Below are 56,145 nucleotides of genomic sequence, written 5' to 3'. Positions count from 1 at the left end.
GGAGGCAGCGGCGAGGAAATGGGGTTGGGAAGAGACTCACACCGATTGGCGGGCAGCCATTGCCCGCGACGACATTGACGTAATCGACATTGTTACGCCCGGCGGCTCCCATGCCGAGATCGCAATTGCTGCACTGGAGGCGGGCAAGCACGTCCTGTGCGAGAAGCCGCTGGCAAACACCCTGGAAGAAGCTGAAGCAATGGCTGCCGCCGCGGACCGTGCCGGCAAAGACGTCCTCGCGATGGTCGGCTTCACCTACCGCCGCGTTCCCGCTGCAGCCTTCGCAAGGTACTTGGTCCAGTCCGGGGCGATTGGCGAAGTCCGGCAGGTTCGTGCCGCCTACCTGCAGGATTGGCTGGTTGACGCCGAGGCGCCGCTGACGTGGCGTCTGCAAAAAGAGCACGCCGGATCCGGAGCGCTCGGAGACCTTGGCGCGCACGCGGTGGATCTCTCCCAGTTCATCACCGGCCAGAAGATCACGGGAGTCAGCGGCATCCTGAACACCTTTGTCCACGAGCGGCCGCTTCCCGGCGGGGAATCAGGCCCGGCGGGCACCGCCGCACCGGAGCGCGGCAACGTCAGCGTAGACGATCTCGCCCTTTTCACCGGGCGTTTCGACGGCGGCGCAGTGGGTTCGTTCGAAGCGACACGAATGTCCACCGGCCGAAAAAATGCGCTGCGAATCGAAGTTGCCGGCTCCGCCGGCGCCATCTCCTTCGACCTGGAGAACATGAACTCTCTCGGCTTCTACGATGCAACCGCGCCCGACACCCGCCAGGGTTTTACCGACATCATGGTTACCGAACCGGGTCACCCCTACTTGTCTGCCTGGTGGCCTGCAGGACACACCCTTGGCTACGAGCACGGCTTCGCGCACCAAGCAAAGGACTTCGTTGAAGCCATCGCTGAGGGCCGTCAGCCGGAGCCGTCCTTCGCCGACGGACTGCAGGTGCAAAGGGTACTGAACGCTGTGGAACGCAGTGCAGAAGCCGACAGCATCTGGACGAAAACCATCTAGGCGAACGCCTCCAGCCTGTGTCAGTGAGGGATCAGAAATGCCCATCCCACCGCGTCAGTACAGAACCAACCCGCCCGCCAGGCCCTCGAGGCCGGCCTGGACACGGTACTGGTCGGCGGGCTGGGGCAGGCCACGGCGGTTGGCCGGAGCGCCGCTCCCCCAGTTCCACGTCCAGTCCCCGGAAGCAGACGGGCAGCCAATGAACGTGCTGCGCGCGTTCTACAGCGCCCTCGCCACTTTTTAGCCTCACGGGCAACTGGCCGCCGTCGTCCGCATCCCCGGCCCTGCGACGTGCGATACTCCGATAACAAAATTCCTGCCGGAGGTGCCGGCGGAGACGGAAGGGGTAGTTGGGATGCAGGAATTCGCCAGCCTGGACGAAGCGGCCCGGCAGCATGTCGCTGGCGCCCTTGCAGGAGCGGACCTCAACGTAGGGCCTGACTTTACCCAGCGGCTCCAGCGGCACTTTCCCGACCTTTGCCGACTCTTCTACTCACTGTACGGCGCCCGGTCCGACTGGCTGGACCAGCTGACCGCGCTGGTCCTGCAGAGCGCCCGCTCCTGGCAGGACCGTCCGGCAGAGTTGAAGGCCGTCGACGCCGAGCGTGCGGCGAACAGCGGCTGGTTCCTGTCCAACGGGATGCTGGGCGGGGTGTGCTACGTGGACCGGTACGCGGAAAGCCTGGAGGGCGTCCGCAGCCGCATCCCGTACTTTAAGGAGCTCGGCCTCACCTACCTGCACCTCATGCCGCTGTTCCTGGCGCCCGAACCGCACTCGGACGGCGGCTACGCTGTCTCCAGCTACCGTGAAGTGAACCCGAAGCTGGGCACCATGGAACAGCTGCAGTCACTGGCCGCCGAGCTGAGGGCCAACGGCATCAGCCTGGTGGTGGACTTCATCTTCAACCACACATCAGACGAGCACGAGTGGGCCCGGCGCGCGGCCCAGGGCGATCCAGAGTACAGCGACTACTACTGGATTTTCCCGGACCGCACCATGCCGGACGCCTTCGAACAGGACGTGCGCGAGATCTTTCCCGAGAACCATGCGGGGTCCTTTATCCAGATGGAGGACGGCCGCTGGGTCTGGGCCACGTTCCACACCTACCAGTGGGACCTGAACTACTCCAACCCGGACGTTTTCCGGGCGATGGCCGGCGAGATGCTGTTCCTGGCGAACCAGGGCGTGGAGATTCTCCGCATGGGCGCCGTGGCCTTCATCTGGAAGGAGCTTGGTACCCCGTGCGAAAACCTCCCGGAAGCGCACACCCTGCTCCAGGCCTTCAACGCCGTGTGCCGGCTCGCCGCGCCGTCGCTGCTGTTCAAGTCCGAAGCCATCGTGCACCCGGACGAGGTGGCGCTCTATATCGACCCCGCGGAATGCCAGATCTCCTACAACCCGCTGCAGATGGCGTTAATCTGGGAGTCCCTGGCTACACGCGACGTCTCGCTGCTGGCACAGGCGCTGGAGCGCCGGCACAACATCCCCGAGGGAACTTCCTGGGTGAACTACGTCCGCAGCCACGATGACATCGGCTGGACGTTCGCGGATGAAGACGCAGCCGAACTCGGAATCAACGGCTTTGACCACCGCCGCTTCCTGAACTCCTTCTTCGTCAACCGCTTCCCCGGCAGCTTTGCCCGCGGCGTTCCCTTCCAGGACAATCCGAAGACCGGTGACTGCAGGATTTCAGGGACGACGGCGTCGCTGTGCGGGATGGAGGTTGACCCGGCGGAGGCGGTGGAGCGGATCCTCCTTGCCCACTCGGTTGCCTTCAGCACCGGCGGTATCCCCCTGCTGTACCTCGGCGATGAGGTTGGCCAGGTCAACGACTACGGATTCGACCGGGAAGCGGGCCACGAGACGGACAGCCGCTGGGTGCACCGGCCCCACTTCCCGGAAGAGCAGTACGAGCACCGCCTGGACCCGTCCACCCCCGAAGGTGCCGTCTACGCCGGCCTGAAACGGATGGTCCAGGTCCGGGCCGGCACGCCTGAGCTGGCAGGCACCCGGCTGATCGGCTTCCAAACCAACAACCGCGGCGTCCTGGCGTACCAGCGGCCCGGCAGCAGCGCCCCGGCAGGCAAGAAATCAACGGTCCTGGCGCTGGCCAACTTCAGCGACCAACCCCAGACCCTGCCCGCCGAAACCTTTGCCGGGTACTCAGCAGCCGCCGTCGATCTCCTCTCCGAAGCCGAACTGCAGCTGGATGAGGGCGTCACGCTCCTTCCGCGCCAATACGTCTGGCTGCGCGTCACCCCCAGCCTGTAATTGGGTCCGCAGCCGCGCGGCGTGAAAGCATACGGACCATGGCCCAAAAGATTGCGTACCAGGGTGAGCCCGGCGCCAACTCCAATATCGCGTGCAAACAAATGTTCCCAGCACTGGAAAGCGTGCCCTGCGCGAGCTTTGAGGATGCCTTCGAACTGGTGTCCAGCGGTGAGGCGGACCTGGCTATGATCCCCATCGAGAATTCGATCGCCGGCCGGGTTGCGGACATCCACATCCTGCTGCCCCAGTCCAACCTGCAGATCGTGGGCGAGTTCTTCCTGCCCATCCACTTCGACCTGCTGGGCATCCCGGGCAGCACCATCGAGGACGCCACCGAAGTCCACAGCCACATCCACGCCCTGGGCCAGTGCCGGCGCCTCATCCGCGATCACGGACTCAAGCCCGTGATCGCCGGCGACACCGCCGGCTCAGCGCGCGAGGTCAGCGAGTGGAACGACCCGCGCAAGCTGTCCCTCGCTCCCCCGCTGGCCGCGCAGATTTACGGCCTGGAGGTGCTGGCCACCCGCGTGGAGGACGACCCCTCCAACACCACCCGCTTTGTGGTCCTGGCCCGGGAAACGGAACTGCCTGCCCGGGACGAACTGCCCGGGCCTGCGGTGACCAGCTTTGTGTTCCGCGTCCGGAACGTCCCGTCCGCGCTCTTCAAGGCGCTGGGCGGGTTTGCCACGAACGGCGTGAACATGACGCGCCTGGAAAGCTACATGGTGGGCAACGAGTTCGCCGCCACCATGTTTATGGCCGACGTCGAAGGCCACCCCGAGGACCTGCCGCTGAAGCTGGCCCTCGAGGAACTGGACTTCTTCACCACCGAAGTACGTGTCCTCGGCGTGTATCCAGCGGCCGAGTACAGGACGCGTCAGACCGTCTGCGGCTGACCTGCCGTCTGGTGCGGCTTCAGCAGGGGTGCGAAAAACTTCCCCAACTCAGCCGTCGCCGTCAGGGGCAGCACGTTCGCCACGTACTGGTCCGGGCGTACCACCACCACAACGCCGCCACGGTCCAGGCCGCGCAGTTCAAAGATGTCCGCGGCAGGGTCGGTGGCGTACACCTTCTCGTAATCGGTCAGCTTGAACGGGCCCACCTGCGGCTTGAACACCCCGGGGACGGCGCCGATGTCCACGGCGGTGTGCGGCTGCTGGTAGATCACCTTCACGTCGAACCAGGCGTCCGGATCAGCGTCCGACGGCGTCGCGGCCAGCGGCGATTCCGGCGAGTCCGCAATCCACTCAGCGAAGTGCGCCACACCTGACGGCGCACCTGCCTGGGCCGCGTCGGCGAAGACGTAGATGCGCCACCGGCCGTCCGCCGTGGCATGGTGCCCGAGGTGCAGCGGGTTGGTGTCGCCCACCCGCACTACGGGCGCCGACTTGAAACGCTTGCCCACCGGGAAACCGGTGGCCAGGTCCTGGTGCTTCGCGGGGGCCACCAGCATCGACGGCGCATACTCGGTCATAAATCCGGCCGGGAACTCGGCAGTGCGCACGTAGAAGTCCTCAAGGTCCGAGGGGTGCTCGAACTCCTCGGGCTTCTTGGCCATCATGGTGGACCATTCCTTGTCGAAGTCGATGAGGTTTTTGGCCACCACTTGCCGTTCGGCCGAGTAGGTCGACAACAGGCTTTCCGGGCTGCGGCCTTCCAGCACGTGCCCGAGTTTCCAGGCAATGTTGAAACCATCCTGCATGGAAACGTTCATCCCCTGGCCGGCTTTGGCGCTATGCGTGTGGCACGCGTCGCCGGTGATGAAGACACGCGGGGTCCGGGTCCCGCGTTCCTCCGGCAGGACGTCGTCGAACCTGTCTGTGAGCCGGTGCCCCACCTCATAGACGCTGTGCCACGCAACGTTCCGCACGTCGAGTGTGTAGGGGTGGAGGATCTCATTGGCTTGATGGATGATCTGCTCGATAGTGGTGCTGCGGACCGCGCCCTTGTTGAGGGGGTCCACTTCGCCGAGGTCAACGTACATGCGGAAGAGGTGGCCACCTTCGCGCGGGATCAGCAGGATGCTGCCCTTTTCACCTTGGATGGCGCACTTGGTGCGGATATCGGGGAAGTCGGTGACGGCGAGGGTATCCATCACGCCCCAGGCGTGGTTGGCCTGGTCTCCGGCAAGGTGGCAGCCAATGGCCTCGCGCACCTTGCTGCGGGCGCCGTCGGCACCCACCACGTACTTGGCCCTGACAGTGCGCTCCTGCCCTTCGTTCGGACCGGCGGTGTGCAGAAGTGTCACGGTGACGGGGTACTCGCCATCGTCCGCGATGCTGAGGGATTGGAACTCGTAGCCAAAGTCCGGCTTCAGCCGGGAGGGGGAATTGGCGGCAAATTCGGCGAAATAGTCAAGCACGCGGGCCTGGTTGACGATGAGGTGCGGGAACTCGCTGATGCCCATTTCGTCATCCACGGCCCGGGCAGTCCGGATGATGTTCGCGCGGTTGGCGGGGTCCGGCTTCCAGAACGCCATCTCGGTGATGCGGTAGGCCTCGGCAATGATTCGCTCCGCGAACCCGAAGGCCTGGAAGGTCTCGACGCTCCGCGCCTGGATGCCGTCAGCCTGGCCGATGGCGAGGCGTCCCGGACGGCGCTCGATAATCCGCGTGCTGACAGCCGGGAACATCGAAAGCTGCGCGGCGGCGAGCATGCCCGCCGGACCGGTTCCAACGATCAGCACGTCAACCTGGTCGGGGAGCTCCTCAGGCCGGTTGAGGCCGACGCCGGCCACCGGCTTTACCCGCGGGTCTCCGGATACGTAGCCGTGGTGGTGAAACTGCACGGGATTCCTCACTTCGTTGTGTGGCTCTTCGGCGGAAAGGTTGTTCGATAATAGAACTTGAGTTTCCATATTAGAAAGAAGCTGCTGTTGGAGCAACACTGTACGCCACCTGCGACGCGGTGGACAAGGGCCCTAAAAGGCGCCGAAACATAAGGGTTGACGCAGTGGAAGTTCTCGGGCGATAGTGATCGTATACGATTTCGTACTTGATGAGGAGCGGTTTTGGAGCAGGTCAATGGAGACACCCTCGCAGCGGCGCGCAAGGTGATTGCGCTGCACATCAACTACCCCAGCCGCGCGGCGCAGCGGGGCCGCACGCCTGCGCAGCCGTCTTACTTCCTGAAGCCGTCGTCGTCGCTCTCGCTGAGCGGCAGCCCGGTGGAACGCCCGGCCGGGTGCGAACTGCTGGGCTACGAAGGCGAAATCGCCCTGGTCATCGGCAAGGCCGCCCGGCGCATCGGAATCGCGGATGCCTGGAGCCACGTGGCCTTCGTGACGGCCAGTAACGACCTGGGCGTCTATGATCTCCGCTATGCGGACAAGGGCTCGAACCTCCGTTCCAAAGGCGGGGACGGCTTCACACCGCTGGGCCCGGCACTGATCCCGGCAGACGCCGTCGACCCCGCCGGGCTGCGCATCCGAACCTGGCACAACGGTGAGCTCGTCCAGGACGACAGCACTGAGGAGTTACTCTTCCCGTTCGCCCGGCTGGTGGCCGACTTGTCCCAGCTGCTCACCCTGGAGGAGGGCGACATCATCCTCACCGGCACACCCGCCGGCGCTTCGGTGGCTGAACCGGGCGACGTGCTGGAAGTTGAGGTCAGTGCCATCGGTTCAAACGGCAGCGACGACGGCCTGACCACGGGCCGCCTGGTCACCCGCGTGGAGGAAGGCACCACGCCGTTCGCTGACTTTGGTGCCGGCCCCAAGATTGATGACCTCCAGCGGGAGGAGGCGTACGGGTCACGGGCAGCCGCCGGGCTGCCTGCTGTCGACAGTGCAGAGGCGGGGACCGCCGACGGTCCCGCCCTCTCCCCCGAGCTGAAAGCCAAACTGGAGTCCGTCGCCACCGCTACCCTGTCCTCGCAGCTGCGGAAGCGCGGCCTAAACAACGTCAGCATTGACGGCCTGCAGGCCACCCGGCCGGACCGGCGCGTGGTTGGCCTGGCCCGGACGCTGCGCTACGTCCCCAACCGTGAGGATCTTTTTAAGACTCACGGCGGCGGCTTCAACGCCCAGAAACGCGCCATCGACTCCGTGAACGAGGGCGAAGTCCTGGTGATGGAGGCGCGCGGCGAAAAGGGCACCGGGACGGTGGGCGACATCCTGGCCCTGCGTGCCCAGGTGCGTGGCGCCGCGGCGATCATTACCGACGGCGGCGTCCGCGACTATTCCGCGGTGGCCGGCCTGGAAATGCCCACATACTTTGCCAACCCGCACCCTGCGGTGCTGGGCCGCCGCCACATCCCCTGGGACACGGACATCACCATCGCCTGCGGCGGCGCCACCGTGCAGCCCGGTGACATCATCGTGGCGGACTCGGACGGCATTCTGGTGATCCCGCCGGCCATTGCCGAGGAACTGGTGGAGGACTGCATTCGGCAGGAAAAGGAAGAAGCCTTCATTTTCGAGATGGTGCAGCAGGGCAACAGCGTTGACGGCCTGTACCCGATGAACCCTGAGTGGCAGGCACGGTATAAGGAATGGGAAGCGGGCCAGGCCAATGACTGAAACAGCGATTGACCTCTCCGCGGCGGCCCCCGCCGGGAGCAAGTCCCAACAAGCCTACGAAACAGTGAAGGCCCGGATTGTGGAAGGGGCCTACACCCCCGGGTACCGCCTGGTCCTGGGCAGCATCGCCAAGGACCTCGGATTCAGCGTGGTCCCGGTCCGGGAAGCCATCCGCCGGCTCGAGGCCGAGGGGCTGGTGAAGTTCGAACGGAACGTGGGCGCCACCGTGGCCGGGATTGATCCCACTGAATACCTCTACACGATGCAGACGCTGAGCATCGTAGAGGGCGCCGCCACGGCACTCTCGGCTCCCCTGATCGATCCGGCAGCGATCGCCCGGGCCCGCGCCGTGAACGAGGAGATGCGCGAGTGCCTCAACCACTTCGATCCCATCCGCTTTACCCGGCTGAACCAGGACTTCCATAGCGTCCTCTTTGAGCACTGCCCCAACCCGCACATCCTGGACCTCGTGCACCGGGGCTGGAACCGGCTGGCGGCGCTGCGGTCCTCCACCTTCCGCTTCATCCCCGGCCGTGCCCACGATTCCGTGGACGAGCATGAGGCGTTGCTGCAGCTCATCGCATCCGGAGCAGACGCGGATGAGATCGAGAAGGCCGCCCGCCTGCACCGCTCCGCCACTTTGGACGCCTACCTTCGCCAGGCCACGAACCGCTGACCCGCTTTCCGGAAGCAGAGACCCCACCCGAGCAGTAAGGAAACAACAATGACGTTCACTGCAGAAAAGACCAAGAGCCATTACGTGCCGCAGGACCTTCCCACCCACATCCAGCACTTCATTAACGGCGAATTTGTTGACTCCGTGGGCGGCAAAACCTTCGACGTCCTGGACCCTGTGTCCAACCGGAATTACGCCACCGCCGCGGCCGGCCAGAAAGAGGACATCGACCACGCCGTCGCCGCCGCCCGCGAAGCATTCGTCAACGGACCCTGGCCGAAAATGAAGCCCCGCGAACGTGCCCGGATCCTGAACAGGATCGCCGACGCCGTCGAGGCCCAGGAAGCCCGGCTCGCCGAACTCGAAACCTTCGATACCGGCCTGCCCATCACCCAGGCCAAGGGCCAGGCACTGCGGGCAGCGGAGAACTTCCGCTTCTTCGCGGACCTGATCGTGGCCCAGTTCGATGACGCCATGAAGGTTCCCGGCTCACAGATCAACTACGTGAACCGCAAACCGATCGGCGTCGCAGGGCTCATCACGCCGTGGAACACCCCGTTCATGCTCGAGTCCTGGAAGCTCGCCCCCGCCCTCGCCACGGGAAACACGGTGGTCCTCAAACCCGCCGAATTCACCCCACTGTCCGCCTCGCTGTGGGCCGCCATCTTCAAGGAAGCCGGCCTGCCAGACGGCGTCTTCAACTTGGTCAACGGCCTGGGCGAGGAAGCCGGCGACGCGCTGGTCAGGCACCCTGACGTTCCGCTGATCTCCTTCACCGGAGAGACCACCACCGGGCAGACCATCTTCCGGAACGCGGCCGAGAACCTCAAGGGCCTGTCCATGGAGTTGGGCGGAAAGTCCCCGTGCGTCGTGTTCGCTGACGCCGACCTGGACGCCGCCATCGATTCCGCTTTGTTCGGTGTCTTTTCCCTCAATGGGGAACGCTGCACCGCGGGTTCCCGCATCCTCGTGGAACGCGCAATCTACGACGAGTTCTGCGAGAAGTACGCGGCCCGGGCCAAAAACATCGTGGTGGGCGACCCGCACGACCCCAAGACCCAAGTGGGCGCCCTGGTCCACCCGGAACACTACGAAAAGGTGGCTTCCTACGTGGAGATCGGCAAGTCCGAAGGCCGGCTCCTTGCCGGCGGCGGCCGGCCGGAGAACCTGCCCGCAGGGCTCAACAACAGCAACTACATCGCGCCCACGGTGTTCGCCGACGTTGCACCCGACGCCCGGATCTTCCAGGAGGAAATCTTCGGGCCCGTCGTCGCGATCACCCCGTTCGAGAACGACGACGAAGCCCTCGCCTTGGCCAACAACACCAAGTATGGCCTCGCCGCCTACATCTGGACCCAGAACCTGACCCGTGCCCACACCTTCTCCCAGAACGTGGAAGCCGGGATGGTGTGGCTGAACAGCCACAACGTCCGCGACCTGCGTACCCCGTTCGGTGGCGTCAAGGCGTCGGGCCTCGGCCACGAGGGCGGCTACCGCTCCATCGACTTCTACACGGACCAGCAGGCAGTCCACATCACCCTGGGCTCCGTCCACACCCCCAAATTCGGCAGCATCGAAGCCTCCGCTGCCAACGAAGGCTAACCACCGGCACCCAAGCGGGCCCGCCGCCGTCGTACTTTCCCGAACCCCTTTCAAAGAAGAGAGCACACTGTGACCAACTTCGTACCCACCCCTTCTGTCCCGGCCCCGGACATCGTCCGCTGCGCCTACATGGAAATCGTGGTCACGGACCTCGCCAAGTCCCGCGAGTTCTATGTGGACGTCCTGGGCCTGCACGTCACCGAGGAAGACGAGAACAACATCTACCTGCGCCCGCTGGAGGAGTTCATCCACCACAACCTGGTGCTCCGCAAGGGACCCATCGCCGCCGTCGCCGCCTTCGCCTACCGCGTGAAGTCCCCCGCCGAGGTGGACGCTGCCGAGGCCTATTACAAGGAGCTGGGCTGCCGGGTGGAGCGCCGCAAGGAAGGCTTTACCAAGGGCATCGGCGACTCCGTGCGCGTCGAGGACCCGCTGGGCTTCCCCTACGAGTTCTTCTACGACGTGGAGCACGTGGAACGCCTCACCCAGCGCTACGATCTCTACTCCGCAGGCGAACTGGTCCGCCTGGACCACTTCAACCAGGTCACCCCGGACGTTCCCCGCGGCCGCGCCTACCTCGAGGACCTGGGCTTCCGCGTCTCCGAGGACATCAAGGATTCTGACGGCGTCACGTACGCCGCGTGGATGCACCGCAAGCAGACAGTCCACGACACCGCCCTTACGGGCGGCAACGGCCCGCGCATGCACCACGTCGCGTTCGCCACGCACGAGAAGCACAACATCATCCAGATCTGCGACAAGATGGGCGCCCTGCGCATCAGCGACCGGATCGAACGCGGCCCCGGCCGGCACGGAGTCTCCAACGCGTTCTACCTCTACATCCTGGACCCGGACGGCCACCGCATCGAGATCTACACCCAGGACTACTACACCGGCGACCCGGACAACCCCACCATCACCTGGGATGTCCACGACAACCAGCGCCGCGACTGGTGGGGCAACCCCGTGGTCCCGTCCTGGTACACCGAAGCCTCCCTCGTCCTGGACCTGGACGGCAACCCGCAACCTGTCGTCGTCCGTGAAGAGAAGAGCGAAATGGCAGTCACCGTGGGCGCCGACGGCTTCTCCTACACCCGCAAGCCTGACGGCGACAACGCCGAAACCGAGGGCTTCAAGCTCGGCGCGCAGCTGTAGCCATGATGGATGCCAAGACGATCGAGGCCATTGCCGACGAACTGCTGGAGGCCGGCCGGAGCCGCACCCCGGTTCCACGCCTGACTGCCCGCTACCCGCACATGACGGTGGAGGACTCCTACGCCGTCCAGCAGCTGTGGCGGCGACGCAACGAAGAAGCGGGCCGGACCCTGGTGGGACGCAAGATCGGCCTCACGTCCAAGGCCATGCAGGACGCCACCGGCATCACCGAACCCGACTACGGCGCCATCTTCGACGACATGGTCCTCGAAACCGGATGCTCGGTGGAGTGGGACCAGTACACCCACCCGCGCGTGGAAGTGGAACTCGCGTTTGTGCTCACGGACGGCCTGAAAGGCCCGGGGGTGACCATCTTTGATGTCCTGAAGGCGACCGACTACGTGGTTCCTGCCCTGGAGATCCTTGATTCGCGGATCGAGATGGAGGGCCGGACCATCGTGGACACCATCTCCGACAACGCAGCAATGGGCGCCATGGTAATCGGCGGCCGCCCGGTGAAGCCGGACGCCGTCGACCTCCGCTGGGTCTCTGCCATCCTCTACAAGAACCAGACCGTGGAGGAAACCGGTGTGGCCGCCGGGGTCCTTGACCATCCCGCCAACGGCGTGCATTGGCTGGCCAACAAGATCGCCGCGCACGGGGACTCGCTCAAGGCCGGGGACATCATCCTCGCCGGTTCCTTCACCCGGCCGATGTGGGTCTACAAGGGTGACACCGTCCACGCCGACTACGGACCCCTGGGGAGTGTGACATGCCGCTTCGGATAGAGGACACCTTCCGCGACGCCCTGCGGCTTGAAAACGGCAAAGGCAGCAGGCCGCTGGCCGGGATGTGGGTCTGTTCCGGCAGCCCGTTGGTGGCCGAACTCTGCGCCGGTTCCGGCCTGGACTGGCTGCTGGTTGATGCCGAGCACAGCCCCAACGGGCTTGAAACCATCCTCGCCCAGCTCCAGGCCACCCACGGCTACCCGGTCCAGGTTTTGGTGAGGCCGCCCGTGAACGACACAGTGGTGATCAAGCAGTACCTGGACCTGGGCGTGCAGAACCTGCTCATCCCCATGGTCAACTCCGTGGCAGAGGCGGAAGCTGCGGTTGCCGCCACCCGCTACCCGCCAGAGGGTGTCCGCGGCGTCGGCTCAGCGCTGGCCCGCGCCGCCCGCTGGAACCGCGTCCCGGACTACCTTGCCCGCGCCGGTGAAACCATCAGCGTCACCGTCCAAATCGAATCCACCTCTGCTGTCGAATCGGTGCAGGACATCCTGAAGGTGGACGGCGTCGACGCCATCTTCGTCGGTCCTTCCGACCTCGCCGCATCCATGGGCCTGCTGGGCCAGCAGGAACACCCCAAGGTGCGCGCCGCCGTCGAACATTGCCTGGCCGCCGCCAAAGCCGCTGGAAAACCGGCAGGGGTGAACGCCTTCAACCCCGACACCGCCCACCACTACCTGGACAACGGTGCGAACTTCATCCTGGTCGGGGCCGACGTCGCCCTGCTCGCCCGTGGCTCCGAAGCCCTCGCCGCCACATACGTGCCGAAGGATCCGGTGGTTGAGCCGGTCGAAAGCCCCACCAGCTACTGACGCCCCGCGGTGGAGCCCCTCGAACCCTTCTTAAACGTCAAAGCGCCTGCCGAGCCCTTCCAAAAGGGGCCGGCAGGCGCTTTGTTGTTCACGTGGGCTAGCCGACGCGGGTGTAGCTGATCTCTGTCTCTCCCAGCGGAGCCGAGTGGAGCGTCACGTAGGTGCCCTGCCGCTTGTTGGCATTGCCGGGAAGCACGCCGGGGAAGGAGACGTAGTTGCCTTCGGCGCGGGGTGGAACTTCCCGATCGGCAGGCAGGCTGACGTAGCTGCCGCCGCGAGGAATCTTTTTTGTGTCAGGCGTCTTGGGTGCAGTGGCTACGGGTCGGTCGGTCGTGAAAGTCATGGCTCTAACTGTACGGGCTTATTTTTAATAACTCATAATAAGGTGGTCGAACTCACCCCGTTGCAGGAGCGGCTGCGGTCCGTCCGGCAAACTGGCAGCGGGCCCAGCGGGCGAGCTTCTTGCCCTTGCCCTTCCACCAGTTGTCCTCGTCCTTGTCGTGATGCAGCCGGAAGATGATGGCCATCAGCACAAACATGCCCATCACCACATCGATCCAGGACGCCAGGACCAAAGCAATAAGGACCGTCAGTCCGTTGGCAATGACGGACGGAATGGCAAGGGTCCTGAAAACGGTGCTGGCGATATAACGCCGGTGCGAGCGCGGCACGGACAGCGCACGCACCATGTCAAAGCAGACGCACACCACCACAATGGTTTGACCGATTGCCAGCAGTACCTGGCCGGGAAGCGAGCCGCTGAAGGAGGCGACCGCTTCCATTCCCGGGCTCACAGGGTGCCCCCGCCATCAGAACGTGGCGGATTGGGCGCCCGCCAATGAGTACCAAACATCAAAACCCCCAGAATCTTGGAACCACTGCTGCTGATCCAACAGTGGTTCCATTCAAGTTTCCGCGGGCTGTACCGTCACGAGTAGTGGGTACTCTAATTTTTTGGATCGGCCGAAGGTCTCCCGTGACTCAGATAAGCATCGCCTTCCGGACGTCTCCCGCGGATCCGGCACCGCCGGCCCCTGAGGACGAGACCTTTCCCGCCGAGAGTACGTGGTAGCTTTCCGCAGCCTGCAAAGCAAAGCCGATGTGCTGCTCCACCAAAAGGATGCTCATCCCGTTTCGCTGGGACAACTTGATGATGATCGCTTCTATCTCGGCCACGACGTTTGGCTGGATTCCCTCCGTGGGTTCGTCAAGGATCAGCAGGCGCGGGTCCGTGATGAGTGCCCGTGCGATGGCCAACTGCTGCCGCTGACCGCCCGAGAGCAGCCCGGCCCGCCGCGAAAGTAAAGGCCGGAGCGCCGGAAACAAGTCCAAGGCTTCCGCCATGCGTTCTGCGCCGTTCCTGCGTCCGTCCGCCACGAGCTGCAGGTTTTCCCGGGCGGACAGCTGCCCGAATGACTGCTGGCCCTGCGGCACATAGGCCATTCCACGGTCTACCCGCCGGTGTGGACGGAGGGCTGAGATATCCTCCCCGTCGAGCCTGATGCGTCCGGCGGTGGGTTTGAGCAGTCCGACGACGGCGCGCAGCAGGGTTGTCTTGCCGGCACCGTTGTGCCCCAGGACAGAGACAACGGCTCCGTCCGGGACGGTCATACTGACGCCGGAGATGACCTGGGTGCGGCCGTAACCGGTCTGCAGATTTTCAATTTCAAGCATCGGTGGCCTCCACTCCCGAGGACCCCAGGTAGACGTCCTGCACCTTTTGGTCTGCCTGCACCTGCGCCACGCTGCCCTCACTGAGGACCTTGCCCGCGGCAAGGACCGTGACGGAAGTTGCGAACTCCCGCACGAAGTCCATGTCGTGTTCAATCACCAACGTGATGCGGCTGGCAGCTATCCGGCGCAGCAGCTCTCCGGTTTCCAGGCGCTCGTCCTGGCTCATCCCGGCAATTGGTTCGTCCAGCAGGAGGACGTCCGAGTTCTGCACCAGCAGCATGCCGATTTCCAACCATTGCTTCTGTCCGTGGGCGAGGATTCCCGCCTTTTTCCCGGCCGCCCCCTCCAGGCCGATGATCTCAAGCGCCTCTTCCACCGCCGCATCCACGCTCTTGCGGCGCCGGAGCAACCGAAGCGGGCCGCGGCCGGAACCGGCAGCGATGTCAAGGTTCTGAAGTACGGAAAGATTCTCGAACACGCTGGCAGTCTGGAACGTGCGCCCCACCCCCAGCCGCGCGGTCTGATGGACTTTGCGTCCGAGGATCTCGGTGCCGGTGTGGTTTACCGATCCTGTGGCAGGTACAAGGCCGGTGATCGCATCGATCACGGTGGTCTTCCCGGCGCCATTGGGGCCGATCAGGAACCTCAGGTCACCCTGGATCACATCGAGACTGACGTTGTCCACGGCGAGGAACCCGTCAAAGGAAACCGATAGATCGCGGACCTCGAGGTACTTTGGCCGGCCATGGCGCAGCCCTCCGGCCCGCGGCCCATCTGGAAGCAGGGTGGGTGTCGTCATCTGCGGGCCTCCTCTGGCACGGTGGCTTTTTCGTCGGCTGCAGGCGATGTTGCCGGGGCAGCCGGAGGTGCCGGCGCGGCAGGCACCGGTGCCGGAGCTCTGGTTTTGCGCCGCCTGCCCACAAGAGATGGCAACGAGGCCAGCCCGCCCGGCATGAATCCGATCACCAGGACAAACAACAGGCCCTGGAAGTACAACCAGAAGGAGGGAAAGGTGGAGGACAGGCCGGACTGGGCGGCGGCGATGCCGACAGCGCCGAGCACCGGCCCCAGAAGCGTTGCCCGGCCGCCAATTGCAACGCCAATGAGGAAGGCGATGGAAGGGATCACGCCGACGTCTGCCGGCGAGATGATGCCAACGAGCGGAACGAACAGGGCACCTGCAATGCCTGCCAAGACAGCGGCAACCACGTAGATGACGGTTTTGATGGTTGCTGGATCGTAGCCCAGGAAGCGGACGCGCTCCTCCTGGTCCCGGACCGCAACGAGGAGCTCGCCCAGCCTGCTGTGCATCAACTGCCGGGCAAGTGCCAGGGACAGCAGGAGGACTGCTGCCGCAATCATGTACACCATCACCTTGTTGTTCGGGTCCTGCAGGTCAAAGCCGAAGAATGACCGGAACCCGCTCAGCCCGTTGGAGCCTCCAGTGGTGGCCTGCTGGCCGATCAGGAACACAGCAAACGCAGCTGCCAGCGCTTGGCTTAGAATGGCGAAGTAGGCGCCCTTGACGCGGCGTTTGAAGACCGCCAGTCCCAGGACAAGTGCCACGAGCCCCGGTATCAGCACCACCGCCAGCAGCGTCACAGCGGGGCTCCGGAATGGCTCCCACCAGCCAGGCACCTCGCCGCTGCCGTAAAGGGACATAAAGTCCGGCACGCCGGAGCCGCCGAAGAGCGACGCGTCAGCAAGCTTCATGTGCATTGCCATGATGTAGGCGCCTAGTCCGAAGAACACCCCCTGGCCGAGCGTCAGCATGCCGCCGCGCCCCCACGCCAGGCCAATCCCCACTGCAACGATGGCGAAGCAGAGGAACTTTCCCAGCAGCGCCAGGCTGAACGCTGGAAGAACCGCCGGCGCAACAGCAAGGAGCAGGACCGCACCGAGGGCAAATCCCGCCGCAGTGCCCAACCGTCCGCGCATCAGTCCCCTCATGCCAGGCTCCTCGTCTTGAGGCTGAAGATGCCCTGCGGCCGAAGCTGAAGGAACACCACGATCACTATCAGGATAAGGACCTTGCCGATGCTGGCCGTGGTCGAGTACTCAAAGACGGACTGCAGCACGCCCAGGGCAAACGCGGCAATGACTGCCCCCTTGATTTGGCCAATGCCACCCGCCACTACCACCAGGAAGGCATCCACGATGTAGTTGGTGCCGAGGTACGGGCTGGTCGAACCAATGAGGGTGACGGCCACACCGGCGACACCGGCAAGGCCGGAACCGATGAAGAACGTCAGCTGGTCGCTGCGCCGGGTTGAGACGCCGCTTGTTTCTGCGAGGTCCCGGTTCAGCACAACGGCCCGGATGCGGCGGCCCAGCGGGGTGGCCTTCAGGAGGAGGATCAGGCCCGCCAGGCACAGCAGCGAGAGCGCCAGGATAATAAGCCGGGTCAGCGGGATCGGCGCACCCAGCACCTCGAGGTTCCCCTGAAGCCAGGCCGGCGCGCGGACATCTACGCTGGGAGCGCCGAAGATGTCCCGTGCGGCCTGCTGCAGGATGAGCGCCGCCCCGAAGGTCACCAGAAGTGTATCCAGGGGCCGGTGGTACATGCGGCGCAACAGCACCGCCTCGAGCACCAGCCCCAGGACACCTCCCACCAGGAAGCCCGCGGGAATGGAAACCAGCAGTGAAACGCCGGCATCGGAGATGGCCTTCTGGACCACGAAGGCCGTGTAGGCACCGGCCATCATGAACTCGCCATGGGCCATATTGATGACCCCCATCTGGCCGAAAGTCAGCGACAATCCCAGTGCCGCGAGGAGCAGCACGGAACCGAGGCTGAGTCCGGCGAACATCTGCCCTATCAGGAGTTCCATTCCAGCAGGCCTTTCTTCGATGTATCCGGAGTTGCTACTTGCCCAGGTCCTTGGCCCAGTCATAGGTTGCCAGGAACGGGTCCGGTTCAACTGCCTGGGGCGAGGACCAGACCGTGTCGATCAGGCCCTCGGAATTGATCTTCCCGATCCGGGGAGTCTTGGAGATGTGGTTGTTTTCCCCGTCAACTGTCACCAGGCCTTCGGGCGCTTCGAAGGTCACGCCGTCCGCGGCGGCCTGAACCTTGTCCACTTCGAATGACCCGGCCTTCTCCACCATCGCCTTCCAGAGGTACAGCGAGGTGTAGGCAGCCTCCATGGGGTCGCTTGTTACCCGCTCCGCGCCGAACTTGGCCTTGAAGGCTGCGACGAACTTCTTATTGGCCGGGGTATCCAGCGTCTGGTAGTAATCCCAGGCGGTCAGCTGTCCTTCCACGTTGTCCAGGCCGACGCCGGGCACCTCCTCCTCCGCGATGGAGACGGAGACAACGGGCATGCTGTCCGCCGTCAGGCCGACGCTCTTGTACTGCCGGAAGAAAGCCACATTGCTGTCGCCGTTGAGGGTGTTGAAGACCGCATCGGCCTTGGAGTCCCGGACTTTGTTGACGATGGTGGAGAATTCCGTGGAGCCAAGCGGCGTGTACTCTTCTCCCAAAATTTCAATGCCCTTGGCGGCGGCGTAGGCCTGGATGATCTTGTTGGCCGTCCGCGGGAAGACGTAGTCGCTACCCACCAGGAAGAGGGACTTGGTACCCTGCTCGGCCAGGTAATCCAAGGCCGGAATGATCTGCTGGTTGGTCGTGGCGCCGGTGTAGAAGACGTTCTTGGAAGACTCCAGGCCTTCGTACTGCACCGGGTAGAACAGCAGCGCATCGTTGGCTTCGAACACGGGAAGCATGGCCTTGCGGCTTGATGACGTCCAGCCGCCGAACACTGCGGCAGTGCAGTCCTGTTGGATCAGTTTCCCGGCGCGCTCGGCAAACTTGGTCGGTTCGCTGGCACCGTCCTCACTGACCACCTGAAGCTGCTTGCCCAGGACGCCGCCGGAAGCATTAATTTCCTCGGCGGCCAGGGACAGGGAGTCGAAGACGGTGCTCTCACTGATGGCCATAGTGCCCGACAGGGAGTTGATGAAGCCCACTTTGATGCTGCTGCCGGACGTGTCCACGCAGGAAGTGCCGGTGCTGGCCGTGGAGCCTCCGGACGCCGGATCCGCAATCTGGCTGCCGCAGCCGGTCAGGACTGCGGCCATGGCTGCCGCCGCCAGGGGAAGGAAAGCGCGTTTGTTAACCGAAACCCTCATGTGTACCTGCTTCTCACTCAGCCGCTGCGCCGGCAGCGGCTCGCCTCCGAGGTCCTGGGAAGTGACCTCTTCGGATGAATGTAGGGGCAGATTGTTTCGGTGCCTGCCAGGTTGGTTTCGGGACAGTTTCAGGACTGTTGCCAAGGCCGACAACAGTATTGGTGCACCTATGGAGGAGCTGGAAAAACCGCTGGAAAGCTGGGGCTGAGAGTTAACCTGCGGGAAACGTTCCTCCGCGTAACTTTGGCCTGCCGGCCGGACACAATCCGCAGCCGGAGCGCTATTGCCCGATGGCGCGCGGCCGCCAGAGCACCACAGCCTGCGAGCGGGGACGGGGCCGCTGGCCACGGGCCAGGCTCACGACGTCGCCAGCGGCGCCGGCCGCAAAAATTCGTGAATCGAAAGGCTGCGGGCGCCGGCTCAGTTCGTCAGCCAACTCCGAAACCCGGCGCTGCAAAGCGGCCACCTGGTTCTCGAGCTCGAGGATCCGCTTGATCCCTTCCAGCGAGACGCCTTCCTGGGACAGCCGCTGCACCTCGCGCAGCATGTTGATGTCGCGCTGCGAATAGCGGCGGGACTTACCCGGCGCGCGGCTGGGCGAGACGATACCCATCCGGTCGTACTGCCGAAGGGTCTGGGGGTGCATCTCCGCCAGTTCAGCCGCCACCGAGATCACAAAGATCGGCTGGTCTGAGTTGATGTCCACGGCTCACCCGCTGCTAAAGCCGGGCCTTGGCGGCCAGGCCCTCGCGGACGTCGGCTCCGGCCGTGGCTTCAGCAAACGCCTTGACCGCAGCTTCCGCTTCCTTGTTCAGGTTCTTGGGAACCGCGACGTCGATGGTCACCAGCAGGTCGCCGGTCCCCTTGGACGTCTTCACGCCTTTGCCCTTGACCCGGAGTGTACGGCCCGACGGCGTCCCGGCCGGCACGCGGACACGAACCTTTTCGCCGTCGATGGTGGGCACTTCGATGTCGGCGCCCAAAGCAGCTTCGGGGAAGGTGACGGGGACGTGCACGCGGAGGTTGTCGCCGTCGCGCGTGTAAAAGTCGTGTGGCTTGACCGCCACGGATACCACGAGGTCGCCGTTGCCGGCCAGACCCGGTTGGCCCTTGCCGCGCACGCGCACCTTCTGGCCGTCCTTGATGCCGGGGGGCACGCGGACGTCGATGACCTCGCCGCTGGGTTCACGCAGGCCGATGGTGGTGCCGCGGATGGAACCCGAGAAGGAAATACTTGTGGTGGCGGTCCGGTCAGCACCCTTCTGCGGGGTGCGCTGGAAACCCGTCTGCCCGAAGCCGCCGCCGAACAGGTCAGCGAACTCGGGCGGGATGCCGCCGGCCGAGGGGTTGAACCCGCCTGAGTGGCGCCCGGTGTTGCCGGTGAACAGCCCGCCGAACATGTCCTCGAACCCACCGTTGCCCGCACCGGTGCCGCCGGGGGCAAAGCGGGCCCCGCCGCCCATGGCCCGGATGGCGTCATACTGCTGGCGCTCTTCGGGATCGGAAAGTACAGAGTAAGCCTCGGAGATGTCCTTGAACTTCTTCTCGGACGCAGTGTTCCCCGAGTTGGTATCAGGGTGGTGCTGCCTGGCGAGCTTCCGATAAGCCTTCTTGATGTCGGCGTCGGAAGCGTCCTTGGCGATACCAAGGATCGCGTAAAAGTCCTTGTCCACCCAATCCTGGCTAGCCAATGGCGTTTCCTTTCTCGTTCAAACCTTAGTGCTCGGCGTTTGTGACGCTCCGCTGGATAGGGGGCCGTGCCCGCTCCGCGGTGCCCGCCACGCCGCGGCCCCCTATCCAGCTGCGCTTCGCCTGTCCCCACCTTAGGCGAGACAACCGCCAAGCGACGGACGGATAAGGGGGCCCGGGAGTGGCATCGGGCCTGCCGGAGCTGGGTGGCCAAGGATCGCAGATCCTTGGCCACCCAGCGTAGGGGCGGGGCCCCCTTATCCGTTCGGCGCGACCATGAGCGGACTAAGCCGGAACGGCCACAATCACCTGCGCGGCCCGGAGGACGCGTTCGCCTGACTTGTAGCCGGAGCGGAGCACCTGGCTGACTGTGTCAACTTCGATGTCCTCGCCGGGCTGCTGGATGAGAGCCTCGTGGATCGTGGGATCGAACTCCACGCCGGTCTCATCGATGCGTACCAGGCCGTAGGTCTTCAGCGCGTTCTCCAGCTTGGCGGCGATCGCGGCGAAGGGGCCGTCAGCGAGGTCGCCGTGCTGCCGGGCGGCGTCGACGTCGTCCAGTACCGGGAGCAGGGAGTTCAGGACGCCGATGACGGCCATTTCCCCTGCCACGGCACGGTCGCGCTCAACGCGCTTGCGGTAGTTGACGTACTCTGCCTGCAGGCGGAGGAGGTCGTTCTTCAGCTCGGCCGCCTCAGCGGAGGTGGACCCTGCCGAAACACCCTGGGCCACGGATTCCTCGGCCGGCACCTCGATGCCGTTAAGGATCTCCTCGGCCTGGGCCAGCGCGTCGCCGTCGGAATCCGCTGCCTCGGAACCGGCGCCCGGGGCTGACCCGCCGCCCTCCGGGTGCCGGGCCTCCCCGGTCACCGGGTCAACCTTGCGGTTGTCCCGGACGACCGGTTCCTGGCGGCCGTTGCCCTGCTGCTCCTGGAGGTGCTCTTCCTCGTTACCGTGGTGCGGCATGGCTACTTCTTCGCTTCGTCTTCGTCGATGATCTCGGCGTCGACGATGTCCTCGTCAGCAGCCTTGTCGCCGCCTGCGGCACCGGCAGGAGCGCCGCCTTCAGCACCTGCGGCACCGGTTGCGCCGTTGGGGGAACCGGCCTGGGAGTAGATGGCCTCGCCCAGCTTGCCCTGGGAAGCCTGCAGCTTCTCGAAGGCAGCCTTCACTGCGGCGTCGTCCGTGCCTTCGAGGGCCTTCTTGAGGTCGTCGACGTCGGTCTGGACCTCGGTCTTGACCTCTTCAGGCAGCTTGTCGGCGTTGTCGGCGATGAGCTTGTCCACGGAGTAGGCGAGCTGCTCGGCAGTGTTGCGGGTGTCGGTTGCCTCGCGGCGGGCCTTGTCCTCTGCTGCGTGCTCCTCCGCATCCTTGACCATGCGGTCGATGTCTTCCTTGGAGAGGCTGGAACCGCCCGTGATGGTCATGGACTGTTCCTTGCCGGTGCCCTTGTCCTTTGCGGAAACGTGGACGATGCCGTTGGCGTCGATGTCGAAGGTGACCTCAACCTGCGGCACGCCGCGCGGAGCCGGCGCGATGCCGGTCAGCTCGAACGTGCCCAGCGGCTTGTTGTCGCGGGTGAATTCACGCTCGCCCTGGAAGACCTGGATGGCCACGGACGGCTGGTTGTCGTCAGCGGTGGTGAAGGTCTCGGACCGCTTGGTGGGGATGGCGGTGTTGCGCTCGATCAGGTGCGTCATCACGCCACCCTTGGTTTCGATGCCGAGGGACAGCGGGGTGACGTCGATGAGGAGGACGTCCTTGCGCTCACCCTTCAGCACGCCGGCCTGGAGGGCTGCGCCAACGGCCACAACCTCATCCGGGTTCACGCCCTTGTTCGGTTCCTTGCCGCCGGCGAGTTCCTTGACCAGCTCGGAAACGGCGGGCATACGGGTGGAGCCGCCCACCAGCACTATGTGGTTGATGTCGGAGAGCTTGATGCCGGCTTCCTTGATCACATCGTGGAACGGCTTCTTGGTGCGCTCCAGCAGGTCCTTGGTGAGGTCCTGGAACTTGGCGCGGGTCAGCTGCTCATCCAGGTGGACCGGGCCGTCAGGAGTGACGGACAGGTACTGGAGGGAGACATTGGTGCTGGTGGAGGAGGAGAGTTCCTTCTTGGCCTGCTCAGCCGCTTCGCGGAGGCGCTGGAGGGCAATCTTGTCCTTGGACAGGTCGATGCCCTTGACCTTGAGCTGGTTGAGCAGGTAGTCAACGACGCGCTGGTCCCAGTCGTCGCCGCCGAGGCGGTTGTCACCGGCGGTGGCGCGGACCTGGATGGTGGAGAAGTTGTCTTCGTCCTTGCCGACCTCCAGCAGGGAGACGTCGAAGGTGCCGCCGCCGAGGTCGAAGACCAGAATGAGTTCGTCTTCCTTGCCCTTGTCCAGGCCGTAGGCCAGTGCTGCGGCGGTGGGCTCGTTGACGATGCGCAGGACGTTCAGGCCTGCGATCTCGCCGGCTTCCTTGGTGGCCTGGCGCTCGGCGTCGTTGAAGTAGGCCGGGACGGTGATAACAGCGTCGGTGACCTTTTCACCCAGGTAGGACTCGGCGTCGTTCTTCAGCTTCATGAGGATACGCGCGGAAATTTCCTGCGGGGTGTACTTCTTCTCATCGATGCCGACGGTCCAGCCGGTGCCCATGTGGCGCTTGACTGAAGCGATGGTGCGGTCGATGTTGTTGACGGCCTGGCGCTTGGCGATCTCGCCGACCAGGACCTCGCCGGACTTGGAGAATGCAACGACGGACGGCGTGGTGCGGCCACCCTCGGCGTTGGCAATAACGGTGGGCTCGCCACCTTCGAGAACGGAGACGACGGAGTTGGTGGTTCCGAGGTCGATACCTACTGCACGTGACATGTGTTGCTTCCTTCTTTCCTTGGAAACTGCGGGCGCCCAGACAATTGAGCGTTCTGCACTCAACTCTACTCAAGGCGCCTGCGATGTCAATCCAAAGTTGAGCGAAGTACGCTCAACTTCGGTCGGGGCAGCGGAGGGACGACCTGCATTTCCGCGGAATAGCGGCCTTAACAGCGGACGACGGCGGCTCTCCATTTCGCTGATGGAGAACGCCGCCGCCGGACTGCTTGCGTGCGGTGCTACCTCCCGGTGTCCCGGTCGCCGTGAAGGGGCCCCCGCTCCTCGGCCGTGGTGTTGACCTGCCCGTCGGTCAGGCCTTCGCGGATGGTGTCCGTCTCGTGAGCCGTTCCGGCGGTGCCGGCATCCCCGTAGTCCCCCTCCTGGTACTCGCCGTCCTCAAGGTTCCCGGCAGGCTCTCCTACAGTCCCGGCATCGCCGTAGTCGCCGTCCACGTACTGCCCGCCCTCGCCCTCCAGCCCGGGGGCAGTGCTTCCCTTACGGGGCTCCTCGCCGAAGGTTTCCTGGTTCTCAGTCATGGTGCATCTCTCCTTTGAGTTCCGCGTCCACGCGGGCGCATTTGCAGTCTATCCAGCAGGCGTTTCCGTCAACAGGGCCTTCGTTGCGCGCCGTGCATGCCGGCCCTACCGGCGGCCGGCCCCTTCCAGATCGGTCTCGAGGTTCCCGCCGGCTTCGCGCTGGACGGCTGCATCCTTCTCGGGGCGGCCAAGTTTGCCTGGCCACCAGATCCGGGGACCGATGTCGTACGCCAGGGCGGGCACCAGCAGCGAGCGCACCAGCACGGTATCCAGCAACACCCCGAAGGCGACAATGAAGGCCAGCTGCACCAGGAACATGATGGGAATAACACCCAGTGCCGCGAACGTCGCTGCCAGCACCACACCGGCTGAGGTAATCACACCGCCCGTGACGCTAAGCCCGCGAAGGATGCCGGGGCGGGTGCCGTGCTTCAGGGACTCCTCGCGGACCCGGCTCATCAGGAAGATGTTGTAGTCAACACCGAGCGCCACCAGGAACACAAACCCGAACAGCGGAACGGTGGCGTCCGCCCCGGGAAAGCCCAGGACGTTGTTGAAAACAAACGCCGAGACACCCATGGCCGCCCCATAGGAGAGCACCACCGACAGCACCAGCAGCACCGGGGCGAGGACGGAACGGAGCAGCAGCATCAGGATAAAGAGGATGACCACCAGCACAGCCGGAATGATGATCCCCAGATCGCGCTGGGCCGTGGTGTTGGTATCGAGGGCCGTCGCCGTCACGCCGCCCACCAGAGCACCGGAATCCATAGCCTTGACCTCTTCCCGCAGGGCCTTCACGGCTTCCTCCGCCTCGAGTGAATCCGCAGCGGAATTCAAGGTTGCGTTGATCAGCACCTTTCCTTCACGGACGTCAGGAGCGCGGGGAGCGCCCGGGGCTCCGGTGACGGGCACCGAACCTGCCCCCAGCAGGTAAGCCTCGCCCACGCCGTCGGCCGCCTTCACGGCGTCCAGCACCTCCTGCGCCTTGCCTTGGTCCGCAACCACGACGGCGGGGCTGCCGCTGCCGGCGTCGAAATGGCGCGCCAGGGCGTCCTGGCCGTCCACTGCGTTTGACGCACTGAGGATGACGTCCGTCTGCGGAACGCCGTTGGCCTTTAGCTGCAGGACACCCGCGGAGCCGGCGAGCAAAAGCAGAACCGAGGCAACCCAGACAATGCGTGGGCGCCGGGAGATGAGCGAGCCGGTGGCACGCCACAATCCCCTCTGGCCTTCCAGTCCCGTGACAAGCTCGGGGTCCCGCTCACCGGCGGCTACCAGCTGGGGACGGAAGGGCCAGAATGCGGCGCGGCCCAGGATGGCCATCAGTGCGGGCAGCAGGGTCAGGGCCGCAAACAGTGAGCAGAGGATGCCTGCAGCGGCCACGGGACCCAGGGCCTTGTTGGAATTCAGGTCGGAGAAGAGCAGGCACAGCAGCGCAATGATCACGGTTGCCCCGGAGGCCAGGATCGGCTCGAAGGAAGCTTTCCAGGCGGTCAGCGCCGCAGCCGTGCGGTTGGCGGTGTGGGTAAGGGCTTCCCGGAACCTCGCCACATACAGCAGGGCGTAGTCCGTGGCGGCGCCGATCACCAGGATGGAGAGGATGCCCTGGCTTTGGCCGTTGAGCTGGATCCAGCCGGCCTTGGCCATGCCGAAGACCAGCAGGATGGCCGCGCACAGGGCCAAGACGGAGGTCAGGAGCACCACAATGGGCAGCAGCAGCGAGCGGTAGACAATCAGCAGGATCACGAACACCGCGGCCAGCGCCACCACCAAAAGAATGCCGTCGATGCCGGCGAAAGCTGCGGTCAGGTCAGCCGCGAGCCCGGCAGGTCCCGTGACGAACGTGCGCATGCCTTCGGGTGCCGCCTCAGCGACGGTGTCCCTTAATTCCTGTACGGCCTCCTTGACCTCGGCTGAAGAATCAATGGGAGCAATGAACTGGACCGCCTTGCCGTCGTCGGACGGAATGGGCACGATAACTGCGCTGCCGAGCTCCAGGCCTTCAAGCTCCGTCCGCAGGCCTGCCACCTCGCCGAGCTGCGCAGGAGTCAGGGTCTCATCGCTTTCCAGGACGATGACGCCGGGAACCTCATCGGAGTCCCGGAACTTTGCCTGCCAGTCCTGCGCTGCAGTGGCCTCGGCGCTGGCGGGCAGGAACGACGCCTGGTCGTTGGAAGAGACCTCCTCCAACCGCCCGAAGGTGGGACCGCCGATCCCGGCGAGGGCCAGCCACGTCAGCACCAGAATCACGGGGAGCAGCCAGCGCAGCCAGAACGGGACGCGTTCCTTGGCGAGGGAATGGGAGTTCATGATGCCTTTCGGGGGTGGACGGGAGTAGAATTGGTTCCATATTAGAGTATCTCCACAATGGAGATAAGAGGCTGACTAGCTTTTTCCTACCTCGTCCCGATAAGAGGGGGTTGCCCGACTGAAGTAATATCCGTCAGTACGGTTTAGCGGCACTGTTATTGGCCGGGACAGCCTTCCCGCAACGAGCAGATTTCTGGAGGTGGACATGGCAGGCAAGGAGAGCCCGGCCACCCCTGGTCCTCCTGTGGGCGAGGGGCCACACCCGCTGGTTCGGCTCCTTCAGGAGTTCACTCTCGAGGCCAACCGCTACGTGGACACAGCCGGCGGGCGCAAGGACATGCACCGGACGGACCTGAACGCGCTGGCCGTCATCATGCGCCATACCGCGAACGGCGGGACGGTCACGCCGGGGCTCCTCCGGAAGGAGCTGAACCTCAGCTCCCCCGCCACCACAGCCCTGATTGACAGGCTGGACAGCTCCGGACACGTGGTGCGCGAACGGGACAGCTCCGACCGCCGGCAGGTCCATCTTCGGATGACGCCCAAGGCATTCCAGGACGGGGGCGCCATCTTCGCTCCCCTTTCGCGCCGGATGGGCAGCGCCATGGCGGACTTCAGCCAGGGGGAACTGGAAACAGTGACCCGTTTCATGACGGCCATGGTGGAAGCCACGGTGGCCGCGCGGGAAGAATCGTCCAGCGCACCCAAGCAGGCCGCGCCAAGTGTCGTTTTGACGGAACCAAACGACACTTAGAGCCACCCAGTTGGGGGTAGCGTTTGGTTATGAGTGCGCAGCAGCCCGAAGACGACGTTTACACGCACGGCCACCACGAGTCGGTGGTCCGCGCCCATGCCGCCAGGACCGCCGAGAATTCCGCGGCCTTTGTCCTGCCGCACCTCGCCCCCGGGGCAGAAGTGCTCGACGTCGGCTGCGGCCCGGGCAGCATCACCTGCGATTTCGCCGCCCTGGTCAACCCCGGGAAGGTCACCGGGCTGGACCGCTCCCCGGACATCATTGCCCAGGCAAAGGCGCTCGCCGTTGAGCGCGGGGTAGCCAACGTCGAGTTCGTGGCCGGGAACATCTACGACCTCGACTTCGAGGATGAAACGTTCGACGTCGTTCATGCCCACCAGGTGCTGCAGCACCTGACCGACCCCGTGGAGGCGTTGCGGGAGATGCGCCGCGTCGCCAAGCCAGGCGGGATCGTAGCCATCCGCGACGCCGACTTCCACGGCATGAGCTGGTACCCCGCCATCCCGGAGCTTGATGAGTGGATGGAGCTTTACCAGCGGATCGCGCGGCGCAACGGTGCAGAACCCGACGCCGGCCGGCGGCTCGTCAGTTGGGCACAGTCGGCGGGCTTTACCGACGTCGCGCCCACCAGCAGCAATTGGCTCTACGCCACCGGGCAGCAGCGGCGCTGGCAGGCCCGCGTCTGGGGCGAGCGCGTGCTGCACTCCGCTTTCGCCGAGCAGGCGCTGGAATACGGCTTCGCCAACCCTGCCGACCTCGCGCGGATCTCGGCAGGCTGGCACCGCTGGGGATCCACCGACGACGGCTGGTTCCTGATCCCCAACGGCGAGGTCATCGCACGGGCGTAGGAGAATGCCGCAAGCATTCGGACCCGTGGCAACCCTCTGGTAAAACCGCCCTAAACTTGACTGGTGCAATTCTCCCTTTGGCTCGCCCTGGCCGGTGCCGGTGCCCTGATCAGCTTCACGCCTGGTGCCGGAGCCATCAACACCATGAGCAATTCCCTGAACGCCGGCTTCCGCCGCTCCATTTGGGGCATCCTCGGCCAACAGGCAGCACTGGTGATCCATGTGGTGATCGTGGCCCTTGGCGTCGGGGTGCTGGTGGCCAGCTCGCCTGTGGCCTTCAACGTCATTCGTTATGCCGGCGCCGCGTACCTGGTCTATCTGGGCATCAGGCAGTTCCTCACCAAGCCGGACCTCGAGCAGGAGAAAATCGCGGGCCTCCGGAACGAGCCCGCCTGGTCCATTTTCCGGCGCGGACTTTGGGTGAACCTGCTGAACCCGAAGGCGATCGTATTCTTCCTCGCTTTTATGCCCCAGTTCATCCGCCCGGAACAGCCCCTCCTCGCTCAGTACGCAGTACTCACCGCTACAGTCGTGGCCATCGACATCCTGGTCATGTGGTTCTTCTTCGCGGCCGCAGCCCGGTCCTTCGAGCGGTTCACCCATAGTGCCCGAGGGCAGCTGATCCTTAACCGTGCGTTCGGCGTGCTGTTCGTGGCTGTGGGAATCCTGCTGGCTTTGATCCACTGACGTTCTGCGCGCGCAGGAGGCGGGCAAACAATGTGAACGGGATGTGACGGAGAAGCAAAGGTTCTTTACAGGGCCGTCAACATTTGTGAACCAGCGCTAGCCAATAAGGCTAATTAGCACGCATGCTTAGTATATGAACTCAATGTCGAGCCCATACCGCGTTATTGCCGTCTGTACCGGAAACATCTGCCGGTCCCCTATGGCCGAGCTGATGCTCGCCGCGGCGCTGGAACGCGAGGGGCTGGACAGCGTAGTCACAGTAGACTCCGCGGGCACCACCGGCTACGAAGCGGGCCGGCCGATAGACCCGCGGGCCGCGCGCCGCTTAAGCGTCACGCAGCTCCTCTCCGACAAACATGTGGCCCGGGAATGGCAGCCGGGATGGTTCCGCGAACGTAACCTGATCCTGGCGCTGGATATCGACCATTACGCCTGGCTGAGCCAGTCCGCGCCGGACCAGGAGTCCAGGAACAAGATCCGCATGCTCCGCAGCTTTGACCCCCGGCAGGCGGGAAAGGACTTGCTGGACCAGGGCATCGAAGACCCCTGGTACGGCGGGCAAGCCGATTTCGACGCCGTCTGGCACCAGATCCACGCCGCGCTGCCCGGGCTCGTAAACCACATCAAAGGTGCCGTCATCAAAGATGCCCAGCTCCTGCGCAGATGAAACCGCGGCAGGGATAAAGGTACGCTCTAACCCATGAGCCCAGCCCCCGTCATCATCGCCGTTGACGGGCGCTCCGGAGCAGGGAAAACAACGCTCGCCGTCGAACTGGCGGCACGGCTGCGCGCCCATCACAAGGTCTCGCTGTTCCACCTCGAGGACATCTACCCCGGCTGGAATGGGTTGATGGCCGGGGTTGACCGCTACGTCGCCGCCGTCCTCGAACCCTTGAGCCGTGGTGATGCGGCCACGTGGACCAGCTGGGACTGGGAGAAGAGATACGACGGCGACATCCGCGTCACGCTGCCCGCCGAGATCGTCATTGTTGAGGGTGTGGGCTCCGCTGCCGCCCCCGCCCGCCCCCACCTAAGTGCCGTCATTTGGGCGGACTCGCCGGAGGAGGTTCGCCGGGCCCGCGCGCTGGACCGTGATGGCGGAACCTACGAACCGTACTGGGACCAATGGGCGGCCCAGGAAGAGGAGTGGCTGAGCGCCGACGACGTCCCGCGCCATGCTGATCTACGCGTCCTGAACCGCGCTGACGGCAGCGCCCCCACCGACGTTCTGCAGTTGCTGCCGTACCTCCCCGCCCTGGCCACTGTTCTCTCCCCTGAGTTGTCCTCCCGCCGCGGCCTAAGCCTTACCGCGGAGCGCCTGGAGCTGCGCCCGGATGCGGCCATGCTGTTCAGCATGCTCTACGGCAGCTCACCCAACGCCGTCTGGCTGGACTCTTCCAACGCGGCCACTGGAGCCGGGACCGGGGCGGACCAGCCAGGGTCCGCAGCGGCGGAGCGCAGCCGCTTCAGCATCATGGCGGACGACGGCGGCCTGTCCGGCCAGTTGGTGATCCATTGTTCCGGCGAAAGCCAGATCAGCGCAGGCTGCGCCACAGCTACGGTGGAAGGTCCTTTCTTCCGCTGGCTGGACACGGTATGGGGCGGCGCAGCGGTCCGCACCCCGGAGGGCTACCCGGGCGAATTCACCCTGGGCTGGTTGGGCTGCCTTGGGTACGAACTCAAGCGGGAGACGGGTGGAGCAGACCTCTCCGCGCCCACCCCGGATGCCGCCTTGATCTTCGCCGGCAGGGCTGTGGTCCTGGACCACGCCGAGGGCACTTCCTGGCTCCTGGCTTTGGACGTCCCCGACTCGGACCAGTGGCTCAGGGACGCGCGGGCAGCCACTGAGGCGGCCTCCGGTCGTGCCGCCCAAGCCGCCGTGGCTGCCCAGGCGGGCGGCAGCAACGGCGTCGTACTTTCGCAGGCGCCCGTGTTCCGGAGCCGTGATACTGCCGATGCCTACAAGGAGAAGATTGCTGCGGCACAGCACGAAATCGCCGAAGGAAACACCTACGAAGTTTGCCTGACCACGTCACTCACGGCCAAGGTTCCCGCCGCAGCGCTGGATCCGTGGCAAACGTACCTGTCCCTGCGCCGCAGAAACCCCGCCCCCTTTGCCAGCTACCTGAGGTTCCGCAGCCTGACCGTGGCCAGCACCTCGCCCGAACGCTTCCTGAAGATCGCGTCCGACGGCGGCATGCGCGCCGAACCCATCAAGGGAACCCGCCGCCGCGCCTCCGATCCGGCGGAAGACGGCCGGCTGCGGCTCGAGCTCGAAACGTCCCTGAAGGACCGCGCAGAGAACATCATGATCGTTGACCTGCTGCGGAACGACCTCAGCCATTTCGCGGTCCCTGGCTCCGTGACCGTGAGCAGGCTCTGTGCCATCGAAAGTTACGCCACCGTCCACCAAATGGTCAGCACCATTGACGGCCAGCTGCGGCGTGGATCATCCCGCGCGGAGGCTGTGGCGGCGTGCTTCCCTGCCGGCTCCATGACCGGCGCTCCCAAGATCAGCACCATGGCCATCCTGGACCGGCTGGAAGGCGACGGACGGGGGCTGTACTCCGGCGCCGTCGGCTACTTTTCGCTGAACGGCGCAACGGACCTCGCCGTCGCCATCCGGACGCTGGTGATCCGCGACGAAGGCAACGGAACCGCGGAACTGACCCTCGGCGTCGGCGGCGCCATCACGGCCGACTCGGACGTCGACGAGGAGTACGAGGAGATCCGGACCAAGGCCTTCGGTGTCCTCTCGACACTCGGCGCGGAGTTTCCGGACGCCTGAACCAAGCTCCCGCACGCTGTTACTGGACGGTTGCCGTCAGCCTCGCCACGTTATCGACATAGCGCGCTGCCAGCGGCCGGTTGAGCCAGTCGGACAGCTTGAGCTCATGCGAGATGTCCCGGTAAGTGTCTTCCACGGCGCGCATCTTGGTCACGATGTCCGCGCCCAGCAGCATCACCGACACCTCAAGGTTCAGCGAGAAGGAGCGCATGTCCATGTTGCTGGAACCAAGGACCGCCACTTCGTCGTCGATGGTGAAGTGCTTGGCGTGGAGCACAGATGGAGCCTTGTACAGGTAAATCCGGACGCCGGCCTCCAGCAGGGCCTCGTAGTAGGAACGCTGGGCGTGGTGGACCAGGAACTGGTCACCCTTTTCGGAAACGAAAAGCTCTACGTCCACTCCGCGCTGGGCGGCGGTGGTGATGGCATAGAGCAGTGAATCGTCCGGAACGAAGTATGGACTGCAGATGGAAATCCGGTGCTGGGCGGAGTAGATGAGGGTGTTGAAGAGCCGCAGGTTGTTTTCGGTGATGAACCCCGGGCCGCTGGGAACCACCTGCGCGGTGACGTTTCCGGGATGCACGTTCGCCGGGAGCTGCAGCTGGTGTTCCAGGGACTCGTCGGTTTCGCTCAGCCAGTCGGTGGCGAAGACGACATTCAGGGTGGTGACGATCGGCCCGTGGAGGCGGGCCATCAGCTCCACCCACTCCCGGCCTGCCTTGCGGTGCCGCGGGTTGTTGTAGGAAGGCTCGATCAGGTTCTGCGAGCCGGTGAAGGCGATTTCGCCGTCGATCACCATGATCTTGCGGTGGTTCCGCAGGTCCGGCCGGCGCCACTGGCCGTGGATGGGCAGGAGCGGGAGCATCCGCTTCCACTGGATTTTGCTGGCCCTGAGCCGCTTCAGGAGCCTGTTGTAGCCCTTGACCCGCAGGGTGCCGATGTGGTCGAACAACACCCGGACTTCCACGCCGCGCTCGGCCGCTTCCTCCAGGGCCGTCAGCAGGTCGTTGGTGATGTGGTCCGTGCTCATGATGTAGAACTCGGCGTTAACGAACTTCTTCGCCTTCCGCACGGCCTGCGTCATGTGCAGGATGGAGTCCGGGTAGCCGGGGATAAGGTCCACGGAATTGCCATCCACCATGGGCAGCGAGCCCAGCCGCCGGTTCAATTCCGCGGCGGACCGCACCCATTCAGGGCCCGGGTAGTCGCTCTCCACGTCCGCAAGCGACGAGATCCCGGCGCGCACCCGCTCGTTGACCTGCTGCTGCTGCTCGCGGCGGCGGCTGGACAGCTTGAAGTTGCCGAACAGCAGGAAAAGGATGATGCCCAGGAACGGGACAAAGAAGATGCCCAGGAGCCAGGCCATCGCCGTGGTGGGCCGGCGGTTGCCCGGGATGATACCCAAGGCCAGCACCCGGATCACCAGGTCGGCGACGGCCAGCAGCACCACGGTCCAAGTCGGCGCGGAACCGGCAAGCGAAAATGGCCACAACACGTGATTAACCCCCGAAGGATGGGCTCCCGGCGGACGGTTCCGGCCGGGGCACTCTGCCCAGCTTATCCGCGGGTGCCGCACTAAGCTGGAGCCATGACCTCTCCAGCTCCTGTTGTTCTCGTGTTCCTCGACCCGGCTTTCCCGGATGGGCGGCTTGCCGATGCGTCCAAGCCGCAGTTGCTCGTGACGGACCAGGGCGCCACCCGGGGTGACGGGATCTTTGAGACCATGCTCGCAGTGGACGGCAAAGTGCGGAAAATCCAGGCCCACCTGAACCGCCTGGCGGGTTCCGCCGAGGCACTGGACCTCGCCATTCCAAGCGAGCAGGTATGGCGCCGCGCCATCGCCACTGCCCTGTCCGAACACCGCGCCCAGCATCAGCCTGCTTCCGGGTCCGACGATGAACTGGTGGTCAAGCTCGTGGTGACCCGCGGAGCCGAAGGCGCCTCAGCCCCCACCTCCTGGGTACAGGTTTCCCCTGTCGGAGCGGCCGGGCGCCGCCAGCGCGAGGCCGGCATCGACGTCATCCTCCTCGACCGGGGCTACGACAGCGACGTTGCCGAGCGTGCCCCGTGGCTGCTGCTCGGCGCCAAGACGCTCTCCTACGCGGTCAACATGGCGGCGTTGCGGCATGCCCACAAGCAGGGTGCCGACGACGTCATCTTCATCTCCTCCGACGGCCGCGTCCTGGAGGGCCCCACGTCGACTGTGCTGATGGCCCACGTGGAAACGGCCGACGACGGTACGTCCGTCAAGCGCCTCATCACACCGCAGCTGGACAGCGGTATCCTCGCGGGCACCTCCCAGGGTGCCTTGTTCGCCGCCGCCAAAGCGGCCGGCTGGGAACTGGGGTACGGTCCGCTGGAGCCCCAGGACATTTTGGACGCCGACGCTGTCTGGCTCATTTCGAGCGTGCGCCTGCTTGCTCCGGTGAACAGCATCGATGGCAAAGACGTGGGCACCCCGGCGGTGCAGAAAGAGCTGACCGCGGAACTGAACGAGCTGTTTGCCAGCATCGCGTAGCGGTTTCCACTGCCGCAGTACCGACCGCCGCCGGGCTTCCTTCGAGTAGCTGCCGCACTTCCCGCCGCTAAGCGGGGGGAGCTTTTGGCTGCGCGATCAGCTGCGCTTCGAGGCCGGAAAGCAGGATGGTGATGCCCTGGTCCAGCTCAGCCTCGCCGTCATATTCGGCGAGCGCCGGAGCCAACGCACGGAGATGGGGAAACTCTTTGAACGGCAGCCGGTGCAGCCCTAGCCGAAGCAGCACTTCATTCTCTTCGGGGTCAACCACGAACTCCTGCAGTTCGTTCAGAAGGTGGCCATAGAGGAACCCGTAGTAGGCCCTATAGACGTGGAGGGCGTCGGCAGGGCTGAATCCGGCGCCAATCAGCAGGGCGAGAATCTGCTCCAGCGGGCGCAGGGTGCCCAGCGGGCGCAGACCCAGCGGAGTGGAGAGCGGCCTCGTCACCAGCAGCGGCACCACGTTGGGATGTTCGAGCGCGAGCCGCCGAAGGTTATGCGCGATGTGCCGAAGCTGGGCTTTCCAGTCGGGGTCCTCCGGGTGGATGGGCAGTTCGTTGAGAACGAGCTCCGAAACGCCATCGAGCAACGCCGCCCGGTTCTCTGCGTAGCGGTAAAGGCTCATCGGATCCCGGCCCAGCTCCTGCCCCAGCCGGCGCATGGTCAGCGCGTCAAGGCCTTCCGCGTCCACCAGCTCCAATGCCTTGTTGAGCACCAGATCACGGTTGAGCCGCTCCTTTGGGGCGCGGCCCTTGGCAGGGCCGGGGGTTTTCGGGGAGGGCATGATTTTTCCGTTCTGGAGCCGGCGGCAAGCGTTCTGGAGAGGGTATCTCCAAACGCTTGCTGTATATGTAGTCTACGGGTAAAGTCTACATTGTAGTAAGGGCGTTGACACCGCTCAATCCATCGATTCCAAAGGTCTCGATCACCCCTCCGTGGCCCCGTGCAGGGCATTGAGGATTTCGCTGCTGTAGCCGAACGGCGGTACACACGCACTTAGCGAAGGGACGCCGTCATGGCACATTCGCAGTTCGATCTTTTTCTCCAGGAAGCCACCCACCTCGACCAAGCGTCCGACCACAGCCTCAGCGGTGACCGCCTTTATGGTCTCTACACCAGCTGGTGCTTCATCAACCAGCAGGCACCCGGAATGGAAGCCGCCTTCTGGGCAGGCATGAAGCACAGGATCAGCCCGAGCCATAACGGCCTGCGGATGAAGGGTCCGGCCGCAGCCGACTACATCCTGGCGAGCTGCCCCGGGATCGTATAAACGACATCAAAGGAAAGGCGTGAAGCGCCCCCCAGCGGGCAGCCCTTCACGCCTTTCGTTTGCTCCAACAGCTGGGCGGCCGCCCCGCTCAGTTACGGAACATGACGACGGCGGCGATGCGGTGCCGCGCGCCAAGTGTTACTTTTTTGGGGAGTAATGAGTACCGGCGTCAAGCCCTGACTGGCCGGTCGGCAACCCTCCTTTCGCGGCGGGGTGCCTCAGGTGAATACTCGGCATATCGACCGAATCGTGTTGCAAGCGTGAAAGAAGGAGATCCGTCGTGTCTGACGCACCTGCCCCTGAAGAAAGACTCTCCTACCGGCTCGTTACCGGGCCCGATGACAGGTCTTTCTGTGAACGGGTTTCGACCGCCCTGGCCGAGGGCTATGTGCTTCACGGCAGCCCTGCCGCCACGTCCAACGGCGGCAAGGTGATTGTTGCGCAAGCCCTGGTTCTTCCGGCAGCCATCGCTTCCGCCGATGCAGCAGTTGCTACCGCCGTGGATGACCTCGAATCCGCGGGCGACGACCTTGAGTTCGACGGCGAGGGCCACGCATGAGCTACGCAGGAGACCTGACGCCCCAGGAGGCATGGGACAAGCTGGAGCAGGGCGCCATCCTGGTGGATGTGCGCACCGAAGGCGAATGGGCCCACATCGGTATCCCGGACACAAAGGCCACCGACAACGATCCGCTGTTCATCCAGTGGACGTTCCCGGGGGGCATCCCCAACCCGGATTTTATTACTCACCTGACGCAGCAGGCGCCGGAGGACGCTTCGGCCGAACTGGTATTCCTGTGCCGCTCGGGGCAGCGTTCCATCGCGGCCGCCATTGCTGCCACCCGGGCCGGCTTCACCTCCTACAACGTGCTGGAGGGCTTCGAGGGCGAACCCGACCGGTACGGCGAACGCACCGTCAACGGCTGGAAGAACCGCGGCCTGCCCACCAATCTCGGAAAGAACTAAGTGACCTTTAACGAAGACGCCGCCGGCTGGAGCCCCGACACCCAGGCCGTCCGTGGCGGACTTGACCGCACCAATTTCCAGGAAACCAGCGAGGCGGTGTTCCTGAACTCAGGGTTCGTGTATGAATCCGCGGCTGCGGCAGAGCGCGCTTTCACGGGCGAGGACGAGCGCTTTGTGTACTCCCGCTACGGCAACCCCTCCGTGGCTACCTTCCAGGAGCGGCTCCGCCTCCTCGAGGGCACCGAGGCGTGCTTCGCGACAGCGTCCGGCATGTCCGCCGTCTTCACCGCCCTGGGTGCCCTGCTGGCTGCCGGCGACCGCGTGGTTGCCGCCCGCTCGCTGTTCGGTTCCTGCTTTGTGATCCTGAACGAAATCCTGCCGCGCTGGGGTGTGGAGACAGTGTTCGTGGACGGCCCGGACCTGGAGCAGTGGCGCGATGCCCTGTCCCAGCCCACCACCGCCGTCTTCTTTGAGTCGCCGTCCAACCCGATGCAGGAAATTGTGGACATCGCCGCTGTCAGCGAACTTGCGCACGCGGCAGGTGCCACGGTGGTGGTCGACAATGTCTTTGCCACTCCCCTGCTGCAGCGGTGCGGAAAGTTCGGCGCGGACGTGATTGTCTACTCCGGGACCAAACACATCGACGGTCAGGGCAGGGTGCTGGGCGGCGCCATCCTCGGCACCAAGGAATTCATTGACGGCCCGGTCAAGCAGCTTATGCGCCACACCGGCCCGTCGTTGTCCCCCTTCAACGCCTGGGTGCTCACCAAAGGCCTTGAGACGATGGCCCTCCGCGTCAACCACTCTTCGGCTTCAGCCCTTCAGCTGGCCGAATGGCTGGAGCAGCAGCCTGCCGTGAGTTGGGTAAAGTACCCGCTGCTGAAGTCGCACCCGCAGTATGAACTCGCCGCCAAGCAGATGAGTGCCGGCGGCACCGTTCTCACCCTGGAACTCGCGACGACGGGTGGCCGCTCGGGCAAAGAAGCGGCCTTCGCGCTTTTGGATGGCCTGCGCATCATTGATATTTCCAATAACCTTGGCGACTCAAAGTCCCTGATCACCCACCCCGCCACCACCACGCACCGTGCGATGGGTCCGGAGGGACGCGCAGCCATTGGCCTGAGCGACGGCGTCGTGCGGCTTTCGGTTGGTTTGGAGGACGTGGATGACCTGATTGGCGACCTCGAACAGGCACTGAAGCAGATTTAAAGTTTGGCTGGCGCTGCGTCCACACCGACCCCGGCAACCAGTCCTTCCCAGACACCTCCTGAGATCTTAGGGCTGGCGGACCCGCAACAGATCCGGAACCTCATCAACGTCCGGGAAATCCAAGGAGCCGCGCATCGTCACGTCTATTGCATGCTTGACCAGGGCACCAAAGCCCAAGTCCTCAGGCGCATAAGCGGTCAACGCCTTGTCCCGGACGCGGCGCTGTTCAGCTGCCCCCCGTACCACGGGCAATAACGTCCTCTACCCCCTGCCGGGCCAGGGCAAGCTCGCCCTGCTCCTGCAGTACCGGGGCGAGATAGTCCACCAGGGAACGCACTACGTCGGCGGCACGGGCCGGCCGGAAGGAACCGAAGTCCAAAAGCTCCCCGCTGAGCCCGTCGCTGCTCGCCTGCCAGGAAGCCATCCGCAAAAGTACGGTGGGCACCGGCGCGGGATCGACGCCCTCACGCCACTCACGGCCCGCGGTCTCCACAAGCGCCCGGACAAGAACAGCAATGAGGGCCGCATCCTCGGCCCGGAGGCAGACGTCGGCAACACGGACCTCCACAGTGGGGTGGTTCCGGGACAGTCGGGCGTCGAAGTAGATCATCCCTTCGTCCAGCATCACCCCGCTGTCCAAAAGCCGGGTAACCACCCGGCGATAGGCAGAATAGGTTCCGTAAATACCGGCGGGACCCGCCGTCGGCCAGCGGTTCCACGCCTGGGTACGGTAGCTTTCAAAACCAGTCTGAAGACCGTTCCAGAACGGCGAGTTCGCACTCAGTGCCGTGAGGACCGCAAGCTTGTCGCGGATTCGGTCCAGTACAGCCACGCCCTCGTCCTGGGACTCAATATAGGTATGGACGTGGAAACCGCAGGTCAGTTGCTCCTGGGCAGTCAGGCCAAAACGCTCCAGCATCCTGGCATAGCGCGGATCTGGAGTGGTGTGGCTGGCCAGCCCAAGGGGTGAGGTGGCCAACGCAGTCACCCGGGCATTATTCTTCCTGGCAGCCTTGTCAGCGAGCGCCCGGCCGGCCCGGATCTGGTCCAGCAGCACACCGTACTCCAGGCATGGCCGCGTCTGCGTCTCAATTTGCTCCAGCTTGAGTTCGGCACTCAAGCCCATCTCGTCGTCGTCGTAAACGGTTTTGTCTTCCGTTTCGAGATCCCGAGGGTCATCCGGAGCGTCATCGGCAGCCAATCGGCGGCCCGACAGGAGAGCATCAGCAAGGGCAAGCGGCTCCCCGCTCTCCGGATCAACGATCAGGAGTTCTTCCTCAACGCCGAATGTTCGCATACTCACATTCTGCGGCAGGCGGGCCCCTTTTGAAGGCCCCCATGGCTTCATGACGAAGCGTGAATGTTCAGTCCTGGAAGTACTCCACTTTGGCGCCGATAGCGTTCAACCGCTCGGCGAGTTCCTCATATCCCCGTTCGATGACGTAAATGTTCCGGAGTTCGGAGACTCCCCTGGCGGCCAGCATGGCCAGCAGCAGGCATGCTGCCGGGCGCAGGGCCGGCGGACAGCCGACCTCTGCTGCGCGCCACTTGGTGGGGCCGTTGACGTAGATCCGGTGGGGGTCCAGCAGCTGAACCTGTGCACCCAGCCGGTTCAGCTCCGTGAGGTAAATGGCCCGGTTTTCATAAACCCAGTCGTGAATCATCGTCTGCCCGCTGGCGTTGGCGGCAATGACGGCGAAGAAGGGCAGGTTGTCGATGTTCAGGCCCGGGAAAGGCATCGGGTGGATTTTGTCCTCCGGCGCGTGCAGCTCCGAAGGCTTGGTGGTCACGTCCACCAGCCGGGTCCGGCCGTTGCGGGCCATGTACTCGCCCGATATCTCCAGCTGCTGGCCCATCTGCCCCAGCGTGGCCAGCTCGATTTCCATGAACTCGATGGGCACCCGGCGGATGGTCACCTCAGAGTTGGTCACAATGCCGGCGGTAATGAGGCTCATGGCCTCGATGGGGTCCTCGGACGGGAAGTACTCAATCTCAGCATCGATCATGGGACGCCCGGTGATCTTCAAGGTGGTGGTGCCGACGCCGTCGATGGTCACGCCCAGCATCTGCAGGTAGAAGCAGAGGTCCTGCACCATGTAGTTCGGGCTGGCGTTGCGGATCACCGTTGTCCCCTCACGGTGCGCCGCTGCCATGATGGCGTTCTCGGTGACAGTATCGCCGCGCTCCGTAAGCACGAAGGAACGGTCGCGCGTGTCAGCAGAAGGGGCCTGTACTGCATAAAAACCTGCAGTTGCTTCCACTGTGAGTCCGAACTGGCGCAGTGCCTGCATATGCGGCTCAACAGTGCGCGTGCCCAGGTCACAGCCACCCGCATACGGGAGGCGGTACTGCGAAGACTCGTCCAGCAGCGGCCCCAGCAGCATAATGACGCTGCGCGTGCGGCGGGCGGCTTCAACGTCCATCGCCTCCAGGTTAAGGACGGCAGGCCTGCGGAGCTGGAGGTCCGAATCGTTGAGCCAGGTGCACTCGACCCCGATGCTGCTGAGCACCTCAACAATGCGGTTCACTTCCTCGATGCGCGCAAGACGCCGAAGAATAGTGGTCCCCCGGTTGATGAGGCTTGCGCACAGCAGCGCGACGCCGGCATTCTTGCTGCTGTTAACGTCCACGGAGCCGGAGAGCGTGCGGCCGCCCTCCACCCGAAGGTGTGTCATCTGGGGTTTTCCCACGTTGACGATGCTCCGGCCGAAGATCGTCTCAAGGCGCTGGATCATTTTCAGGCTCAGGTTCTGCTTGCCCTGCTCCATCCGGGCAATGGCACTCTGGCTGGTCCCGAGCTCGGCGGCCAGCTGGCCCTGGGTCCAGCCCTTCTCGCCCCGGGCATCCCTGAGCATGGCGGCAACGTGTTCGGTAGTTTCCTGCGTCATGCCCATAAATATATCACAAATGAGCTACGTAATAGCCGCCCCGGCCCGTTCAAAGCCATTTGGAGAGCGTTTACCCACTACATGCGATAGCGATGAGCTGCCAGCTTTGTTGACCTTGCCTGCCTAACCGGAGGAAACTGGATAGACCCTCTTACTTTCGACGACGACGGAGGTGACAGTGCGCCGAACTCGAGAGGTCCGGGTAACGGCTCAGCTGGCCGCCCTGCTGTTCGCTGTCCTGCTCCTGCTCCCTGCCGGGCCCGCGTCCGCGGCGCCCTCTCCGGGTGAAGGCCGGCAGTCCACGCTGGGCAACGATGTCTCCTGGCCCCAGTGCGAAAATCCCCTTCCCGCAGAGCCGGCTTTTGCCATCGTCGGCGTCAACAACGGGTTGGCCAACAACACCAACCCTTGCCTGAGGGAACAGCTCGAATGGGCGGAAACCTCATCCGGCATTACGCCCCAGCCGAAGGTGTCCCTTTACGTCAATACCGCCAACCCTGGAAGCAGCGGCTCGTGGTGGCCCACCAGCAACGAATACCCCATACTATCGGCCGTCCATAACCCCTACGGCTCCTGCGAGGAAAACGACTACGGGAAAGCCTGCGCTTACATGTACGGCTACGCCAAGGCCTACGACGACGCCTACATCCGCGGGATCACCAACCCTTCGGACTATTTTTGGTGGCTGGACGTGGAAACCGAGAACAGCTGGTCCACCACAGACAAGGATGCGAACCGCACTGTACTGGAGGGCATGACGGACTTCTTCCACAGCATCGACGTCAAGGGAGTCGGGATCTATTCAACCGGTCTTCAATGGGGCCGGATCGTGGGTACCGTCAGCAACTCGAGCAACCTCTATTCGCTGCCAAGCTGGCTGGCCGGGGCGCGCTCCGTCGCCGGGGCCAAAGCCAACTGCTCAGACCCGCCGCTGACCGACGGCGGTGAAGTGGCTCTTACCCAGTTCGTTTCCAGGAAATTCGACTACAACCACTCCTGCGACTGAGCTCCGGCGTCCACCAGTCAGCTCCCCAGCCACACCATGTTCCACGTGCCTGCCCAGATTGCCGCAGCAAAGGCTGCACCCGCCATCAGCACGCCACCACTAAGAACCCACGCGTCCAATCCGCTGTACGTGGATTCCCGCGCCCATGTCCGCTTTCCGCCGCCGAAACCCCGCGCCTCCATGGTGACGGCCAGTCTTGAAGCACGCCGGATGGCTTGAACCAGGAGCCCGAAGCTCTGCCCCAGCGTTGCCTTCAGCCGCTGCAGGGCACTGCCGCGGGAACCAACGCCGCGGGCACGGCGGGCCATCCCAATGGTCTGCCACTCCTCCGCCATCAGCCCCACCAGGCGCATGGCGGCCAAGGTTCCCAGCACAAACCGGTGCGGAAGGCGCGCCTTTTGCGCCAGCGCGTCGGCAAGGTCAGTGGGATCGGTGCAGCTCATCAGCAGCACCGCCGGGAGCGCAATTGCCAGGCCACGAAGCATAAACCCGACCCCCAGTTCCAGCGAGCCTTCGCTCATGGTCCAGATGCCGACGTCGATCAGCGTCTTTCCGCTGTCCGCCGCCAGGATGGAGGTGCTCCAGCCGCCGACGGCCGCGGCGAGGATCAGCGGCCACCCCCGCTGCCACAGCAGCGTCAGGGTGAGCCCCGCCAACGTGAACAGCAGGAACTCAAAGGCCAGCGCCACGGAGGCGGACACCCAGTCGATGGACAGCGCCAGCACGGCCGTGATCAGGAAGACGGCGGCGAACTTGCTTAACGGGTTCGCTCGGGTCAGCAGGGCGTGGTTGCCGCGCAGGTTCAGCTCCTGCCTCATGGCGCCACCGCCGCTGCCAGGCGCAGTTCCGTTCCGCCCAGCGCGGCCGTAAATTCGGCGTCATGCGTCACGGACACCACGGCGGTGCCGGCGTCCAGGAGTTCGGACAGGAACGATGCCAGCTCCGCCCAGGTGTTGGCGTCCTGCCCGAAGGTGGGTTCATCCAGGACCAGGACCTGGGGATGCGCGGCCAGGACTGTAGCCACCGAGAGCCGCCTCTTTTCGCCGCCCGAGAGCGTATACGGATTTGCGTCAACGAGTTCGGTGAGCCGGAGCCGCTCCAGCAGTTCATCCACCCGGTCCTCGCCGTGCCCAAGATGCCGCGGGCCAAAGCGCAGTTCGTCCAGCACGTTCCCGGTGACAAACTGGTGCTCGGGTTCCTGGAACACCGTGCCCACGCGCTCGATCAGCTGCTCCGCCTTCCATTTAAACGGGTCAATGCCCGCACCGCGACTTAGCGCCAGGGTGGCGGAAACCTTGCCGTCGACAGGCTGCAGCAGCCCTGCGAGGGTCAGTGCGAACGTGGATTTCCCTGCGCCGTTGGGCCCGGTAATGGCCAGGGCCTGCCCTGCCCGGACCTGCGCGGAAATGCCCTGTTGCACCGGCACGGGCGCAAGTTTGCGAAAACCCTTGCGGCGGGCACGTTCCCGCGATACGGCAAGTTCCTCGGCGGCAAGCAGCAGGTCCCCGTTGCCGGGAGCAGGATCCGCCGCACGCAGACGCGTAGCCGGAACGTGGCCAGGCACCCAAACCCCGGCCGCCATAAGCATGCTCCGGGCTTCCCTGAGAACCTGGTCCGGCGGCCCATCCAGCAGCACGGCAGGATCCGTCAAAGAGCCGGGCTGCAGCACCACGATCCGGTCCACCAGGTCCTTCCAGACAGACACGCGGTGCTCCACCACCACCAGCGTTGCCCCGGTTTTGTCGAGGCAACGGCCAACGGCGTCACGCACCTCCACCACCCCGGCGGGATCCAGGTTGGCCGTCGGCTCGTCGAGGAGGAGCAGCCCCGGCCGCATGGCAAGGATGCCCGCGAGCGCCAGCCGCTGTTTCTGCCCGCCGGACAGGGCCGACGTCGGGTGGTCCAGCGGCAGGTGGGAGAGCCCGACGTCGTCCAGCGCCTCATGCACGCGGGCCCAGATGTCGGCGCGGGGCACGGCGAGGTTCTCGGCGCCGAAGGCGACATCGTCACCTACCCGCGAGAGGACCACCTGCGTCTCCGGGTCCTGCTGCATCAGTCCGGCCCTGCCGCGCTGCTCGCGGGGGGAGGCGCCGTCAATCAGCAGCGAACCGGACTCGTCGGAATCCCCGGCCGCGCCGCCGTCATCGGTGTCGTCAGCGTCCCCCAGCACCCCGGCCAAGGCATGGAGGAGGGTGGACTTGCCTGCCCCGGACGGGCCCAGCAGGAGCACGCGCTCCCCCGGCCGGATGTCCAGGTCAAGGGCACGGACAGCGGGCCTGGACCGCCCGGCATGCCGCCAGCCCCAGCCGCGGGCGGTGACGGCAGCCGGCCGCGCCGCCACCGACGCGCCGTGAAGGGAAGGAGCTGTCATCAGGAGAGGACTGGCTCCGTAGCTGCCCTGCGCGACGCGAAGGAGCTCAGGACTCCGGTCTTCGCCAGGCCGCGGGTGGCGATCCAGGACAGCGCGCCTGCGATGACGGCACCGGAGATCGCGGTGAAGACGATGTAGGCAAGCTTGTCCCCGCCGGAATAGGCGATGTTCCAGCCCCAGGGCGCGAAGGAGTCATTCAGGCCGCAGAACAGCCCGGCAGCAGCGCCGGCGAGCAGGGAAACCGGCAGGTTGAACTTCCGGTACACAAAAATCGCGAAGATGATCTCGGCACCCAAACCCTGGACAAACCCGGAGAACAGCACGGAGGCGCCGTACTGCGAGCCCATGAGCAGTTCGCCGGTGGCTGCAACAGTCTCGCAAAAGAGTGCGGCTCCCGGCTTGCGGATGATGAGCATGCCCAGCACCGCGGGGATCATCCACCCGCCGGCCAACAATCCGGTCAGCGGCGGGTATAGGGCGTTCATGGGCGCCGAGACTGCGGCCGCCCCCTGGGACCAGGCCCAGAAAATGACGCCGCCAGCGATGGCGATCAACGCCGCCACCACGATGTCCACGACGCGCCAGGACCTGCTGGTGGTCTTCTTGATTGCTGTAGTTGCCATGCGATCCTCCTGAGGAACAGGAGGGGAAAGTATTGCAACGGCACGCCGCTGCAGTACTTCGAGAACTCGACTCCCTTGCGCCGGTACTAACCGGATCAGGTTCGAGGGTCTGCGGCTGTCCGCACTCTCAGCGCCCACCTGCGGATCCTGGCTTGGCCAGTGATGCCCCGACGGCGGCGCTCCCCTGTCGTTGAATGTTTCTGTTGGTAAATATTTGCCCTGGTGGGCGGGGTCCAGTTTACACCGGAGGAGGGGTAGATTGTGGGCCATGACTGCCAATTCCCCGCATGTGACTGAGTTCGATCCGGATTCCGATGCCACCCAGCCGGAAGGTTCGCTGCAAGTGCTTATCGCCCGGATTGAGGGCGAAATCCGGGAGCTCCAGTTTCCTGGCTTCTCCATGGACGATGCACTGAACCTGGGGCTGCTGCTCGTGGAGTTGGGCAAGGAGGGCCAGTTCCCCATCGCCATTGACATCACCAAGGGCGAGCAGGTCCTGTTCCATGTGGCCCTGACCGGTGCCACCCCGGACAACGAGCACTGGATCCGGGCCAAACAGCGCACCGCCGCCAGGTACGAGGCGCCCTCCCTGCTGGTGGGGCTGCGCGCCCGGCTCGGCGGCGGACGGATTGAGGACCAGGGCTGGTTCGATCAGAGCCGGTACGCCGCGCACGGCGGCTCGTTCCCCGTGTACGTCACTGGCGTGGGCGCGGTGGCTACGGTAACTGTTTCAGGGCTTCCCCAAGTGCAGGACCACAACCTGGTGGTACAGGCCCTGCGCGAGGTCCTCAGCTCCATGCGCACGGACTGACGCGGGGCCTCAACGGGCGCGATGGACCCCCAGGAACGCCCGGAGTACATTCAAAGCGGGTGGCAGGAAGTTCCAAAGGAGGGGCGCCATGCTCGGTAATGCAGCCGACAACCAGGTGCGGGCGGCGGTGGACAAGGCCGCGGAGGAAATGATCTACATCGGCCCGGACCACCCTTACTATCCCCTGCTGGCGGAACTGGTGTCCGCCGTCGGGAATGCCTGGCAGCAGGGGTACGAGCACGGCCGTCGCGGCGGGCACCATCCAAACCCCTATGTGTGGAGCGCCCTGGAGGATTAAGGGCCACCAGCGGCCGCGGAAATTGCGGGCAGCGGCTGATGGCCCCACTTAGCTTATATTAGTAATCATGCTTACTATGTTGTCTCCAAGCTTTTGAGGAGACAGGTCATGACAGTCAGCATCCGCGCCACCGGAGCGAGGACAGGCCTGCAAAAGGCGGCCCTTGCAACGGGTGCCCTCTTCCTGCTGGTGGGTATCCTGGGGTTCATCCCCGGGATCACCAGTAATTACGAATCGCTGGGCATGGCCGGACACGGTTCGGGAGCCCTGCTTATGGGTGTCTTCCAGGTGTCGGTCCTGCACAACATCGTGCACCTGGCCTTCGGGGCGGCCGGACTGCTGTTGGCGAGGACCCACCAACAGGCAAGGAGCTTCCTCATTTACGGGGGCGTCATCTACCTCGTCCTGTGGCTGTACGGCCTCCTGGTGGGCGATGAGACCCCAGCAAACTTTGTCCCCCTCAACGGCGCCGACAACTGGCTGCACCTTGCCCTGGGCCTCGCCATGATCATCCTCGCCATCCTGCTTTCTCCCCGCACCACCCCACGGCGCAGCCGCAAACGTGACCTGAAATCACAGCCTTGACCGAAGCCGCCACCGTCGACGGCGCAGCACCGGCAGCACCGCTGCCGCCCGAAGGAGCATCATGAAGATCCCGCAACCCAGAGGTCCCATCAGTACCGCCCTGTTCAGTGCCCTGGCGGTTACCGCCGGGACCGACGATGCCGCCGCGGGCGTCGAGGAACTGCGCCGGTTGGTCACGGCACAGCTGCAGGCAGCCACCGACATCATCGGGGACGACGACGTCCAGCTGGCACTTTTCTGCCTCTACGAGCTTCACTACTCCGGCCTTGAAGGCGTGGGGGACGAGTGGGAATGGGAGCCGGGCCTCATCCAGGTCCGCCACCTGCTCGAACGGCCATTCGAAGCAGCGCTGCGGGCAGCAGCCCAATCAGCAGCCGGGGAGCTGGACCTGCCGCCTGCGGCGGAGATGACCAGTGACGCCGTCGCCGACGTCCTGTTCGGCCTTGCCGCCACCGACACCGGACCCAGCGTGTCCCGCTATGTGTCCAAAAAGGCGACCCTGGAGCAGCTCAAGGAGTTCCTGGTCCACAAGTCGGTCTACCAGCTCAAGGAAGCGGACCCGCACACCTGGGCCATCCCCCGGCTCACTGGCAGGCCGAAGGCCGCACTGGTGGAGATCCAGGCCGACGAGTACGGCGGAGGGCGCCCGGAACGCATGCACAGTGCGCTCTTTGCCCGCACCATGCGGGGCCTGGGAATGGACGACCACTACGGCGCTTACCTCGACGCAGTCCCGGCCGTGTCCCTTGCAGCGGTGAACATGATGTCCCTGTTCGGGCTCAACCGGCGGCTCCGCGGAGCCATCACCGGACACCTTGCCATCTACGAGATGACCTCCTCACAGCCCAACCGCCTGTACGGCAACGGTTTCCGCCGGCACGGCTTCGAGGCCGAGGTGACGCATTACTTCGACGAGCACGTGGAAGCCGACGCGGTCCACGAGCAGATCGCCGGCCGCGACCTCGCCGGAGGTCTTGTGGAGGCGGAACCCGAACTGCTGGGGGACGTCCTTTTCGGGGCGACGGCTGTGATGGCGATCGACGGCAGGCTTTCGGCACACCTTTTAGCCTGCTGGGAAAACGGCGAGACCTCGCTGAGGGCGGCAGTGCCGGCAGCAGCGTGAGCACTACAGCCATCAGCCAGTCTGCCGAGTACATCCTGCCGCTGCGCTGGACCGGGGATTCGGACCTTCCGGACCTGGCGGCCTACCTCGGGCGCCTCTCCGGGTGGATACCCGTCACCGTGGTGGACGGCTCCGCCCCGGAGCTGTTCGAGCGGCATCGGGCCGCCTTCCCGCCTGCCATCCGCCACATCCGTCCGGAGCAGGGCGGCAACGGCGGCAACGGCAAGGTGGCCGGTGTGATGACCGGCGTCCGGGCGGCCGGGGCGGAGCTGCTGGTGATAGCGGACGACGACGTGCGCTACACGCGCGAATCGCTTGCCGCCGTCGTCAACCACCTTGAGTCGGCGGATGTTGTGCGGCCGCAGAACTACTTCGACCCCCTGCCATGGCACGCCTGGTGGGACACGTCCAGGACTCTGATCAACCGGGCCTGGTCCGCAGACTTCCCGGGCACGCTGGCCGTGCGCCGGAGCGCGCTGCTGGCCACCGGCGGCTACGATCCGGTCCTCTTCGAGAACCTCGAGCTGATCCGGACCGTCAGGGCTGCCGGCGGCCGGGAAAAGATCCTGCCGGACCTGTTCGTTGCCCGCAAGCCGCCCGGGCCGCGCCACTTCCTCAAGCAGCGCACCCGCCAGGCCTACGACGACTTCGCCCAGCCACTCCGCCTCGCCGCGGAACTTGTCCTGCTTCCGGTGATTGCCGCAGCAGCCGGCCTTCCCGCGAGGCACCGCGGTAAAGCCTTCCTTGCACTGGCGGCGGCACCGGTCATTATTGCCGGAATCGGGCGGCGGGGGCACAACGGGACAACGGTCTTCCCTTTCCGGGCAGTGTGGTGCGCCCCGCTGTGGGTTCTGGAGCGGGCGGTCTGCATCTGGATCGCCCTTGCCTACCGCCTGGGCGGGGGTGTCCCCTACGCCGGGACCCGGCTCAAGACTGCAGCCCACTCGGAAGCCGAACTTCGGCGCCGGCATTCCGGAAAACTGGCCGCCATGTACGAACCGGACCCACAGACTTCCGCCCGCAACCCCCACCAGGAGCAGTCATGAACCAGGAACCCGCCGAAAGCTCAATCGTGGTGTGCCCCGACGGGCCGCTGATTGTCCGTGGCGACTTTGAAATCGTGACGCCCTCCGGGGACCCGGTCCCCCGCCAGCGCCAGACCGTGGCGCTGTGCCGCTGCGGCGCATCGGCCATCAAGCCCTACTGCGACGGCACGCACAAAATGATTAAGTTCCGGACGGAACCACCGGCGGACTGATAAGGCCCGTGGCGAGGATCAATGTAAGTCCCGCTGTTGACAGCCTGGAGCTGGTCCAGAAGGATGGAAGACGTCCAGAAAACGCTTTCTCAGCGGGAGGGCGTCCGTCTTGCACAGCCAGCACAGCGCCATCGACCGGGAGTCGCTGGTCCGCCGCCACAACGTAGAGCAACAAAGCCTTGACCCGCGCAGTCCCGTCTCAGTAGGCAACGGGGAGTTCTGCTTCACCGTGGACCTCAGCGGCCTGCAAACCTTCCCGGCGGCGTACCCGGTGGGCGCCCGAAGCGAACTGCCACCGGGCACGCTGCTGGGCACGCAGTCCCAGTGGGGCTGGCACTGCGTCCCGCCGGACGGGGACTACCGGCTGGAGGATTCCAGCATCCTCTACGACTCGCCGCGGGGACCGGTGCCGTACGTGGACATGGCAGGCGGCATGGTGGACGGAGAGGAAACCCGGACGTCCCCCTCGGAGGCCTGGCTGCGAGCCAACCCGCACCGCCTCGACCTGGGCAGGATCGGATTCACCCTTTCCGGCAGCAATGCAGGCCCTTTGGATGTTGCAGACATTTCAGCCCCCTGCCAGGCACTCGACCTCTGGACCGGCACGGTCACCAGCAGCTTCACCCTCCGTGGTCATCCCGTGAGCGTGACGACGGCGTGCCATCCGGACCGGGACGAACTGGGGATACGTGTGGAGTCCTCCGCGGTCCGCCAGGGCCTGGGCGTCTCCTTTGCTTTCCCCTACGGCTCGAATGCCTGGCATGACGCCGCCGACTGGTCCCACCCTGAAGCCCACACCACCGCGATCGAAGAGTTGCCCGGGGACGGACCCTGCCGGCGCTGGCTGATACACCGGGAGCTGGACGCATCCGGCTACCAGGTGGCGGTCACAGGGGCCGGGGTGGAACTCAGGTCCACGGGTCCGCACGAGCTTGTGCTGCACGCCGCAGGCGGACAGGACGTCCTGGACGTCGCAGTCCATTTCATCAGCACCGGTCAAGGTGACTGCCTGCTTCGTGGCAGCGCTGGAATCGGCAAGGGCGGGTCCGGAACCGCCACGCCGGGCACCGCCGTGGCGGAGGCATCCCGGGCCTGCTGGCCGGACTTCTGGAAGTCAGGAGGCGCCGTCGAACTCGCAGGCACTGATGATCCCCGGGCAGCGGAACTGGAACGCAGGATAGTTCTCTCCCAGTACCTCACGGCCATCAACTGCTCGGGTTCCCTGCCACCGCAGGAGACCGGGCTGGTGTGCAACTCCTGGCGCGGCCGCTTCCACCTGGAAATGCACTGGTGGCACGCAGCCCACTTCGCGCACTGGAACCGCACCCCGCTGCTGCTCCCGGCGCTGCGCTGGTACGGCTCCATCCTGGAGCGGGCGCGTCAAACAGCCAAAAGCCAAGGGTTCGACGGCGTCCGCTGGCCCAAGCAGGTGGGGCCGGACGGGCGGGAGAGCCCAAGCACCATCGGCACCTTCCTGATCTGGCAGCAGCCGCACCCGATTCACCTTGCGGAACTGGCTTACCGGGCCGAGCCGTCAAGGGAACTGCTCGAGGAGTTCGCCGGGATCGTGTTTGAAACAGCGGAGTTTATGGCCAGCTTCGCGCACCCCACGGCACGGGGGTTCGAACTCGGCCCGCCCCTGGTCCCGGCGCAGGAAAGCTACGAGGCAATGAGGGGCGCTGTCACCAACCCCACTTTCGAACTCGCCTACTGGCAATGGGCCCTGCGCATTGCCAGTACCTGGCGGGAACGCCTTGGCCTGGAACCGCGGGAGCATTGGCAGGCGGTGGCGGACGGCATGGTCCGGCCAAAGGTCATCGACGGCACCTACGCCGCAAGCGACGTCGAGCCTTTCACCATCCGCGCCGACCACCCGTCCATGCTCTGCGCACTCGGCGTCCTGCCGCTGACCGACCTCATCGATCCGGAAATCATGCGGGCCACCTTAGCCGGAGTCTTCACGGACTGGGACTGGGACAGCACCTGGGGCTGGGACTACCCGGTGATGGCCATGACCGCGGCGCGGCTCGAAGATCCGGAAGCCGCCGTCGACGCCCTACTGCTGGACGCCGCCAAGAACACCGTGCTGCCGAACGGGCATAACCGGCAAACCGGTTCCCTGCCCCTGTATCTGCCGGGCAACGGCGGGCTGTTGGCCGCCGTCGCCCTGATGGCTGCCGGCTGGGACGGCGGACCGGACCGGCACGCCCCGGGCTTCCCGCCGCACTGGATTGTGGCTTGGGAAGGCCTGGTAAAGGCCCCTTAGCGGCGCTGCCTGGTCCTCCGGACTGCTCGCTGCCGCTGGGCCGGGCGTGCATGGCTGGCGGGCCTGTGCTCTTGAACGGCAGAGGGCAGTTAGGCTGGGTACAGCCTGTTTTCCGCCCGCAAGGAGTACTAAGAATGAATTTCTTCATCAAGCTGCTCGGCACCGGTGTGAGCCTCGGCGCCGGCTTCGTCGGGACCAAGCTGGTTAACACCATCTGGGAAAAAACCACCGGACGGAAGCCGCCTACCGGCAAGGACGAGGACATTCCCACGAGCCTTCAGTCGGCGCTGACGTTCGCGCTGATTTCGGCCTCGGTAAGCACCATCATCCAGGTCCTGGCCAACCGCGGCACGCAGCGGGCCATCACCCGGTTCGCGAAGAGCCAGGACATCGTCTGACCAGACGGGACCGTTCAGCAGTTACTTTGCAGGGCCGTCGCCGGAATCGTCCTCACGGGCGGTTTTGGCGGCGGCTTTTTGCACTACTGCTTCCAGTTCGTCGGAGGTCAGCAGCTCGCGGTGCAGGTGCTTTGTGCGGTAACCCGCCCGGCCAACCATGTGGGCGGACACCGGCACCGTCAGAAGCTGGAAGATCCAGGCGACCACCAGGACGGGCCACGCCCACCAGGTCCGCATCTGCAGACCGATGGCCGCCAGCAGCAGGAACAGTCCCAGTACCTGCGGCTTGGTGGCGGCGTGCATGCGGCTCAGGAGGTCCGGGAAGCGGAGCAGGCCGATCGCGGCCCCCAGGGACATCACGGCACCCACCACCATAAACACGGCGGACACCAGGTCGATCCAGAAGTCTATAGCGGCAGCGTCAGGACTCACCCGGCACCTCCCTTCGGTCGGCCACGAACCGGGCAACCGTCACGGACCCCAGGAAGCCGATGATGGAGATGGCCACCACCAGCATCAGGTTGTTCAGGTGCCGGTTCACGGCCATGTCCACGCACAGGGCGCCGCCGAGGATGGCCAGCAGGACGTCCGCTGCGAGCACGCGGTCCAGCAGCGAGGGCCCGCGGGCGATCCTGATGATGGCGCCGGCTGCGGCGAGCGAGAAAATGACGGCCGTGAGGATCAGGACTGTCTGCATCATGCGGCGGCCTCCAGCCGGACGGCGTCGAGTTCTTCCTTGGTGCCCATGATCCTGATCAGTCCGGCTTCGATGGAACGCACCTCTTTCTTCAGGTCTTCAACGTCCGCAGCGGAGCTGATGTTCAGCGCATGCAGGTAGAGGGTTGACGTGGACCTGTCCACCTCGACCACCAGGGAGCCCGGGATCAGGGAAATCACGTGCCCCGTTGCCGTGACCAGCAGGTCCTGGTGGCTCCGCAGCGTCACGGCCACCACTGCGTTTTTCACCCTGGGCCCGCGCACCACGGCCAGGTACAGGATCTGGGCGCTGGCAACCACCACCTTGGCCAGGAACACGAGCGCGAACGGTACGGCGTAGAGAATATTGAAACGGCCGCTGAGTTCCACCGGCGGGAGATAGAACAACCTGGCAACGGCAACGGCCAGCAGTGCACCGAACAGGAGATTTCCGGGGCTGAAGTCCTGCCACAGGGCTCCCCAGACAATGACCAGCCACACCAGGAGGGGAAGCTCCTGGCGAAGGGAAATCCGCCGGCGGCTCATTTTCCTCCTCCGGACGTAAGGACCATTGGAACAACGGTGTCCTCGCCCAGGACGGCCTGGATATAGGAGGACCTGTCCAGCATGTCCTCTGCAGCCTGGTCCGAGACCGTAAACAGCGGACCGGCAAAGACTGTAAGCGCGACGCCGAGAACCACCAGCCCCAGCGTGGAACCCACCATGGTGCGCGGCAGGAGGGTTGCCGTGTTCCGCTTGGCGCCCGGGCCGGCCACCCCCGCCAGAGTCGGGGCAAGCAGGACGGGATCGGGATGTTCGGCGTCGGCCGGGCTCCGCCAAAAGGCGCGGTTCCAGACCCTGGCGATGGCAAGCAGCGTAAGGAGGCTGGTGAGGACCCCGCCGATCACCAGGGCGTAGGCCAGCGGCGTGCCCAGCTCAATGCCGGCCTGCATCAGTCCCACCTTCCCCAGGAACCCGGAGAACGGCGGGATGCCGGCCAGGTTCATGGCGGGAACGAAGAACAGCAGGGCCAGCAGCGGGGAAAGTTTGGCGAGGCCGCCCAGGCGGTCCACTGACGAGCTGCCGCCACGGCGTTCGATCAGGCCGGTCACCAGGAAGAGGCTGGTCTGGATGGTGATGTGGTGGGCCACGTAGAAGACCGCTGCCCCCAGCCCTGCGGTGGAGGACATTGCCAGGCCGAACACCATGTAGCCGATGTGGCTGACCAGCGTGAACGAGAGCAGACGCTTGATGTCGTTCTGCGCCAGGGCGCCAAGGATTCCCACCACCATGGTCAGCAGCGCGGCCACCATCAGGGGTGTGTTGAGCGTGTCCCCCGGAAAGAGGAGGGTCTCGGTGCGCACCATGGCGTAGACACCCACCTTGGTGAGCAGGCCCGCGAACACGGCGGTGACCGGCGCGGGAGCCGTGGGGTAGGAGTCCGGCAGCCAGAAGGACAGCGGGAAGACAGCGGCCTTGATGCCGAACGCCACCAGCAGCATCACGTGCAGGAGGGTCTTGGTGCCCTGGTCCAGCTCGCCGAGCTTGATCGCGAGATCGGCCATGTTGACGGTCCCGGTGGCTCCGTAAACCATGGCGATGGAGATCAGGAACAGCACGGACGACACCACCGAGACCACCACGTAGGTGACGCCCGCCCGGATCCTCGGCCCGGTTCCGCCGAGCGTCATCAGGACATAGCTTGCCGTCAGCAGGATCTCGAAGCCCACATAGAGGTTGAAGAGGTCACCGGAGAGGAAGGCGTTGGAAACGCCCGCCACCAGGATCAGGTACGTGGGGTGGAAGATCGAGACCGGGGCGTCCTGGTCGCCGTCGGCCATGCCCTGCCCGGTGGCGTACACCAGCACCGCGAGGCTCACTGCCGAGGAGACCACCAGCATCAGGGAGGAGAACTGGTCCACCACCATCACAATGCCCCAGGGCGGCAGCCAGCCTCCGATGGTCACGGCCGCAGTCCCGCCGTCCCACACCGAGGCCAACAGGAAGCATTCGAGCAGGAGCGTGAGGGACAGCAACGCGATGCTCACCGCGCGCTGGGCCCGGGAGTGCCGGATCAGCAGGAAGGTCAGGGCGGCGCCCAGGATGGGAAGTACGACGGCGAGCGGGGCAAAGCTTGCGATGTTCACTGTCCGCCTCCTTCCGGGCCACGGGCCACGTTGTTGGAGCCGGGTTTTTCTTCCGCGGCTGCCCGCTCGGCGGGCATTTCGCGGCCGCCGGCGACGACCGTCGCAACCGGGAATTCAGACGTTTCGGCAGGAATCTCGGCGTCGTCCTCGGCGTCGAAGCTTGGCGTCACCGCCACGCGGAGGTCTTCCACGTCATCCTGGATTTCATCCTGGCGGGCCAGTACCCAGGTGCGGTAGATGATGCCGAGCATAAAGGCCGTGACCGCAAAAGGAAATAACGATGGACGTCAGGATCAGCGCCTGGGGCAACGGATCGTTGTAGTCCTGCGCCGCGATGTCCTTTGAATACAGCGGGGCGAGCCCGGAGTATCCGCCGGTTGCCAGGATCAGCAGGTTGGTGGCATTTGCCAGGAGCATCAATCCCAGGAGCACCCGCGTGAGGCTGCGTTCCAGGATCAGGTAGATTCCGCAGGCGTACAGGGCACCCATCACAATCAGGAGGGTCAGGTTTACGCTCATGCTTGGCCCTTTGCGGTGGTTTCGGAGGACAGGCCTTCCGGCTCGTCATCGGCGTCACTCCCGGCGGGAGCGGCGGACCGCTCTTCAAGGTGCTCATCAATTTCGGCGCCGAGGCTCCGCAGGACGTCCAGCACCAGGCCCACCACCACGATGTACACGCCGATATCGAAGATGGTGGAGGTGACGAACTTGATGTCACCGAACACCGGCAGCCAGAGTTCGATGATGGCTGTCTGGAACACTTGGCCGCCCAGCAGGAGCGGCGCCACACCGGAGGTTGCAGCGACCGCCAGCCCGACGCCCAGGAGGGCGCCCGCGCTCACGGGCGTGGCCTCGCTGAGTTCAAAGCGCCCGCCCGCGAGGTAGCGGATGGTCAGGGCAAGGCCTGCGGTGAGGCCGCCTGCAAACCCTCCGCCCGGAAGGTTATGGCCGGCCAGCAGGAGGTAAAGCGAGAAGATGATCATGGAGTGGAAGATCAGCCGGGTAACCACTTCGAAGATGATGGAGCGGCGTTCCGGCGCGAGGGTCCGCCCTGCCACGATCCAAGCGTCACGTGCTGCCGCAGCAAACTTCCGGCTGACCGCGAGCGCCGCGGCGTCCCGCGTGCTGGGGTTGACGGCGCGGTAGCGGCCAACGGTGCCCGCGGCGACGGTGGCGGAGTTCCTGATCCGGTCGCCGCGGCCGCGGATGAAGATAAGGCTTGCGACACCTGTGGCGGCAAGGGCAAGGACGGTAATTTCGCCGAAGGTGTCCCACGCCCGGATGTCCACCAGGGTCACGTTGACGATGTTCAATCCCCCGCCGCCCTCGTAGGCGAGGCGCGGAAACTCCAGCGAGACGGGGATTGCAGTCCGCGCGCCCATGGCGTAGATCGCGGCGAAAACCATGGTGACGCCGAAGCACAGGCCGATGATGACCCGCACGACCCGGTATTTGCCGCCGGTGCGGTCGCGGAGCTCAGGCGGCAGGCTGCGCAGCGCCAGGACGAAGGCCACCAGGACGATGGTTTCCACCAGCATCTGGGTCAGTGCCAGGTCCGGAGCGCCCTGGAGGGCAAACATCAGGGCGATGCCGTAGCCCGTGACGGAAACCATCAGGACCGCCAGGAACCGCTTGTTGGCCTTGACTGCGGCCAGGGCACCGATCACAATGCCCACGCCCACCACGAGCTGGAGCGGGGAACCGGGATCTACAAGGTAGATGCCGTCCGGCAGTGGCTTGCCCGCCAGCAGGATGGCCGCGAGCGGCAGCACAAAGGCGACGCTGAGGATAACGGCCAGGTAGTAGTAGAGCGAACCGCGCTGCGTACGTCCGGTGACCCACACCGCCACATCGTCCAGCCCGCCAACCGTGTACTGGTAGGCCTTGTCCGCGTCCACCCAGGCCGGCACCAGGGACTGGGCCCTCGAAACGGCGTTGCGGCCCAAGTACATCAACAGACCAAGCGCGAAGGTGAGGGCGGTCAGGCCAAGCGCGGGCGTGAAGCCATGCCACAGCGCGAGATGACCTGCCTGCTCAGCGGGCGTGCCGGCGTCGGGAGCGGACGAGGCAAACAAGGCCGCGTACGGCTGGATCCAGGCATCCACGGGGACCGGCCAGAGGCCGTAGGCAATGGTGAGGAGGCTGAGGATGGCCGGCGCGGCCAGGAACGAGGGGCTGATGGCTTTGAAGGGCGTGCGCTCCACACCCGGCTTGACGGCAAACGCGCCCCACATAAACCGTGCGCTGTACGCGAAGGTGAGGACGGATCCCAGGACCAGCCCGGCCAGAACAACCATTCCCCAGGGGCCTGCGGCGAGGTCATTTGCGTGGTGGACAAAAGCCTCCAGCACCGATTCCTTGGCTACGAAGCCGCCCAGGAAGGGTACGCCTGCCATGGAGGCGGCGCCGATTCCGGCCACGATTCCGAGGGCGCGCGAGGACCGAAAGACCCCCGAGAGCTTTCGGACATCGCGGGTGCCGGACTGGTGGTCGATGATGCCCACCACCAGGAACAGCGTGGCCTTGAACAGGCCGTGGGCCAACAGCATTGCGAGGCCGGCGAGGGCTGCGTCCGGTGTTCCAAGCCCCACCACCATGGTG

At 65.1% G+C, this 56,145-nt stretch carries 53 protein-coding genes, 2 pseudogenes and 2 riboswitches (2 of these 57 running past the window's edge); of the genes and pseudogenes, 28 read left to right on the top strand and 27 right to left on the bottom strand.

Annotated elements, in window-relative coordinates; genetic code table 11:
- From QFZ70_RS00510 to QFZ70_RS00500, 3 genes are all read left to right on the top strand, one after another.
- Positions 1-1,018: the 3' portion of a Gfo/Idh/MocA family protein gene (locus QFZ70_RS00510; RefSeq protein ID WP_307093582.1), read on the top strand. The gene continues 155 nt to the left of window position 1, outside the view; 1,018 of the gene's 1,173 nt are visible here — the last part of the coding sequence; the start codon falls outside the window, past its left edge; the stop codon is at positions 1,016-1,018.
- Positions 1,019-1,373: 355 nt separating this feature from the next.
- Positions 1,374-3,290, top strand: coding sequence for an alpha-amylase family glycosyl hydrolase (locus QFZ70_RS00505; protein ID WP_307093581.1), 1,917 nt, complete (start codon positions 1,374-1,376; stop codon positions 3,288-3,290).
- 38 nt (positions 3,291-3,328) lie between these two features.
- Entirely contained in the window at positions 3,329-4,186 is an 858-nt protein-coding gene (locus QFZ70_RS00500) for a prephenate dehydratase (RefSeq protein WP_307093580.1), read from the top strand.
- On the opposite strand, the gene QFZ70_RS00495 is transcribed toward QFZ70_RS00500, so the two are convergent.
- Positions 4,168-6,078, bottom strand: coding sequence for an FAD-binding monooxygenase (locus QFZ70_RS00495; RefSeq protein ID WP_307093579.1), 1,911 nt, complete (start codon positions 6,076-6,078; stop codon positions 4,168-4,170). The genes QFZ70_RS00500 and QFZ70_RS00495 overlap by 19 nt on opposite strands.
- Positions 6,079-6,300: 222 nt before the next feature.
- Here QFZ70_RS00495 and QFZ70_RS00490 point away from each other — a divergent pair, with 222 nt between their 5' ends.
- From QFZ70_RS00490 to QFZ70_RS00465, 6 genes are all read left to right on the top strand, one after another.
- Positions 6,301-7,809 (top strand): fumarylacetoacetate hydrolase family protein, encoded by a 1,509-nt coding sequence (locus tag QFZ70_RS00490; protein WP_307093578.1) that lies wholly within the window; start codon positions 6,301-6,303, stop codon positions 7,807-7,809.
- Positions 7,802-8,485, top strand: a complete 684-nt coding sequence (locus QFZ70_RS00485) for a GntR family transcriptional regulator (protein WP_307093577.1) — start codon at positions 7,802-7,804, stop codon at positions 8,483-8,485. The genes QFZ70_RS00490 and QFZ70_RS00485 overlap by 8 nt, the downstream gene beginning before the upstream one ends.
- Before the next feature lie 48 nt (positions 8,486-8,533).
- Entirely contained in the window at positions 8,534-10,087 is a 1,554-nt protein-coding gene (hpaE, locus tag QFZ70_RS00480) for a 5-carboxymethyl-2-hydroxymuconate semialdehyde dehydrogenase (protein WP_307093576.1), read from the top strand.
- Positions 10,088-10,156: 69 nt separating this feature from the next.
- A complete protein-coding gene (hpaD, locus tag QFZ70_RS00475) occupies positions 10,157-11,242 on the top strand; it encodes a 3,4-dihydroxyphenylacetate 2,3-dioxygenase (RefSeq protein WP_307093575.1) in 1,086 nt (361 codons plus the stop codon).
- A 2-nt stretch (positions 11,243-11,244) separates the two neighbouring features.
- On the top strand, positions 11,245-12,030 hold the full coding sequence (gene hpaH / locus QFZ70_RS00470) for a 2-oxo-hept-4-ene-1,7-dioate hydratase (protein ID WP_307093574.1): 786 nt from the start codon (positions 11,245-11,247) through the stop codon (positions 12,028-12,030).
- Positions 12,015-12,842 (top strand): HpcH/HpaI aldolase/citrate lyase family protein, encoded by an 828-nt coding sequence (locus QFZ70_RS00465; protein ID WP_307093573.1) that lies wholly within the window; start codon positions 12,015-12,017, stop codon positions 12,840-12,842. Before hpaH ends, QFZ70_RS00465 begins: the two co-directional genes overlap by 16 nt.
- Before the next feature lie 97 nt (positions 12,843-12,939).
- On the opposite strand, the gene QFZ70_RS00460 is transcribed toward QFZ70_RS00465, so the two are convergent.
- From QFZ70_RS00460 to QFZ70_RS00400, 13 genes are all read right to left on the bottom strand, one after another.
- Positions 12,940-13,185, bottom strand: a complete 246-nt coding sequence (locus QFZ70_RS00460) for a hypothetical protein (RefSeq protein WP_307093572.1) — start codon at positions 13,183-13,185, stop codon at positions 12,940-12,942.
- Between the two features lie 52 nt (positions 13,186-13,237).
- Positions 13,238-13,624, bottom strand: a complete 387-nt coding sequence (locus QFZ70_RS00455; protein WP_307097757.1) for a hypothetical protein — start codon at positions 13,622-13,624, stop codon at positions 13,238-13,240.
- Between the two features lie 199 nt (positions 13,625-13,823).
- The gene (urtE, locus tag QFZ70_RS00450) at positions 13,824-14,516 is read right to left on the bottom strand and encodes an urea ABC transporter ATP-binding subunit UrtE (RefSeq protein ID WP_307093571.1); all 693 of its coding nucleotides are present in this window, start codon (positions 14,514-14,516) and stop codon (positions 13,824-13,826) included.
- Entirely contained in the window at positions 14,509-15,315 is an 807-nt protein-coding gene (gene urtD, locus QFZ70_RS00445; RefSeq protein WP_307093570.1) for an urea ABC transporter ATP-binding protein UrtD, read from the bottom strand. Before urtD ends, urtE begins: the two co-directional genes overlap by 8 nt.
- Positions 15,312-16,466: an urea ABC transporter permease subunit UrtC gene (urtC, locus tag QFZ70_RS00440; RefSeq protein WP_307093569.1), complete on the bottom strand. Its 1,155-nt coding sequence runs from the start codon at positions 16,464-16,466 to the stop codon at positions 15,312-15,314. Before urtC ends, urtD begins: the two co-directional genes overlap by 4 nt.
- Positions 16,463-17,347, bottom strand: a complete 885-nt coding sequence (gene urtB, locus QFZ70_RS00435) for an urea ABC transporter permease subunit UrtB (protein WP_307093568.1) — start codon at positions 17,345-17,347, stop codon at positions 16,463-16,465. The genes urtC and urtB overlap by 4 nt, the downstream gene beginning before the upstream one ends.
- Before the next feature lie 34 nt (positions 17,348-17,381).
- Positions 17,382-18,647, bottom strand: a complete 1,266-nt coding sequence (gene urtA, locus QFZ70_RS00430) for an urea ABC transporter substrate-binding protein (RefSeq protein ID WP_307093567.1) — start codon at positions 18,645-18,647, stop codon at positions 17,382-17,384.
- A gap of 280 nt (positions 18,648-18,927) precedes the next feature.
- The gene (locus tag QFZ70_RS00425; RefSeq protein WP_307093566.1) at positions 18,928-19,353 is read right to left on the bottom strand and encodes a heat shock protein transcriptional repressor HspR; all 426 of its coding nucleotides are present in this window, start codon (positions 19,351-19,353) and stop codon (positions 18,928-18,930) included.
- 13 nt (positions 19,354-19,366) lie between these two features.
- Positions 19,367-20,338 (bottom strand): DnaJ C-terminal domain-containing protein, encoded by a 972-nt coding sequence (locus QFZ70_RS00420; protein ID WP_307093565.1) that lies wholly within the window; start codon positions 20,336-20,338, stop codon positions 19,367-19,369.
- 283 nt (positions 20,339-20,621) lie between these two features.
- Positions 20,622-21,302, bottom strand: coding sequence for a nucleotide exchange factor GrpE (locus tag QFZ70_RS00415; RefSeq protein WP_307093564.1), 681 nt, complete (start codon positions 21,300-21,302; stop codon positions 20,622-20,624).
- A 2-nt stretch (positions 21,303-21,304) separates the two neighbouring features.
- Positions 21,305-23,188 (bottom strand): molecular chaperone DnaK, encoded by a 1,884-nt coding sequence (gene dnaK / locus QFZ70_RS00410; RefSeq protein ID WP_307093563.1) that lies wholly within the window; start codon positions 23,186-23,188, stop codon positions 21,305-21,307.
- 239 nt (positions 23,189-23,427) lie between these two features.
- Entirely contained in the window at positions 23,428-23,724 is a 297-nt protein-coding gene (locus QFZ70_RS00405) for a hypothetical protein (protein ID WP_307093562.1), read from the bottom strand.
- Positions 23,725-23,829: 105 nt separating this feature from the next.
- A complete protein-coding gene (locus QFZ70_RS00400) occupies positions 23,830-26,037 on the bottom strand; it encodes an efflux RND transporter permease subunit (RefSeq protein ID WP_307093561.1) in 2,208 nt (735 codons plus the stop codon).
- A 205-nt stretch (positions 26,038-26,242) separates the two neighbouring features.
- Here QFZ70_RS00400 and QFZ70_RS00395 point away from each other — a divergent pair, with 205 nt between their 5' ends.
- The 5 genes from QFZ70_RS00395 (at position 26,243) to pabB (ending at position 31,114) form a co-directional block, all read left to right on the top strand.
- The gene (locus QFZ70_RS00395) at positions 26,243-26,791 is read left to right on the top strand and encodes a MarR family winged helix-turn-helix transcriptional regulator (RefSeq protein ID WP_307093560.1); all 549 of its coding nucleotides are present in this window, start codon (positions 26,243-26,245) and stop codon (positions 26,789-26,791) included.
- 29 nt (positions 26,792-26,820) lie between these two features.
- The gene (locus QFZ70_RS00390) at positions 26,821-27,639 is read left to right on the top strand and encodes a methyltransferase domain-containing protein (protein ID WP_307093559.1); all 819 of its coding nucleotides are present in this window, start codon (positions 26,821-26,823) and stop codon (positions 27,637-27,639) included.
- 63 nt (positions 27,640-27,702) lie between these two features.
- Positions 27,703-28,326 (top strand): LysE family transporter, encoded by a 624-nt coding sequence (locus tag QFZ70_RS00385; RefSeq protein ID WP_307093558.1) that lies wholly within the window; start codon positions 27,703-27,705, stop codon positions 28,324-28,326.
- A gap of 133 nt (positions 28,327-28,459) precedes the next feature.
- Positions 28,460-28,993, top strand: a complete 534-nt coding sequence (locus QFZ70_RS00380; RefSeq protein ID WP_307093557.1) for a low molecular weight protein-tyrosine-phosphatase — start codon at positions 28,460-28,462, stop codon at positions 28,991-28,993.
- 33 nt (positions 28,994-29,026) lie between these two features.
- Positions 29,027-31,114: an aminodeoxychorismate synthase component I gene (gene pabB, locus QFZ70_RS00375; RefSeq protein WP_307093556.1), complete on the top strand. Its 2,088-nt coding sequence runs from the start codon at positions 29,027-29,029 to the stop codon at positions 31,112-31,114.
- Between the two features lie 19 nt (positions 31,115-31,133).
- Here pabB and cls read toward each other — a convergent pair whose 3' ends face one another.
- Positions 31,134-32,609: a cardiolipin synthase gene (gene cls / locus QFZ70_RS00370; protein WP_373461498.1), complete on the bottom strand. Its 1,476-nt coding sequence runs from the start codon at positions 32,607-32,609 to the stop codon at positions 31,134-31,136.
- 93 nt (positions 32,610-32,702) lie between these two features.
- Between cls and QFZ70_RS00365 the strand changes: the two genes are divergently transcribed.
- Positions 32,703-33,632, top strand: coding sequence for an aminodeoxychorismate lyase (locus tag QFZ70_RS00365; RefSeq protein WP_307093555.1), 930 nt, complete (start codon positions 32,703-32,705; stop codon positions 33,630-33,632).
- A gap of 67 nt (positions 33,633-33,699) precedes the next feature.
- Here QFZ70_RS00365 and QFZ70_RS00360 read toward each other — a convergent pair whose 3' ends face one another.
- The gene (locus tag QFZ70_RS00360; RefSeq protein WP_307093554.1) at positions 33,700-34,413 is read right to left on the bottom strand and encodes a TetR/AcrR family transcriptional regulator C-terminal domain-containing protein; all 714 of its coding nucleotides are present in this window, start codon (positions 34,411-34,413) and stop codon (positions 33,700-33,702) included.
- Between the two features lie 231 nt (positions 34,414-34,644).
- On the opposite strand from QFZ70_RS00360, the gene QFZ70_RS00355 reads away from it, so the two are divergent.
- From QFZ70_RS00355 to QFZ70_RS00340, 4 genes are all read left to right on the top strand, one after another.
- Entirely contained in the window at positions 34,645-34,899 is a 255-nt protein-coding gene (locus QFZ70_RS00355; protein WP_307093553.1) for a hypothetical protein, read from the top strand.
- Between the two features lie 152 nt (positions 34,900-35,051).
- Positions 35,052-35,166: riboswitch (SAM riboswitch) on the top strand.
- Positions 35,167-35,179: 13 nt separating this feature from the next.
- Positions 35,180-35,458, top strand: a complete 279-nt coding sequence (locus QFZ70_RS00350; protein ID WP_307093552.1) for a DUF1737 domain-containing protein — start codon at positions 35,180-35,182, stop codon at positions 35,456-35,458.
- On the top strand, positions 35,455-35,865 hold the full coding sequence (locus QFZ70_RS00345; RefSeq protein WP_307093551.1) for a rhodanese-like domain-containing protein: 411 nt from the start codon (positions 35,455-35,457) through the stop codon (positions 35,863-35,865). Before QFZ70_RS00350 ends, QFZ70_RS00345 begins: the two co-directional genes overlap by 4 nt.
- Entirely contained in the window at positions 35,866-37,074 is a 1,209-nt protein-coding gene (locus tag QFZ70_RS00340; protein WP_307093550.1) for an O-succinylhomoserine sulfhydrylase, read from the top strand.
- A gap of 66 nt (positions 37,075-37,140) precedes the next feature.
- Here the strand turns inward: QFZ70_RS00340 and QFZ70_RS00335 are convergent.
- Positions 37,141-38,371 (bottom strand): annotated as a pseudogene (locus QFZ70_RS00335) (glutamate--cysteine ligase).
- A gap of 67 nt (positions 38,372-38,438) precedes the next feature.
- On the bottom strand, positions 38,439-39,962 hold the full coding sequence (locus tag QFZ70_RS00330; protein WP_307093549.1) for a UDP-N-acetylglucosamine 1-carboxyvinyltransferase: 1,524 nt from the start codon (positions 39,960-39,962) through the stop codon (positions 38,439-38,441).
- A gap of 178 nt (positions 39,963-40,140) precedes the next feature.
- Between QFZ70_RS00330 and QFZ70_RS00325 the strand changes: the two genes are divergently transcribed.
- Positions 40,141-40,968, top strand: a complete 828-nt coding sequence (locus QFZ70_RS00325; RefSeq protein WP_307093548.1) for a hypothetical protein — start codon at positions 40,141-40,143, stop codon at positions 40,966-40,968.
- A 17-nt stretch (positions 40,969-40,985) separates the two neighbouring features.
- On the opposite strand, the gene QFZ70_RS00320 is transcribed toward QFZ70_RS00325, so the two are convergent.
- Genes QFZ70_RS00320 through QFZ70_RS00310 form a run of 3 tightly spaced genes read right to left on the bottom strand, consistent with a single transcriptional unit; the run spans position 40,986 to position 43,962 of the window.
- The gene (locus QFZ70_RS00320; protein ID WP_307093547.1) at positions 40,986-41,786 is read right to left on the bottom strand and encodes an energy-coupling factor transporter transmembrane protein EcfT; all 801 of its coding nucleotides are present in this window, start codon (positions 41,784-41,786) and stop codon (positions 40,986-40,988) included.
- Complete coding sequence (locus tag QFZ70_RS00315) at positions 41,783-43,339, bottom strand: ABC transporter ATP-binding protein (protein ID WP_307093546.1); 1,557 nt, start codon at positions 43,337-43,339, stop codon at positions 41,783-41,785. The genes QFZ70_RS00320 and QFZ70_RS00315 overlap by 4 nt, the downstream gene beginning before the upstream one ends.
- Positions 43,339-43,962, bottom strand: a complete 624-nt coding sequence (locus QFZ70_RS00310; protein ID WP_307093545.1) for an ECF transporter S component — start codon at positions 43,960-43,962, stop codon at positions 43,339-43,341. Before QFZ70_RS00310 ends, QFZ70_RS00315 begins: the two co-directional genes overlap by 1 nt.
- A 54-nt stretch (positions 43,963-44,016) precedes the next feature.
- Positions 44,017-44,158, bottom strand: a riboswitch (TPP riboswitch).
- Positions 44,159-44,230: 72 nt separating this feature from the next.
- Between QFZ70_RS00310 and QFZ70_RS00305 the strand changes: the two genes are divergently transcribed.
- The 8 genes from QFZ70_RS00305 (at position 44,231) to QFZ70_RS00270 (ending at position 50,701) form a co-directional block, all read left to right on the top strand.
- Entirely contained in the window at positions 44,231-44,773 is a 543-nt protein-coding gene (locus tag QFZ70_RS00305) for a heme-degrading domain-containing protein (RefSeq protein WP_307093544.1), read from the top strand.
- 88 nt (positions 44,774-44,861) lie between these two features.
- A complete protein-coding gene (locus tag QFZ70_RS00300; protein ID WP_307093543.1) occupies positions 44,862-45,071 on the top strand; it encodes a hypothetical protein in 210 nt (69 codons plus the stop codon).
- Positions 45,072-45,179: 108 nt separating this feature from the next.
- Complete coding sequence (locus QFZ70_RS00295; RefSeq protein ID WP_307093542.1) at positions 45,180-45,656, top strand: DUF4383 domain-containing protein; 477 nt, start codon at positions 45,180-45,182, stop codon at positions 45,654-45,656.
- Positions 45,657-45,717: 61 nt separating this feature from the next.
- The gene (locus tag QFZ70_RS00290) at positions 45,718-46,779 is read left to right on the top strand and encodes an iron-containing redox enzyme family protein (RefSeq protein ID WP_307093541.1); all 1,062 of its coding nucleotides are present in this window, start codon (positions 45,718-45,720) and stop codon (positions 46,777-46,779) included.
- Complete coding sequence (locus tag QFZ70_RS00285) at positions 46,776-47,825, top strand: glycosyltransferase family 2 protein (RefSeq protein WP_307093540.1); 1,050 nt, start codon at positions 46,776-46,778, stop codon at positions 47,823-47,825. The genes QFZ70_RS00290 and QFZ70_RS00285 overlap by 4 nt, the downstream gene beginning before the upstream one ends.
- A complete protein-coding gene (locus tag QFZ70_RS00280; RefSeq protein ID WP_307093539.1) occupies positions 47,822-48,037 on the top strand; it encodes a CDGSH iron-sulfur domain-containing protein in 216 nt (71 codons plus the stop codon). Before QFZ70_RS00285 ends, QFZ70_RS00280 begins: the two co-directional genes overlap by 4 nt.
- Before the next feature lie 109 nt (positions 48,038-48,146).
- The gene (locus tag QFZ70_RS00275; protein ID WP_307093538.1) at positions 48,147-50,303 is read left to right on the top strand and encodes a hypothetical protein; all 2,157 of its coding nucleotides are present in this window, start codon (positions 48,147-48,149) and stop codon (positions 50,301-50,303) included.
- A gap of 134 nt (positions 50,304-50,437) precedes the next feature.
- A complete protein-coding gene (locus tag QFZ70_RS00270) occupies positions 50,438-50,701 on the top strand; it encodes a DUF4235 domain-containing protein (protein WP_307093537.1) in 264 nt (87 codons plus the stop codon).
- A 21-nt stretch (positions 50,702-50,722) separates the two neighbouring features.
- Here QFZ70_RS00270 and mnhG read toward each other — a convergent pair whose 3' ends face one another.
- The 6 genes and pseudogenes from mnhG to QFZ70_RS00240 all read right to left on the bottom strand — a co-directional run.
- On the bottom strand, positions 50,723-51,133 hold the full coding sequence (gene mnhG, locus QFZ70_RS00265) for a monovalent cation/H(+) antiporter subunit G (protein ID WP_307093536.1): 411 nt from the start codon (positions 51,131-51,133) through the stop codon (positions 50,723-50,725).
- Positions 51,123-51,401: a monovalent cation/H+ antiporter complex subunit F gene (locus tag QFZ70_RS00260; RefSeq protein ID WP_307093535.1), complete on the bottom strand. Its 279-nt coding sequence runs from the start codon at positions 51,399-51,401 to the stop codon at positions 51,123-51,125. The genes mnhG and QFZ70_RS00260 overlap by 11 nt, the downstream gene beginning before the upstream one ends.
- The gene (locus tag QFZ70_RS00255) at positions 51,398-51,943 is read right to left on the bottom strand and encodes a Na+/H+ antiporter subunit E (RefSeq protein WP_307093534.1); all 546 of its coding nucleotides are present in this window, start codon (positions 51,941-51,943) and stop codon (positions 51,398-51,400) included. The genes QFZ70_RS00260 and QFZ70_RS00255 overlap by 4 nt, the downstream gene beginning before the upstream one ends.
- Positions 51,940-53,544, bottom strand: a complete 1,605-nt coding sequence (locus tag QFZ70_RS00250; RefSeq protein WP_307093533.1) for a Na+/H+ antiporter subunit D — start codon at positions 53,542-53,544, stop codon at positions 51,940-51,942. The genes QFZ70_RS00255 and QFZ70_RS00250 overlap by 4 nt, the downstream gene beginning before the upstream one ends.
- Positions 53,541-54,063: pseudogene (locus tag QFZ70_RS00245) on the bottom strand (Na(+)/H(+) antiporter subunit C). The gene QFZ70_RS00250 and the pseudogene QFZ70_RS00245 overlap by 4 nt, the downstream one beginning before the upstream one ends.
- A protein-coding gene (locus tag QFZ70_RS00240; RefSeq protein ID WP_307093532.1) for a Na+/H+ antiporter subunit A crosses the window boundary here: on the bottom strand, positions 54,060-56,145 show its 3' portion. Its footprint extends 938 nt past the window's final position; only the last 2,086 of its 3,024 coding nucleotides appear in the window; its start codon lies off the right edge, out of view; its stop codon occupies positions 54,060-54,062. Before QFZ70_RS00240 ends, QFZ70_RS00245 begins: the two are co-directional and overlap by 4 nt.

Origin of the sequence: Arthrobacter sp. V1I9, from assembly GCF_030817075.1 — a bacterium.
GTDB lineage: Bacteria > Actinomycetota > Actinomycetes > Actinomycetales > Micrococcaceae > Arthrobacter.
Note: the sequence above shows the minus strand (reverse complement) of the source record. Positions and strands in the feature narration are given on the sequence as shown.

Bases quoted from the DNA above. Each gene is read 5' to 3' on its own strand.
- QFZ70_RS00505 (WP_307093581.1), top strand. From the start codon at position 1,374: ATGCAGGAATTCGCCAGCCTGGACGAAGCGGCCCGGCAGCATGTCGCT.
- QFZ70_RS00500 (WP_307093580.1), top strand. From the start codon at position 3,329: ATGGCCCAAAAGATTGCGTACCAGGGTGAGCCCGGCGCCAACTCCAAT.
- QFZ70_RS00485 (WP_307093577.1), top strand. From the start codon at position 7,802: ATGACTGAAACAGCGATTGACCTCTCCGCGGCGGCCCCCGCCGGGAGC.
- hpaE (WP_307093576.1), top strand. From the start codon at position 8,534: ATGACGTTCACTGCAGAAAAGACCAAGAGCCATTACGTGCCGCAGGAC.
- hpaH (WP_307093574.1), top strand. From the start codon at position 11,245: ATGATGGATGCCAAGACGATCGAGGCCATTGCCGACGAACTGCTGGAG.
- QFZ70_RS00465 (WP_307093573.1), top strand. From the start codon at position 12,015: ATGCCGCTTCGGATAGAGGACACCTTCCGCGACGCCCTGCGGCTTGAA.
- QFZ70_RS00460 (WP_307093572.1), bottom strand. From the start codon at position 13,185: ATGACTTTCACGACCGACCGACCCGTAGCCACTGCACCCAAGACGCCT.
- QFZ70_RS00455 (WP_307097757.1), bottom strand. From the start codon at position 13,624: ATGGAAGCGGTCGCCTCCTTCAGCGGCTCGCTTCCCGGCCAGGTACTG.
- urtE (WP_307093571.1), bottom strand. From the start codon at position 14,516: ATGCTTGAAATTGAAAATCTGCAGACCGGTTACGGCCGCACCCAGGTC.
- urtD (WP_307093570.1), bottom strand. From the start codon at position 15,315: ATGACGACACCCACCCTGCTTCCAGATGGGCCGCGGGCCGGAGGGCTG.
- urtC (WP_307093569.1), bottom strand. From the start codon at position 16,466: ATGAGGGGACTGATGCGCGGACGGTTGGGCACTGCGGCGGGATTTGCC.
- urtB (WP_307093568.1), bottom strand. From the start codon at position 17,347: ATGGAACTCCTGATAGGGCAGATGTTCGCCGGACTCAGCCTCGGTTCC.
- urtA (WP_307093567.1), bottom strand. From the start codon at position 18,647: ATGAGGGTTTCGGTTAACAAACGCGCTTTCCTTCCCCTGGCGGCGGCA.
- QFZ70_RS00415 (WP_307093564.1), bottom strand. From the start codon at position 21,302: ATGCCGCACCACGGTAACGAGGAAGAGCACCTCCAGGAGCAGCAGGGC.
- dnaK (WP_307093563.1), bottom strand. From the start codon at position 23,188: ATGTCACGTGCAGTAGGTATCGACCTCGGAACCACCAACTCCGTCGTC.
- QFZ70_RS00405 (WP_307093562.1), bottom strand. From the start codon at position 23,724: ATGACTGAGAACCAGGAAACCTTCGGCGAGGAGCCCCGTAAGGGAAGC.
- QFZ70_RS00400 (WP_307093561.1), bottom strand. From the start codon at position 26,037: ATGAACTCCCATTCCCTCGCCAAGGAACGCGTCCCGTTCTGGCTGCGC.
- QFZ70_RS00395 (WP_307093560.1), top strand. From the start codon at position 26,243: ATGGCAGGCAAGGAGAGCCCGGCCACCCCTGGTCCTCCTGTGGGCGAG.
- QFZ70_RS00390 (WP_307093559.1), top strand. From the start codon at position 26,821: ATGAGTGCGCAGCAGCCCGAAGACGACGTTTACACGCACGGCCACCAC.
- QFZ70_RS00380 (WP_307093557.1), top strand. From the start codon at position 28,460: ATGAACTCAATGTCGAGCCCATACCGCGTTATTGCCGTCTGTACCGGA.
- pabB (WP_307093556.1), top strand. From the start codon at position 29,027: ATGAGCCCAGCCCCCGTCATCATCGCCGTTGACGGGCGCTCCGGAGCA.
- QFZ70_RS00365 (WP_307093555.1), top strand. From the start codon at position 32,703: ATGACCTCTCCAGCTCCTGTTGTTCTCGTGTTCCTCGACCCGGCTTTC.
- QFZ70_RS00360 (WP_307093554.1), bottom strand. From the start codon at position 34,413: ATGCCCTCCCCGAAAACCCCCGGCCCTGCCAAGGGCCGCGCCCCAAAG.
- QFZ70_RS00355 (WP_307093553.1), top strand. From the start codon at position 34,645: ATGGCACATTCGCAGTTCGATCTTTTTCTCCAGGAAGCCACCCACCTC.
- QFZ70_RS00345 (WP_307093551.1), top strand. From the start codon at position 35,455: ATGAGCTACGCAGGAGACCTGACGCCCCAGGAGGCATGGGACAAGCTG.
- QFZ70_RS00330 (WP_307093549.1), bottom strand. From the start codon at position 39,962: ATGACGCAGGAAACTACCGAACACGTTGCCGCCATGCTCAGGGATGCC.
- QFZ70_RS00320 (WP_307093547.1), bottom strand. From the start codon at position 41,786: ATGAGGCAGGAGCTGAACCTGCGCGGCAACCACGCCCTGCTGACCCGA.
- QFZ70_RS00315 (WP_307093546.1), bottom strand. From the start codon at position 43,339: ATGACAGCTCCTTCCCTTCACGGCGCGTCGGTGGCGGCGCGGCCGGCT.
- QFZ70_RS00310 (WP_307093545.1), bottom strand. From the start codon at position 43,962: ATGGCAACTACAGCAATCAAGAAGACCACCAGCAGGTCCTGGCGCGTC.
- QFZ70_RS00305 (WP_307093544.1), top strand. From the start codon at position 44,231: ATGACTGCCAATTCCCCGCATGTGACTGAGTTCGATCCGGATTCCGAT.
- QFZ70_RS00300 (WP_307093543.1), top strand. From the start codon at position 44,862: ATGCTCGGTAATGCAGCCGACAACCAGGTGCGGGCGGCGGTGGACAAG.
- QFZ70_RS00295 (WP_307093542.1), top strand. From the start codon at position 45,180: ATGACAGTCAGCATCCGCGCCACCGGAGCGAGGACAGGCCTGCAAAAG.
- QFZ70_RS00290 (WP_307093541.1), top strand. From the start codon at position 45,718: ATGAAGATCCCGCAACCCAGAGGTCCCATCAGTACCGCCCTGTTCAGT.
- QFZ70_RS00280 (WP_307093539.1), top strand. From the start codon at position 47,822: ATGAACCAGGAACCCGCCGAAAGCTCAATCGTGGTGTGCCCCGACGGG.
- QFZ70_RS00270 (WP_307093537.1), top strand. From the start codon at position 50,438: ATGAATTTCTTCATCAAGCTGCTCGGCACCGGTGTGAGCCTCGGCGCC.
- QFZ70_RS00260 (WP_307093535.1), bottom strand. From the start codon at position 51,401: ATGATGCAGACAGTCCTGATCCTCACGGCCGTCATTTTCTCGCTCGCC.
- QFZ70_RS00255 (WP_307093534.1), bottom strand. From the start codon at position 51,943: ATGAGCCGCCGGCGGATTTCCCTTCGCCAGGAGCTTCCCCTCCTGGTG.